Below are 55,582 nucleotides of genomic sequence, written 5' to 3' on the forward strand. Positions count from 1 at the left end.
ACCCGGAACCCCCGGAACGTCCCGACCACTCCGGCCACTCCGGCCGCTCCACGACGGCGTCACGCGGCACGGCGCCCGGCGGAACGACCGGACCCGGGCGCCGTGAGCTGTGGACACATCGGCCGTACGGGCAGATCCACAGCTTTGTGGCCACCCCGCCCGGCCGCAGGGCGGGCCACCGCCCCTGGCCGACGGTCTTCCTCGTCCACGGCGGGCCCCACACCCACGACCGGGACGCCTATGACGCCCGGACCGAGGCCCTGCTCCAGGCCGGATTCGCCGTGGTGCGCACCAACTACCGCGGTTCGACGGGCTACGGCCCCCGCTGGCGGGACGACTTCGGCCACCGGGTCGGCCTCGCCCAGCTCGAAGACCTCGCCGCGGTGCGCGGCCACCTCATCGACGCGGGAGTCTCGGAGCCGGGCCGTACCGGCCTGTGCGGTTACTCCTGGGGCGGCTATCTGACGCTGCTGGCGATGGGCGTCCAGCCCCGGCTGTGGGACGTGGGGCTGGCCGTCGCCCCGGTGGCCGACTACACGGCGGCGTACCGGGCGACGACGCCGGCGCTGCGGGAGGTCGACGACCGCCTCTTCGGCGGCACCCCCGAGCAGGTGCCACACCGCTATCGCGCGGCCTGCCCGATGACCTATGTGGACCGCGTACGCGGCCCGCTCTTCCTCGCCGCCTCGGCGGACGACGAGAAGTGCCCTGCGGAACAGATCGAGCGCTATCTCGCCGCGCTGCGGCGCCGCGACGTCCCGCATCGCGTCCGGTGGCTCGGCGGCGGACACGACGTGGGCCGTGCCCCAGCCGGACACGCCGCCGCCTGGGCCGCCATGGTGCGCTACGCCGACGACACGCTGCGCACCTCCCCCAGAACCGCCGACCGCCGCAACAGCGGGCGGACCGGCTCGCACCACCCCGTCCACCACACCGAAGAAAGGTCAATACCATGAAGCGTCACGGACTGCGCGTCGACCCCATCAGCGCCACCGAGCGGGAGCGCGGGATCATCATTCCGCCGGACACCCAGGCCGCCCTGGACAAGGCGGTCCCGGTCCGGCCGAACGGCCCGGCGCGGACCTGCACCACCCGCACGAAGAAGAACACGGAGAAGAAGTCGCCTCTGCAGTGAGCCCAAGCAGCGCCGCAGCGGGGTGCCACGCCCGGCACCCCGCCGCGGCGCCGGCCGTGCCGGTGAGGACAGGAAAACATCATGACCACAGCTACGGCAGCGACGGCAGCACCCCGGACGAACAGTCCCCGGCCGGAGAAGCACCGGCCGGACAAGCCCGAGACGACGGAACCGCGCCAGAACCCGCCGACGTTCCTCAGCGACCCGTACCCGACCCTGGCCAGGATGCGGCAATCGGCCCCGGTCTCCGTGCTGCACAGCGACGGCGGCCTGCGGCTGTGGATCATCCCGCGCTACGACGATGTCCGGGCCGCGCTCTTCGACCGCCGCTTCGCGCAGGATGTGCGGCGCGCCCAGGCCCTGGCCGACAGCCGGGTCGAGGGCGTCAACCTGGGCACCGAGATCACCCATATGCTCAGCAGCGATCCGCCCGACCACACCCGCCTCCGCCGCGTGGTCCAGGCGGCGTTCAGCCGCAAGCGGGTCGAGGCGATGCGGCCGATGGTCGAGCGCATCACCCTCGAACTCCTCGACGGGCTGGACGCGGCAGCCGCGCGCCACACGACCCGCACCACCACCGCCACGGTGGACCTGGTACGTGACTTCGCCTTCCCGTTGCCGATCCTCGTCGTCTGCGAACTGCTCGGCTTCCCGCCCGAGGACCGCGACCTCTACCGGAAGTGGTCGACCGCCATCGTCACCCAGGAGGGCGACCACGCGGCGTTCCGGCGAGCCGTCCAGGAGATGGGCTCGTACGTCCTGGCCATCGCCGACCGGCGTATCCGCCGCAATGACCGTCCCGCCGATCTGCTCACCGAGCTGCTGGCGGCCCGCGAGCGCGGGGAGCTGACGGACGACGAGATCGTGGGCATGGTCGCCCTGCTGCTGATCGGCGGGCATGAGACCACCGTGAACCTGCTGGGCACCTCCTGCCTCGCGCTGCTGCGCAATCCCGGCCAGGCCGCCTGGCTGCGCGCCGATCTCACCCGGATGCCCAGGGCCGTCGAGGAGTTCCTGCGCTACGACTCCCCCATCTGTATGGCCACCACCCGCTTCACCACCGAGCCGGTGGACGTCGGCGGGGTGGAGATCCCGCAGGACGAGTTCGTGCTGCTGTCCCTCGGCGCGGCCAACCGCGACCCGGCGCGCTTCCAGGACCCCGACCGCCTCATCCTCGACCGCCGGGACGCCGGCCATCTCGCCTTCGGCGGTGGCATCCACCGCTGCCTCGGGGCCCTGCTCGGCAAGCTGGAGACCGAGATCGCGCTCACCGCGCTCCTCGCCCGCTTCCCCGGAACGACCCTGGCCTGCCAGGAGCGCGACCTGCGCTGGCGCAACACGATGATGCTGCGCGGCTTGGAGGCGCTGCCCCTCACCCTGCGCCGCTGACCCCCGCCCTGCCCCTGCCGCCCTCACCGCCTTGGCGAGGAGCGCAGAGCCCGCGTCGTCCGGCGGGACGAGGAAGCAGCCGTACAGGTCCGCGTGACCGCGGGGCTCACTGCTCAGCAGTGCCCGGAGCCACTGCCCTTCGTCGCTCTTCATCGCAACGATCCGGCGCTCGGCCACGGTGAGTCCCGCACCGGTCACCGCGGCCGGACCGTCCGGCACGATCCGGAACGGCTCGCCCCCTGTGTGCCAGTCGATCGTCTCGACCGTTTCCGTTCTCGTCATCCCTCACGCTCCCAGGTATGCCTCGACGACCTGTGGGTCGGTGCGCAGTTCTGCGGCCGGTCCGGTCAGCGTCACGCGGCCGGAGTCGATGACGTAGCCTCGGTGGGCGACCTTCAGCGCGGCTCGCGCGTTCTGCTCGATGAGGAGCACCGCCGTGCCCGACTCGTTGATCGAAGCGATGGCGTCCATGACCTGGGCCACGACCAACGGGGCCAAACCCATGGACGGTTCGTCCAGCATGATCAAGCGGGGCCCGGCGACCATCGCACGGCCGATGGCGAGCATCTGCTGCTCGCCGCCGGACAGGGTGCCGCCCTGCTGGTGACGGCGCTCGGCCAGCCGGGGGAAGAGCTCGTAGACTTGTGTGATCCGTTTGTCGACCGACGTACCCTCGCGCACGGTGTAGCCACCGATCTGGAGGTTCTCGTGCACGGTCAGCCTTGAGAAGATGCGCCGGCCCTCGGGCACATGCACGATCCCGCGCTCGACGATCGACCAGGGTGTCGCCGCCGTGATGTCCTCTCCGTACGCTGCGATCGTTCCGGCCCTGGACCGCACGACACCGGAGATCGCCGAAACCGTCGTGGACTTGCCGGCGCCGTTGTTCCCCAGCAGTGCGACGATCTCCCGGTCACCTACGCTGAGGTCGACGCCCCTGAGGGCCTCGACCTTGCCGTAGGTGACTTCGAGGCCCTTGATGTCGAGGACGGTTCTCACGACTCCACCCCCGCCGTGCCGCGCGATCCCGTCTCGGACGCGATGCGTTCGGCCTCCGCATGGGGCTCTTCGTCCTCAACTCCGAGATATGCCTCAATGACCGCAGGGTTCGACCGGATGGCCGCTGGTGTGCCTTCTGCGATCTCCTTGCCGTAGCTCAGCACGACGATCCTTTCGGAGACCTCCATGACGAGCCCCATGTCGTGTTCGATCAGAACGACCGCGATGCCGAGTGCGGCGATGCGCCGCATGAGGCCGAGCAGCTGTTCCTTCTCTCCGTGGTTGAGTCCGGCCGCCGGCTCGTCGAGCAGCAGCATCCTCGGTCGGCGGGCCAGTGCCCGCGCGATCTCGACGCGCCGCTGTTCGCCATAGGGGAGGTTGCGGATCTGGGCCGTCCGGTCGTACTCCATGCCCACGAAGTCGAGCCATGCGTGGGCTTCGTCCGCCGCGGTGTCCTCGCCACGCCGGTAGCGTGGCGTGTGCAGCATCGCGTCGAGGAAGTTCTGCCTGATGCGGACGTGCATGCCCGCCCTCACGTTGTCCAGCACCGTCAGGTCACCGAAGAGCCGGAGATTCTGGAACGTCCGCGCGATTCCGCTCGCGGCGATCACGGCCGGACGTTTCCCGGTGATGTCGGTGCCGTCGAACGACACCGAGCCCGCGGACGGCTTGTAGAAGCCGGTGATGCAGTTGAACGCACTCGTCTTGCCGGCGCCGTTCGGGCCGATGACGGAGAGCACCTCGCCCTCGTGGACGGAGAACGTCAGACCGTCGACGGCACGTACTCCGCCGAACGAGACCGCCATGCCCCTCACGTCAAGGAGCAGCTTGCTCACGACGTACCCTCCCGTGCTCGGCGCCCGCGCCGCCGTGGTTCGCCCGGATGGGCCGGCAGCAATCCCTGCGGACGGAAGACCATGACGACAATCAGCAGCAGACCGAAGATGAGATACCGCCAGTTCTCCGCACCGCGCAGCAACTCGGGCAGCAGAGAGATCATCAGAGCTCCCACGACGACACCCGGTGTCGACGCCATGCCGCCGAGGACGACGGCCATCAGAATGAGCGCGGACCACAGGAAGTTGAAGCTCGGCGGGGAGATCGCCGTCTGATGTGCCGCGAACAGCACGCCCGCGATGCCGCCGAAGACCGCTCCGGCGATGTAGGCCGCGAACTTGACTCTGTATGTGTGGATGCCCATCGCCTCGGCGGCGTCCTCGTCCTCACGGACGAACCGCCACGCACGGCCGATCCGGCCGCGCCCGAGCCGGCTCGAGAACAGCACGGCGGCGATGACGACAACTGCAGTGATCCAGTACAGGGCGATGTCGGCGCGCAGCCCGAAGTCACCGAAGTCGGGGATGCCGTACAGTCCGTTCGGGCCGCCGGTGAAGTCGAGGTTGTTCGCCGTGATGCGGATGATCTCGCCGAAGCCGAGAGTGACGATGGCCAGGTAGTCGCTGCGTAGCCGCAGAGTCGGTCCGCCGATGAGAAGTCCAGCGATGATCGCGGCGATGACCACCACCGGGACAGTCGCGACCAACGGCCACCCGAACCTGGTCGACAGCAGTCCCGAGGTGTACGCCCCGATCGCGAAGAACGCGGCGTACCCGAGGTCGAGCAGACCGCAATAACCGACCACGATGTTCAGCCCGACCGCGAGCATCACGAAGATGAGCGCGTCCACGGCGATCTGGATGACATAGGTGCTGGAACTGACCAGGGGCAGTGCCAGCGCGGCAACGGCCGCGCCGGTGCCGAGGCATCTGCTGGCCAGGCTGTTCGACACCAACTCCGCTACAGCCGTGCGGCTCGACGCGGAGGCGCCGGCTTCCGTGACGGAGGGCGCGATGTTCGTGGGGGTTCGTCCTTCGACGGCGCTGACGTAGACGGAGGGCTTCTCGCCGGCGCGCAGAGTGGATTCGTCGTTCATCACACACGCTCCGTGACTCGCTCGCCGAGCAGCCCGGTGGGCCGCACGGTCAGGAAGAGAATGAGGAAGCCGAACGCGAAGACGTCACGCCACTCGCTGCCGAGGTAGGCACCCCGAAGGACTCCAGCAGACCGAGCACGATGGCACCGAGAACGGCTCCGCGCAGGTTGCCGATGCCGCCTATGACTGCCGCGGTGAACGCCTTCAGCCCGATGACGAAGCCCATGAGGAAATCGATCTTCCCGTAGTACGCACCGGCCATGACACCTGCCGCACCGGCCAGGGCGGACCCGATGAAGAACGTCCGCGAGATGACCCGGTCGACGTTGACTCCCATGAGCAGGCACGCTTTGGGGTCCTGGGAGATGGCTCGCATCGCACGGCCCGAGCGTGTCGTGCGGACCAAGGTGTCGAGGGCCGCCATGAGCACGACCGCGATCGCCGTCATCGCCAGCTGAGCGTAGGTGACTTGTGCGTTGGCGATGTGCAGCGTGCCGTCCTGGACGCCGACCGGGTACACCTCTGGGGTCGGGCCGAAGGCGACTGCGATGCCGTACTCGAGCGCGAAGCTCGCTCCGACAGCGGTGATGAGGACGGACAGCCGGGGCGCGCTGCGCAACGGGCGGTAGGCCACCCGCTCCAGTAGCATTCCGAAGCCACCGGTCGCGATCATCGCGACGATCATGATGACGATGAGCGCGACGAACCCACCGCCGAGTGCACCGGCACCGACGCTGAGTACGGTGAAACCGGCGAAGGCCCCGACCATGTAGAGGTCGCCGTGGGCGAAGTTGAGCAGTTTGATGATGCCGTAGACCATCGAGTAGCCGAGTGCGACCAGGGCGTAGAAGGAGCCGACGAACAGGCCGCTGAGCACGAGTTGCAAGTGGTTCATGCGTGGTTCCCGTTGCGTGAGGGGAAGCGGTGACGCACGGAGGGCCGGCCTGCGTGGGCCGGCCGCCCGGCCGGTGTCACTTCTCGAGGACGAAGTCGTCGTCCTCGACGACGAGGATGTCGAAACCGCCCACGCTCAGCGTGTGCTGGAGGGTGAAGTTCAGCGGGCCGGAGAAGATCTCGAAGCCGTCGATCTGCTCAAGCGCCTCGATGACGTCCTGCCCGTCGGTGGAGCCGGCTGCTCTGACCGCCTCCGCGGCGACGCGTACCGCGTCATACGCCTGAGTGGAGTACGGGCCGGGTTCGGAACCGAACTTCTTCTTGTACGTGGCGACCCACGCCTCCCCACCGGGGATGGTCTGCGGCGTCTGGGTCATGGTCGCGAATACGCCCTGGACGTTGCTCTTGCCGGCGATCTCGATCAGTTTGCCGTCCACTGAGCCGTCCGCGACCATGATCCTTCCCTTGTAGCCGGCGGCTCTGAGCTGCTTGATGAGCAGCCCGCCTTCCTGGTAGTACCCGGTCCAGTAGACGAAGTCGGCTTTGGAGCCGAGTACGGCGTTGACGGCGCCGGAGTAGTCCGACTCACCTGCTGTGACCGACTGATGGTCGGCTACCTTGACACCGAGGAGGCCCAGTTCGTCGCCGGTCCGCTTGGTGATGTCCGTCGAGTACGACGTGTTGTCGTCGATCAGGGCGACACCCTTGCTGCTGCCCGCTTTGATGAACGCCGCCGCGGCCTGAGCCTGCTGAATGCCCGTGCCGTTGATCAGGAACACGTTCCGCCGCTGCTCCGCCAGAAGGTCGGCGGAGTTGGCCGCCGGGATGATCATGGGGATGTGGGCTTTCTCGAAGATGCTCAGTGTGGGGAGCGTCGCCGAGGAGCAGTAGCCGCCCACTGAGATTCTGACGCCGGCACTGACGAGTTTGGCCGCACCGGCGGCGGCCGTCTTCGGATCGCACGCCTCGTCCTCGACGGTGAGTGAGAGCTTGCGGCCGTCGATCCCGCCCTTCGCGTTGATCTCGTCGACGGCAAGTCGGGCACCGTCCTTCATGTGGGGACCGATGGCGGCCGAACTACCGGTCAGCGGCGTGAGCATGCCGAGCTTGATGGTGTCGGAGTCGTCCTTCCCGGAACCGTCCTGCGTCAGACTGCCGCCGCAAGCGGCGAGAGTGAGCCCGAGTGCCATGACGGCCGCCGTCATGGTTCCACGACGAATGATGGTCATACCTTGCTCCGTCTCCTGTGGTCCGCCGTCTGGCGGGCCATCGGGTGGCCGAGGGCGCTCGCCGGCCGCGCCCCGACTATTGATGTGTGACATTGCACATGTGGTCGCGAGTTCCGCGAGAGCGGGGGAGTTGTGCCTGCGCTCGTGGTGGCGGCGCCGGCATGCGCACGGCCCGCGTCCGAGGGAGGGCGTCACCGTACCTGTGGTTCAGTGCCGAGTTCGGTGGCGCCGGCGCGCGGCTCCGCCCATCCGATGCCACTGTGGTGTGTGACATTGCACGGACCCTACCGGGCGACGTCGCGGGACGGGAGCCCTGTCGGCGCTCGTAATCGAGGCGTGACTTCTCGACCGCCCCGGGGTGCCCTCGCTTCTTGCGGCTTGAGTGCGCTTTCCCGCCCGAGGTGCATCATGTGACATATTACTGTCGTGCAGACCCACCTGCGGACTCTCGCCAGAACCGACCCAGGCGGACGGTCCTACCCCGGTTGCGACGCAGACACAGGGCACCGAACCGACGACCCCCACGCTCGTCAGAAGGTCCCCCTCGACCACGACTTCATTCCGGAAGGCCCCCGTGAACATGCTCCCCGGCCTGGCGGCCGACAGCGTGGTGATCTCCCACAATCCCTCCGACCCGGACGACGTGCTCATAGAGCTGTACGGCTGCAGCCCCGAGACCGTCACGCGAGCCGTGCAGCGGGCCACTCGTGCCCAGCCTGAATGGCTCGCCGCCGGCGCAGCCGCACGATCTGCCGCCCTTCACCGCGTCGGGGACGCCCTGGAGGCCGCGCACGAAGAGCTGGCTGGGCTCCTGGTTCGAGAAGTCGGCAAACCGCTCACCGAGGCCCGCGAGGAACTCACCCGCGCGGTGGCGATCTGGCGCTACTACGCCCAGCTTCCCCAGGAGGCCCCGGGAACGGTTCAGGAGCCGACCTCTGGACCAGGGCTCCTGCTCACTCGCCGTCGTCCGCACGGCGTCGCCGGACTGATCACCTCCTGGCAGTTTCCGCTGGCCGCGCCGTCCTGGGACGCGGCTCCTGCCCTGGCGGTCGGCAACACCGTGGTCGTCAAGCCCGCGCCGGAGGCCACCGCGTGTGCCCTGCGCGTGGCGGAGATCCTGAAGGGTGTCCTTCCCTCAGGCGTCCTGCAGATCGCCCCGGGAGGCCCCGAAATCGGGGCCGCTCTGGCCGACCTGGCTGATGTGGTGTCCTTCACCGGATCGTCCGAAGTCGGCACCGCGGTGGTTTGTGCCGCAGCGTCCCGCGGCGTGCCCGCACGACTGGAAGTGAGCGGACACAACGCCGCCGTGGTTCTGCCGGATGCCAACGTCGCACGCGCCGCTGTTGACATCGCGGCGGCGATCGCCTGCTGCGCGGGCCAGAAACATACCGCCACAAAAAGGGTGATCGCCGTGGACAGCGTTCTCCCCAAGCTGCGCGAGGCGTTGAAGCAGGCTCTCCAGAGCCTGTCCGCCCGCGATCCGAACACGACCGAAGCGGTGTGCGGCCCTGTCATTTCCAAGACGGCTCGCGATCGTGTCATCCAGGCCCGGGACAGCGCTCTCGCTTCTGGAGCGCACGTTCTGGCGGGTGACACCCGGGTCCGCCGGGAGCGGGCAGCGGGCTGGTACGTCGATCCCGTTCTGCTGGAAAACGTGCCCGACGACCACGATCTGAACCGACGCGGGATTTCCGGTCCTGTCGCGGTGCTGTCGAAGGTGATGACCTTCGACGCGGCGATCCGGGCCGCGAACAGCGGCCGCTACGGGGTGGTGTCCTCCCTGCACACGAGCGATCTGGAGAAGGCACTGTCGGCGGTCGGCCGCCTGAACGCCGCAATGGTGCGGGTGAACGCGCCGACCACCGGCACCGAGTTCCTTCTGCCCCTCGGACGGGAGAAGGACTCCCGGGGGGTGCGGGAGAAGGAGCGCGCCACGATGGACTTCTACACCTCGACCCGAACGGTGTCCCTCCTGCCGGCCGTGTCGGCCTGAGCCCGTCACAAGGAGGCGGCCCGACCGGTGAGGCCCTGCCGATCGCACCGGGCAGGCCGCGAAGACACCGCGCAACGTGACATTGTATCCTGAGGTAACAAATCCACGGAGGGATCGCATGAGCGAGTTGAAGCCCCGCACGCTTATCTCGGTACAGAAGCATCTACGTGACCAGGTGGCCAACGCCCTCCGTGCAGCACTCATCGCAGGCGACCTCAAGCCCGGGGTGATCTACTCCGCTCCCACCCTTGCTGCCGAGTACGGAGTCTCCGCGACTCCCGTGCGCGAGGCCATGCTGGACCTGGCGCGAGAGGGCTTGGTCGAGGCCGTGCGCAACAAGGGGTTCCGCGTCACCGAACTGTCCGAGCGTGACCTGGACGAGTTCACGGAGATTCGCTCCCTCATCGAGATCCCGACCGTCGGCCGGGTCACGCGGTCAGCCTCACTGGAGCAACTGGAGGCCCTGCGCCCCGTGGCCGACGAGATCGTGGCCGCCGCACGCGCCGGCGACCTCATCGGCTATTTGGAATCAGACCGCCGCTTCCACCTCGGTCTGCTCGCCCTCGCGGGCAACGCCCGCCTCGTGGAGACTGTGGCCGACCTGCGTAAACGCTCCCGCCTCTACGGACTGACAGAGCTCGCGGAAGCGGGGGCGCTGGTTGCCTCCGCACAGGAGCACACCGCGTTGCTCGACCTCATGCTGTCCGGGGACGCCGCAGCAGCCGAGGAACACATGCGCCATCATCTTGCCCACGTTAGGACCTTGTGGGCAGCACGGAAGCAGGAGGAGGCCGCAGAACGGAACGCCTCCAAGCGCAAGCTGGGCGCCCGTTGACCTCGCTCCACGGCACTCGGCGATCGCTGACAGGACGGAGTGATCAGCCGGACCACTCCGACACACCTCTCCAGGGACATCCGGCGCGGGACGCGTCCACTCCGTCAGGCCCGGGCATCCACACGGGAGCCCGTGAAGAAGCAGTGACGTCTCCCGCGCGCGGCCGTCGGAGGCGGCCCGGCCTTCGCCGACCGCGCGCGAGTCATCCAGCGGAAATGGAGGCGGTTGCTGAACACCACGTCCTCGCCCGGCCCCACCGGCGGGGACCCGCGCGGCGACACACAGGAGCGTCGGACACGACGTCCTCACGCCGCGGGTGGGGGCCGGCCCTCAGAGGGTGAAGCCGGCCGGGTAGGGATCGGATGGATCGAGCAGGTACTGCGCGGTGCCGGTGATCCAGGCGCGGCCGGTGACGGACGGCAGGACGGCCGGCAGGCCTCCGACCTCGGTCTCCGCCAGCACCCGTCCGACGAACCGGGAACCGATGAACGACTCGTTGACGAAGTCCTGGCCGACCGGCAACTGCCCGCGGGCGTGCAGCTGTGCCATTCGGGCACTGGTGCCCGTGCCGCAGGGTGACCTGTCGAACCAGCCCGGGTGGATCGCCATGGCGTGCCGGGAGTGCTCCGCGGTCGATCCGGGAGCCTCGAGATAGACGTGATGACACACGTTGATCTCCGGGTTCTCCGGGTGGGACACCGGGTTCTGCTCGTTGATCGCTTCCATGACGGCCAGCCCGGCGTCGAGCAGTCGCTGCTTCTGCGCCCGGTCGAAGGGAATGCCGAGATCCTCGGTCCGGACAAACGCGTAGAAGTTGCCGCCGTAGGCCATGTCGTAACGCACCGCTCCGTATCCCGGTACGTCGACGACCTGGTCGAGGGCGTGGCAGTACGATGCGACGTTCTCCAGGGTCACCGATTCGGCGTGGCCGTCGCGCACTCGCACCCTCGCCGTGACCAATCCCGCCGGGGTGTCGAGCCGCACCAGGGTCTCGGGCTCGGCCACCTCGACCATTCCCGTCTCGACGAGGACCGTCGCGACGCCGATGGTCCCGTGCCCGCACATCGGCAGGCAGCCGGAGACCTCGATGAAGAGCACGCCGTAGTCGGCGTCCGGCCGGGTCGGAGGCTGCAGGATCGCCCCTGACATCGACGCGTGCCCGCGCGGCTCACACATGAGCAGGGTGCGCAGGTGGTCGCGTTCCGTGACGAATCGCTGCCGTCTCTCGAACATCGTGGCACCGGGAAGGACGCCCACACCTCCCGTGATCACGCGTGTGGGCATCCCCTCGGTGTGCGAGTCGACGGCGTGATAACACACGGTCGAGCGCATCGTCAGCTCACTCCGGCGTCGATGAGGGCCTGGGTGGCGGCGCGCACGACAGTCTCCGTCTCGGGGCCGAGCGGCTGTCGCGGCGGGCGGCAGGCGCCACCGCGGCGGCCGATCATCTCCTGGCCGAGCTTGATGGCCTGGACGAATTCGGTCTTGCTGTCCCACCGCAGCACCGGGTGCAGTTGACGGTAGAGCGGCAGCGCCGTCTCCAGATCACCCGTGACGGACGCCTCGTACAGTGCGAGGCAGGCCCGCGGGAAGACCTGGGGGTAACCGGCGACCCAGCCCTTGGCGCCGGCGATGCCGACCTCCAGCACGGTGTCGTCGGTACCGATCATGAGGTCGAGGCCGGGGGCCATCTCAGAGATCTCGTAGCAGCGCCGCACATCGCCCGAGAACTCCTTCACACCCACGATGAACCCTTCGGCGTGCAGCTTGGCCAGCAGTTCCGGGCGCAAGTCCACCTTGGTGTCGATGGGGTTGTTGTACGCCGTGACGGGCAGGCCGACCGAAGCGACCAGTTCGAAATGCTCAAGGACCGCGCGATCGTCGGCGCGGTAGGCATTGGGCGGCAGGCACATGACCGCCTGACAGCCGGCGTCCATGGCGAACTGGGCGTGCCGCTTTGCCTCCCCACCGCTGTACGCACCGACGCCCGGCATGACGGTGAACCCTTCGGGGGCGTTGGCCACTGCCGTTTCGACGACACGATCGCGTTCCTCGTACGTCAGCGTCTGGTACTCGCCCAGCGATCCGTTCGGCGCGACACCGTGCATCCCCTGCTCCGCGAGCCAGGCGACACTCTCGCCGTAGGTGCGGAAATCGACCGTGAGATCGTCGTCGAACGGCAGGCTGGTTGCGACGATGACGCCGTGCCAGGGCATGCGGTTCTCACTCATGAACACTCCTTGTCGGTCTTCGTTGCTGTCCGTCGATGCCGACGGTCATGTGTCGAGGTCGGCGAGCGCCCCGAGGGTGACGGGCGTCGCGACAAGCCGTTCCGCGGGTCGGTAGGCCTGCTTCGGGTCCGTGAGGCAGTGAACGGCCGGTCCGCACATCCGCCCCTGGCACCAGCCCATACCGGCGCGGGTCAGTTGTTTGACCTGGCGGTGATCACACGCACCTTCGGCACGAGCGGTCCCTATCACCCCCGCAGTCACCTCCTCACACCGGCACACGACGGTTTCGTCAGTCAGCCACGAGGACCATGCCGGAGGAATCGGGTGGGCAAGAGCGAGCGCTCGGGCGAAGGCACGCTGGGCGGCGACTGCGGAGCGCACCGCGGCCAGGCGCTTTCCCCTCAGCACGGGAGCGGCACCTGAGTCCGCGAGGACCGACTCCGCGGCCAGTCGGCCCTCACCCACCGCGAGTGCCGCCCCGCCGACACCGCACGTCTCTCCCGCGGCGTAGAGGCCGGGGACGGTGGTGCGCAGGCCCTCGTCGGCTGCCACCACCGCGTTGCCGTCCGCCGAGTCCGTGAGCGCGCAGCCAAGGGTGATGAGCAGGTCGAGCTGGGGCACGAAACCCCAGCCGACGCCGACGGCGTCGACCTCGATGCGTCGTTCCCTTCCCGGGCGCGGGCTGCCGTCCGGCGCCAACGAGGCGACCCGGACCGAGGTCACGCGTGCGCCTCCTTCGGCGCGGATGATCGCCGTGCGGGGACGGACGGGGATGCGGTGGCGCACCAGCGTCAGGGCGTACCCGGCTCCCTCGGCCCACTTCCCCGGGTTGCGCAGCAGCGGACCGGGATGCCGCAGCCATGCCCGTGGGTGGGCCGCCTCACACACCGTGACCACCTCGACGCCGCGCGCCGCGAGGCTCGCGGCGACCGGGAGTAGGAACGGACCGGTCCCTCCCAGCGCCACGCGGCTCCCGGCCGCGACTCCACCGCCCTTGAGCAGGGCCTGGAGACCGCCGATGGTGAGCACGCCCGGCAGGTCCCATCCGGGGAACGGCAGTTGACGGTCATAGGCGCCGGTTGCCACGAGGAGCCTCGGTGCGCGCAGGACCACGGCGATCTCCTGCGGCGCCTTCCGCCGGTCGACGGCATGGACCACGAAGACGTCGTCCTGACGGACCGCGGACCACACGTGGTGATGCAGGCGCAGGTCGAGCTGCCCCTTCTGCGCGTGCGCCGCCAAGGCTTCACGAAGGTCGTGGTATTCGCGCAGGCCGTGATGCAGGTCCTCGGTCGGAATGACCGATCGCGCGTGTTCCGGCGGGTGTCGCCAGAACTGGCCGCCGACGGCGGTACCCGAGTCGACGAGCACCACGCGCAGCCCACCGGCCAGAGCCGTGGCCGCCGCGGCCATGCCGGCCGGGCCGGCTCCCACGATGATGAGATCTGCCGGGTCACTCATCGGTACTCTCCTCAGTCGTGACGGTCATACCGTCACGTGCCGTAACCAGGCAGGCGCGCTGCCCGCCGACTCCGTCAACCGTCACGAGGCAGTCGAAGCAGACGCCGATCCCGCAGAAGACCCCACGCGGACGGTGCCCGGCGCGGGTGGCACGCCAGGAGACCCGTCCCGTCGCCACGAGGGCTGCGGCGACGCTCTGGCCCTCCACGAACGCCAGTGGCTTGCCGTCGATGATGAGCTCGCTCACTTCGGCACACCTCCAGAGAGGAAGAAGCGGTCGGGCAGAAGCCCGGTGTGCGCTGCCGGATCGGCGCCGCGCCAGGGGCGGCCGAGGAGGTGGGCCGTCACGAGTGCTCCGGTCGCGGGGGCGAGACCGATACCCGCCCCCTCGTGACCGCACGCGTGGATGACCCCCGGGGCCCTCGGATCCGGTCCGACGACCGGGAGGTGGTCCGGGCAGTACGGCCGGAAACCGCGGTAGGCGCGGATCAGATGGATCCGCCGCAGGAAGGGAAACAGCCGGCAGGCCTGCGCCGCCAGTCTGGCGACCACGGCGGGGTTCATCGTCGTGTCGAAGCCGACGCGTTCCCGGCTGGCGCCGATCAGGATCGTGCCGCCGCGGGTGCCCTCCACCACGCAGGAGGTCTCCAGCCCTGCGTCGGATGAGGCGACGTTGGCGACGTAGTCGGCCGAGTAGACCTTGTGCCGGATCATCCGCGGCAGCGGTTCGGTCACCAGAACGAATCCGCGGCGCGGTAGGACCTCGATGGGCGCACCGAGCCGACGGCCGACTTCGCCGCCCCACGTGCCGGCAGCGTTCACGACGGCATCGGCGGGCAGGACATCTCCGACGACCGTCCGCACGCCGGTGAGCCGGTCTCCCCGGCCCGTCACCGCGGCGGCGATCTCACCCGTGTGGAAGCGTGCGCCCCGTGCCACGGCGGCACGCAGCATCGCCGCCGCCGCCAGGACCGGCTGCACCTGTGCGTCCTGCGGATAGTGGACGCCACCGGGCAGCCCGGGCGCGAGGTGGGGTTCGATATCGCGCACGCGCTCGACCGGCTCGGTGCGGACCCCGGCCGTCGACTGCCGCAGGGCGAACTCCCGGAGGGCTGTGAGGCCTTCGGTGGTGTTTGCGACAACGAGGCCCCCTTTCGTCTCGAACTCGATGGAGTGCGGCCCGAGCTCCTCACCGGCCTCTTCCCACAGGGAGCGGCTCAGGCGAGCCAGAGCGAGCTCGGGACCCGGCTCCTTGTCGGAGAGGAGAACGTTGCCTTCCCCGCGGCTGGTCGTCCCGGCGCCGACGGCTCCGCGGTCGACGACCGTGACGTCCAAGCCCGCCGAGGCGGCGTGGAAGGCACAGGCTGTGCCGACCACGCCCGCTCCCACGACGACAACCTTCGAAGTCATCAACCCTCGCCTCTGTGCAATGTCACATGCCATTGCTTAGGCTATACATCCGATCGACGTGGAGGCAACGCCAGCGGCGATACGACTTTCAACAGCAGGTAGGAAGAGGGAGCACTGTGCATCTGACCGGAACCTCGATCGTGGCCGGCCGTGACATCCCCGGCACCGGCGAGCCCTGGCGCGGCGTCCGAGCAGCGACCTCCGAGCCTCTGGGCCCCACGCTGCGAGACGCCTCACCGGACCACGTTGCGCGGGCAGCCCGACTGGCTGCCTCCGTCGCACGTGAGTACCGCGCCTTGCCCGGGCACCGCCGGGCTGCTTTTCTCGACGCCTGCGCGGAGGAGATCGAGGCACTCGGTGACGGCCTTCTGCACCTTGCGGGAAGCGAGTCCGGACTGCCACTGGACCGGTTGACCGGCGAACGCGGACGAACCTGCGGACAACTGCGCATGTTCGCGGACCTGGTCCGCAGTGGGGACGCGCTCGGTGTCCGCGTGGACTCCGCGCTCCCTGACCGCCTGCCACTCGCCCGTGCGGACCTGCGCCTGCGCAGAATCCCTGTCGGCCCTGTCGCCGTGTTCGGTGCGAGCAACTTCCCCTTGGCCTTCTCCGTCGCCGGCGGTGACACCGCGTCCGCACTGGCCGCGGGCTGCCCCGTCATAGCCAAGGCGCACCCGGCCCACCCGGGTACCAGCGAGCTCGTGGCCCGCGCCGTGATCTCTGCCGCCGAGCACACCGGCATGCCGGCCGGCGTCTTTTCGTTGCTCGTCGGCCGCGGCACAGAAGTAGGTCAGAACCTCGTGCGCGACCCACGGATCATGGCGGTTGGATTCACCGGTTCACGGGCCGGTGGAACGGCGTTGGTCCAAGCTGCCAACTCCCGGCCTGTGCCCATCCCGGTCCACGCCGAGATGTCGGCGGTCAATCCCGTGATCGTCCTCAACGACGCCCTGGACGACCCCACTGCTCTCGCGGCCGCGTACGTGGCGTCACTGACCAACGGCTCAGGCCAGTTCTGCACGAATCCCGGGCTCCTGCTGCTGCCGGCAGGTGCGGCAGGCGACGCCTTCTGCGCCGCCGTGGCTCCGGCAGTGGCCGGCACGACGGGACGGGTCATGCTGACCCCGGGCATCACGGAGGCCTACATCGAGGGGTCGAAACGGTGGGCGGCCGTCGACGGGGTGTCCATGCTGGCGCAGGGACTGCCCGGGGAAGGCCCGTACGCACCGGGCCCCGTAGTCCTCGAATGCGACGTGGCGACCTATACGGCCCACGACGACCTCACCGGCGAGGTCTTCGGTGCCGCCGGCCTCGTCGTGCGGTGGTCCGGGCTCGAAGAACTCCTTGGCCTGCTGGAAGGCATGGAAGGGCAGCTGACAGCCACCATCCACGGTGCGAACGCCGACCTGAGGGCAGCCACGCGTCTGCTGCCCGTTCTGGAGGACCTCGCCGGACGCATCGTGTGGGGTGGCTGGCCGACGGGGGTCGAGGTCTGCCACGCCATGGTGCACGGCGGACCCTGGCCCGCGACGAGTGCGCCCGCCACCACCAGTGTCGGAACGCTGGCCATCGAACGCTGGCTCCGTCCGGTCTGCTACCAGTCGTTCCCCGACGCTCTCCTTCCCGAGGAACTCCGCGCCACCAACCCGCTGGGGGTCACCCGACTCGTCGACGGCACGCTCGAACCGAGGCCCAGGTAGGTGCTGCTACACCCTTCCCACGGCATCCGGATCAGGGCGTCGGACATCTGAGGGCAACCCCCCTACGTCCGCCGCTTCGCAGGATGCCCGTCCGGGGACGTCAGGGGCGCCGACTGGCCGTGCGTGGGCCCCGAGCATGCTTCACATGTGCTTCAGCGCCACCCTGCGCGAGCTGCGGCACGCCATGCGCCGTGTCGGCCGCGTTCACCTGGGACCGGGCGCTGCGCCTGGCCCGGCGCCCGCACCGCGGCCCGGGCGGCGGCGACGCCACCGCCCGGCTCGATGCCGCCCTCCGACCGGCCGGACACCACGGTGGCGTGGGCCACGGGGCTCGCCTCCAGGCCCGTCCGGTAGGTGTGCAGCCGGGCCCCGCTCCGCGGGTCCTCGGTCTCGGCCGTCACGCACCTGCCGAGCGCGGGGGCGCAGCCCCAGGGCATGGCGCTGGCCGGGGTGCCTTCCAACGAAGGTGCTGGCTCCGGGCCGCTGCCCGGCTGCGTCCCCGACGGACCAGCGCACGTCTGCGGAGTACGAGCCGTCCGTGCTCGAGTCCTCCACGCCCCCCGCCCGTCCGGCCGCGGGGCCGCCCTGCGGTGCCACAGCTCGCGCCCGGCCGCGGAATCGTACGCCCGCAGGGTGTTCCTGCCCCGGACCCCGTGGCGTACGACCGGAAGAGCCGCACCCAGACCGGGAATCAGGCCGCGACGAGCTCCTTCTCGCGCTCCGGCGCCCTGACCTTGGGCCTCCTGTTCGGCAGCGAGAGCCGGAAGACCTTGCGCCACGCGGAGAACACCTGCTTGGGCAGCGGCCCGGTGACGTACTCCAGCTCATACTTTTCGAACAGCGCGCGCACCTTCACCGCGACCTCGGCGTACCGGTTGCTCGGCAGGTCTGGGAACAGGTGGTGCTCGATCTGGTGTGACAGGTTGCCGGTCATGAAGTGGACGGCCTTGCTGCCGCTGATGTTCGCCGAGCCCATCATCTGGCGCAGGTACCACTGGCCGCGCGTCTCGCCCTCGATCGACCGGCGCTCGAAGACCTGCACGCCCTCGGGGAAGTGCCCGCACATGATCACCGAGTGGGACCAGAGGTTGCGGACCAGGTTCGCGGTGAACGTGGCGGCGAGCGTGGGGAGGAACGACGGGCCCGACAGCAGTGGGTGGATCACGTAGTCCTTGAGCACCTGCTTGCGGATCTTGCGGCCCACGGCCCGGGCCCGCGCGCGGAACTCCGGATCCTTGCGGTGGTGCTTGCTCAGGTTCTTGCCGAGCTCCAGGTCGTAGGCGGCGATGCCGTACTCGAAGAAGCAGGCGTTGACGAAGTTCCACAACGGCTGGCCGAGGTGGAACGGGTGCCACTCCTGGTCCTCGTCGACGCGCATGATGCCGTAGCCGAGGTCGTTGTCCTTGCCGATCACGTTGGTGTACGTGTGGTGCAGCTCGTTGTGCGAGTGTTTCCACTGGTCAGCCGGCGAGACGTGATCCCACTCCCAGGTGGTGGAGTGGATCTTCGGGTCCCGCATCCAGTCCCACTGGCCGTGCAGGATGTTGTGGCCGATCTCCATGTTGTCCATGATCTTCGCCACGGACAGCCCGGCGGTGCCGATCAGCCACGCGGGCGGGAAGAACGAGAACAGCAGCACGCCCCTGCTGGCCAGCTCGAGTTTGCGCTGCGCGGAGATGACCTTGCGGATGTAGGCGGCGTCCTTCTCGCCGCGGTCGGCGATCACCTCGTCGCGGATCGCGTCCAGCTCGCGGCCGAGCTCCTCGATCTGCTCCGCGGTCAGGTGGGCGGTGGGGTCGATGGCGGTCAAGGTGTTCCTACCGTTCGATGTCGCAGGGGCCCGCCGCGGCGGACACGCAGGTCTGGATGAGGACGCCCGGCTCTGCCTCGGTGATCCCGCCGGTGCGCAGGTCGCGGACAGCGCCCGCCTTGAGCGGTGTGACGCAGCCGAAGCAGATGCCCATGCGGCACCCGGACGGCATGAGCACGCCGGCCTCCTCGCCGATGGTCAGCAACGGCGTGGCGCCGTCCGCGTCGACGGTCTTGCCGGTGGCGCTGAACGTGACCTCGCCGCCGTCACCGGCGACGACGATGCCGGGGCGGAAGCGTTCGGTGTGCAGGCGCTCCCGGACGCCGTGCTCGCTCCAGTGTTCTTCGGCGGCGTCGAGCAGGCCCGCGGGCCCGCAGGCCCAGGTCTCGCGCTCGGCCCAGTCGGGCACGAGTTCGTCGAGACGGGCGATGTCGAGCATGCCGTCCGTGTCGGTGTGCACCTCGGTGAGCCGCAGCTTCCTGTCCGCGACCAGGTCGTGCAGTTCGTTGCGGAAGATCACGTCTTGCGGCCGTGGCGCGCAGTGGACCATGACGACGTCGTCGAACTCGGTGTCGCGCAGCATGCCCATCACGGGAGTGATGCCGCTGCCGGCCGTCAGGTGGAGCACCTTGGCGGGCTTGGACTGCGGCAGCACGAAGTCACCGGTCGCCTGGTCGAGCTGGATCAGCGTGCCCGGTCTCGCCCGGCGGACCAGGTGGTTGCTGACCTTGCCGTCCGGGATCGCCTTCACGGTGATCGTGACGCGGCCGTCCTGGCGGTTCGTCGGCGAGGTGATGGAGTAGGCACGCCACAGGCGCACCCCGTCGACGTCGACCCCGATCCGCACGTACTGACCGGCTCTGTGGCCGCGCCAGCCCCGTCCCGGCCTGATCACGAGAGTCGCGGCGTCACCCGTCTCGGGGCGCACTGCCTCGATGCGCCCTCGCAGGTCGGCGCCCGCACGCAGCGGGCTGACCAGGTCCAGGTAGTCCGACGGCAGCAACGGCGTCGTGACCATCTCCAGCAGTTTCCACGCCCTGCTGCGCAGGGCTGCACTCGTCATGACTCCAGCTTGCTGCACCTCAGGGCGTAAAGTCCTGGCCGGAGGACGTGAATCCGATCGGCTGAATTGTTCGCAGGGAACAAAAACGTGAACCATGCAATCCGGAGGGCCAGCGAACTGGCCCTGGACGAGACGACGGTCACCGCACTTCGGGCCGCGCTGAAGACCACCGCCGATGAGGTCGTCCAGGCGATCATCGACGAGGTCCCGCCCTATGCCAATGCCCTTTCGGGCCGCATGGGCGCCACCATCCGCCGAGCCGTCCGCACCGCTCTGGGACACTACCTGGACCTGGCGAGCGGGAACGCCACAGGCGGCGACGGCGGTGACGCGGCCTACGAGCTGGGCCGCGGCGAGGTGCGCGACGGCCGCTCGATGGACGCCCTGCTCAGCGCCTACCGCGTCGGCGCCCGTGTGGCCTGGCGATGCCTGGCAGCGGGTGCCGTATCCGCAGGCCTGCCGGCCGCGGAGGTCGCCAAGTTCGCCGAGCTGACCTTCGCCTACATCGACGAGCTCTCCGCCGCGAGTGCCGCGGGCCACGCCGACGAACTGGGCGCCCGGGGCCGGGACCAGGAGCGCCACCTGGAACACCTGGCCCGCGACCTTCTCGCCGGCGCGAGTCCGGACGTGCTGCTGGCCTCTGTTCAACGGGCCAGGTGGCAGCCTCCGCTTTCGCTGACCGCGGTCCTGCTGCCCGCCGCTCAGGCCCGGCCCGCCTACCGCGCGCTCGACCCGAGCACCCTCGTCCTCGACGATCTGCCGGACGCCACCGGTGTGCTGCTCGTCCCCGATGCCGACCGATCACATCTCTTGCGGCAGCTGACCGACCGCACCGCCGTGGTCGGCCCGGCCCGGCCATGGACGCGTGCGTCCGCCTCGTACGCACGAGCCGTACGCGCCCGCTCCCTCTCCTCTGATATTCGCGACACCGAGGACCACCTGCCCGAGCTGGTGCTGAGCGCCGACGTGGACGCGTTCGCAGACCTGCGTGCCCGAGCCCTCGCACCGTTGCGGACCTTGCCTGTCGCGACCGCACGGCGGCTGGAGGAGACGTTGCGGGCCTGGCTGCTGCACCAGGGCAGACGGGAGGAGGTAGCGGCGGCGTTGTTCGTCCATCCCCAGACAGTCCGCTACCGGATGTCGCAGCTGCGGGAAATGTTTCCGGATCTCGCATCACCCCACCGGGTCCTCGAACTGACGCTGGCGCTCGGTCTTCGGGTCAGCTGACGAGTACTGCCTCGTCTCGACGCCATCGGACGACTCGTGGTTTGTGCGGCACTGGCGGCTCGGCCCACCTCTCAGCTGCCGCTCAGCGGAGACGTCCACGCGGGGTCGTGCCAGGGTCTCCTTGTGAGGTGAGCCAGCAGATGCTCCGCCGTAGTGGACGCAGTGTCTTGAGGCGCGCCAGTTGTGGTCAGGGCGGCAACAAGCCTTACCGATGCTGTTTCGGGCACGTCCGGGTCTGTGAGGAGGGGAAGCAGTAGCAGGAAGCGGGTGGCTGAGTCCTGGACGCCTTCGTCCGCAAGCGACGGGCTGTCAGCGATCCGGACCAGTTCGTGCCATGTCAGCCCTGCGCCCGAGAAGTCTCCGTCCCAGCTGGCGATCTGCTCGGCGGAGCTTCCGCCTGGATGGGTGAGGAGGTAGTCGGTGCCGTAACCGCCCTCCAGGTTGCGGTAGATCACCACGGCTCCAGGGCCGCCTGCTGCCGGCACCCTGAACACCGGCCACCGCTCAGCGTCGAAGAGGACCTCGGACACGGCATCGACGTCGGCGCCGTCCTCACCGAACCACTCAGGAGCCGGGCGCTCGAGACACCCACCGTCGCTGCACATCGCCAGGAGGTAGTTCGACCAGAAGCCCGGGCGGCCCAGCAGTGACTCGCCCGGCACCAACGGGCCGACGTCGTATCCCTTGATCAGCACCCCTTGATCCTGTCACTGGCCGCTGACACGATCCGATCCAGGATCGGCAACGGGTGCCGTCCAGTTACGGGACAGCTCTCATGTCCAGCCCGGGCCCCGCCGATCACTCCGTCCGCAGAGGCAACCCACAGGTTCGGCTCCCCGTCTCGATGTCCGAGAACGCGTTCGATCCGGGACGGACCACCGGAACAGGCGTGCGCTCGACCAGGGTTGAGGAGAGAGCTTTGATACGTGCCCGGAAGGCATGGGTTACCGCGATAGCGGTGCTGACAGTCGCAGGGGTGGCGCCGGCGGGGGCGTACGCCGCCCCGGCTCCGCCGGACAAGCCCAGCGGAGCAGTGACACCCGACGCCGGGGAGACGCTGCCGCCCGGCTGGCGCATCGCCGGTGACGACGGGCGGAGCCACCTGGAGTGGCGTGCCCCCGAGCAGGTCCCCATGGGCGACGCCCGCGTGGAATTCCACGCGAACGGCGCGCTCGTGGGCGTACCCGAGCCGCAGGACGACGGCCGGACCTTCCGCATCCCCCTCGACGAGGTCCGCACCGCCGACCTGGACGACCTCCAGGTCCAGTCCGCGGGGCGCCGGCTCGATGAAGCCCCGGACGCGGGCGCGAGCCGCAAGGTGACACCGCCGGCACCGAAGCTCCCGCCCAAGCTCCCCCCGGGGACCGTCGACCCGGGCAGGGCCGGCACGTACGCCACCACCACCAGTGAGTACAGCCTCTCCTCCGTCAAGCTCCCGGGCCTCCCCGAGCCGGTCGAGATGCGCGGTGTCGTCGTCGCCCCGAAGAAGGCCCCCGGCAAGCGTCCGATCGCCCTCTTCCTGCACGGTCGCCACTCCACCTGCTACGTCCCCGGCAAGAACGAGGAGATCTCCGGCAACTGGCCCTGCACCAAGGGCAGCAAGCCGATCCCCAGCCACCGGGGCTATCTGCGCGACCAGAAGCTTCTTGCCTCTCAGGGGTACGTGACCGTCTCGATCTCCGCCAACGGCATCAACGGCCAGGACTGGAACGCCGAGGACGGCGGCGCGCAGGCCCGCTCCTCTCTGATCCGCAATCACCTCGGTCGCTGGGCCGACTGGGCCGCCACGCCCGCCTCCGCGCCCACCGCGGTGCGCAAGGGCCCGAAGACCGACCTGTCCCGGGTGCTCCTCGTCGGGCACTCGCGCGGCGGCGAGGGCGTCAACCGCGCGGTGATGGACAGCCTTTACCAGCCGCCGGCCGCCCAGGACGGCTACCGGTCCAAGGCCCGGTGGAACATCCGCGGCACAGTCCACATCGGCCCCACCATCTTCGGCCACAACCCGGTGCCCGACGTCCCCTCGCTCACGATCCTGCCCGGCTGTGACGGTGATGTCTCCGACCTTCAGGGCCAGGTGTTCACGGACGGCACCCGGGGGGTCAGCCGGGGCAAGGCCCTGCACAGCTCGGTCTACATGATCGGCGCCAACCACAACTACTTCAACAGCGAGTGGACCCCGGGTCAGGCCGAGGCCCCGGCCGACGACGACTTCTGGCACGAGCCCGAGTCGCCAGACCCGCTCTGCTCGCCCGGCGCGGCCGGGCGGCTCTCCGCCAACCAGCAGCACAAGGCGGGCGCGACCTACATCGCCGCCGCCGCGCGGCTGTTCGTCGGTGGTGACGACCGCGTACGCCAGCTCGTCGACGGCACCGGACGCCGCGCCCCCTCCGCCGACCCCGCCCGGGTGCTGACCCACGCGGTCGGCGGCAACCGTGGCCCCGGCTTCCTCCCCGACGACCCGCAGGGCCCGCCGAAGGTCAGCGGCGCCAAGCTGTGCGACGCCGTTGCCCCCGGCCGCTCCGCCTGCATGGGCGGGAGGGACCCCGGCTCCTCGCCGCACTTCGCGCACTGGCGCCCCGAGCACGAGGCCGGCCGCCGCGCGGTCGCCCTGGACTGGAAGAAGCCGGGCACGACCGCCCGCCTCACCCCGAAGAAGGCGGTCCCGGTCAAGGGCGCGAAAATGCTCGCGCTGCGCGTCGCCGTACCCCCGAACACCAGCGGCACCCGCTTCGACGTGAGCGTCAGGGACGCCAAGGGCAAGCGGGCCGTGCTGGGCAGCGTCCGCATCGACGGGCTGCCGGGAACCGACCGCACCGCCTCGTACTGGGGGCAGGAGCTCCGCGTCCCGCTCACCGCCGCGACCCGCGCCAAGCTGGACCTCGGCAAGATCGCCTCCCTGGAAGTGACCCCCAAGTCCCGCTCCGGCAAGGCGTGGCTGATGGACGCCTGGTCGTGGAAGCCGGGCACGCCCGCGGTGAAGACCACGCCGCTCACCCGCGTCGACATCGGCCGCCTCACGGTCAAGGAGGGCGACTCAGGCTTCCGTACGTACCAGGTGCCCGTCCGCATCACCGGCAAGAACGCGGGCGCGGTCCGGCTGTACGTCATGGACCCGGACACCGGTAGGTCGACCGGCCGACTGGTCGAGGTCGGCCCCAACACCGCCGGGATCAAGGTCGAGGTGAGGGTCCAGGGCAACAAGCGCTACGGCTGGGACGAGCCCCATGACATCGCGGTCAAGGCCGTCCGGGGCACAGTAGTCGGCGCGGACGCCGGCGGTGTCACCGCCGAGAACGACGACCCGATGCCGAAGGTGACCATCGAGCCGGTGACCGCCGACGTCACCGAGGGCGCGCCGCTGACGTGGCGGGTCTCCCTCTCGGAGAAGGCGGACATCGAGATTCGGGCCCTGGCCCAGCTGGTCCCTGTCACCGGCGGCCGCCCGGAGCTGTCCACGGCCGACGTCGACCAGGAGTGGCTGTCCCAGCTCGTGGAGGAGATCCCGAACCCGGCGGTCCCGCTCTCGCAGGTCACGTACGGGACGCTGTGGACGGTGATCGAGGCGGGCGAAGAATCGACAGAGCTGACCGTCCCGACCATCCGCGACCAGGTGGCGGAAGGAACCGAGTACGTGCGCTTCCAGGTGACGGACGACGAAGAGGCGCCACTGGGTCCGCCGTTCGAAGGCACGGTCCGCGACGCGTCGTAGTCCGCACGGTGCATTCCTCGCCGCTGCCGCCGATCTCCGCGCGCTCGCCGGGGCGATCGCTCCCGGTGTCCACTTCACCGCGGACGTGCTCACCCCCGCGTGGGTCACCGAGGTGAGGTCATTGCCCGACATCGAGGGCCCTGTAGGTCGACGGCACCTCGCCCGGCCAGAGGGTCACCCCGGCGACTGTGGCAGGCCGCGACCGGGTCGCACCTGTTGGTCGCCGGCCGTGCCCTGAGGCGGCGGTCCCGGGCGGACGCTCCGGCGCCTGGCGAGAACGCCGGAGCCGTTGGGTGGTCGCGTGGTGTCCGAGTGCTGTTCAGTAGCTCTGCTACGCCAGTGTTTTGGTGACCACTGATGCCGCTTCGGCGATCAGTCTGTTGTCGTACTCGGCGTCTTCGGCGCCTCGGTTGGACATGATCGCCATGATGATGGGTGCGGCGTCGGGGGGCCATACGACGGCGATGTCGTTTCGGACGGCGTAGACACCGCCTCCGCCGGTCTTGTCCCCGACGTCCCATCCCTTGGGTACTCCGGCCCTGATGAGTTCGTCTCCGGTGGTGTTGGTCCGCAGCCACTGCGTGAGCTGTTCGCGTTCGTCCTTGCCCAGGGCGTCCCCGAGAACGAATGCCCGAAGGTCTGCTGCCCACGCGCGGGGCGTGGTGGTGTCTTGTGTGGCACCGGGAGACCACTGGTTCAGTTCCGGCTCGCGGCGCACCACTTGGGTAGTGGTGTCACCTGTCTCTGCGAGAGCGGCGGCCAGGCCCTGCGGCCCGCCCAGTGCGTCGAACAGGAGGTTGGCCGCGGTGTTGTCGCTGTAGCGGACGGCTGCGTCACACAGATCACGCAGGGTCATGCCGGAATCGACATGCTTCTCGGTGACCGGAGAGTGGTCGATCAGATCGTTCCGGGAGTACTTGATCACCTTGTCCATGCCGCTCAATGAGTACTTGCGTAGGACGGCAGCGGCGGCGAACGCCTTGAAGGTGGAGGCGTACGCGAACCGCTCATCAGCGTTGAAGGCCACCTCCCGCCCATCGCCCGTGTTGACCGCGTAGACCCCAAGTCGCGCACCGTGCTTGCGCTCCAGCTCCTTGAAACTGTCGACGGCCGGTTTCGCAGCGGGATCCGCCCGCGTTGTTGCGGCAGCCGGAACCGGTGGCACCTGGGGACTGTCATGGCCGCATGCGGCAAGCGGAAGGGCGACGAGTACAGCGAGCCCTCCGAGAACGGCACGCCGGGCACGAGTGGACTGCATAGTCGGACCTCCAAAATGAGCCGTCACAGGGTGTTGAGAAGAGACACGGCTCGGACACCGGCTCATGTTCCTCCTCCGCGTTCCATACGGTCCAATACACCTGCAGCCAGTTCCATGCTGTTTCCACATGGACTGGTCGGATGGACCTGGTGGGAGCATGTCGGGCGTTTCTCAGCGTGATGGAGCGTGGCAGCTTCACCACAGGAGCGGCCGCAGCACGCATGTCACAGCCGGTGGCGAGCCGGCGCATCGCCGCCTTGGAGGAACTCTTCGGCGAGCGCCTGTTCGAGCGGACATCGCGTCGGGTCACCCTCAGCTGATGGTGGTCTTACCGGTACCGGGGGCCCGGAGAAGATGAGGTGCTTGCTGATCCTCGGGGTGGGCAGCCCGGCGGCCTTGCGCTGTTTCGTCGCCGTGAGCAGGTTGACCAGGGCGGAACCTCGGTGCCTGTGTGGCCTCGGCTCTGAACCGGCTGCCGTCCTACCGGGGCGCGGTGCTGCGCGGCACGGGCAGTGATCCCTCCGCCGAGGGTCACGGGGTCCCCGCTCTTCCCCGCCCCGGGACACTGCTGCGCGACGCGGCCCGCCTGAGTACCACCCGGTTCGACCCCACCAGCACGGCGGCCATGCCGGGCGGGAGCTGTGTCATCTGGTCGGTGGCGGGCCGTCGTGTACGGCAGTTGTCCGACCACGGGCGGGGGCCGGACCAGGGGGTGTTCGCCCCGGGGACACTCTTCCGGGTCCATCGCATCCAGCAGCCTGACCCCGCACCACCAATCCGCGCCGCCACCGCTCACCTGGGCCGCGACATCGTGGCCGGCGGGCGACGACCACCAAGGCCCGACCACGGTCACGAAGGACAACAACGCCCCTACCCCGCTATGGACCCGTCTGAGAGGACGTCAAGTGCGTTTCGCCGGCTCGTACGAGGCGTCGGCCGGCCCGGCACGCACCTTGAGCGGCTGGCGCTCGACCCTGCCGGCGATCCCAGGAGCGGTGCGGTCGGCCCGCGGCGGATGCTTGTCAGCAGTATCCGCTCGGGCACGGCGGGGGACTGCGTTTCTGGCCCTCGTGTGAGGGCCCACTGCAGCGCTGGTATCGATGGATGAACTGGCCGGATGCCGGGGCGGTGTCGCTCAGGCGGGGAAGTGACGCCACTTGCCCTCGGAGACGACCTCGACCGCACCGTCGACGACCGTGATGGCGGTGTCGTCGTCGATCGCGTATGCGGGGTTCGGGAGGCCGGCTGCCCACTTCTCCGCCTGCGCCATGGTGTTCTCCGGCAGGTCTACGTGATCCACATGCGGGAAGATCGAGAAGTCGACGACGCCCAGCGCGCTGTCGTCCCCGGTGGGCGCCGTCCACTCGACGAAGTACTCGCCGATACGAGGGGCCATCGCCATGCTCCCGGCGCTCAACCCCACCCAGACCTTCTCACTCAACGACGGCAGCAGGTCCGCCAGGCCGGACTGCCTCATCCAGTGGGCCAGGTACAGCGCATCGCCGCCGTTCACCAGCAGGACGTCCGCTTCCTGGACCCAGGGGACCCAACGCTCTGCACCGATGCTGGGCAGCGCGGTGAGCTCCAGCACTCCCAAGGACTTCCACCCCAGGTCGCACATGGGCAGGCGAGACTGTCCACTGATGAACCGCCAGACCCCGGCAGGGTTGCCCATGGGGTGCCCGTACCCCGCAGTGGGAACGCACAGGGCGTCGGACTCGGCGATCGGCTTGCCCAGCAGCCGCACGAGCGCGCCCTGGATGCTCGCGTTGGTGATACCCGCCGCCGTAAGAAGAAGCTTCAAGATGACTCCTGACACGAGTGTGGTGGAGCGGTCCGACCGGTAGACCGGGGGCCACCTCGAAACTCATCGCTGTGCGGCGTTGCCGTACTTCTGCACCGGCGTCCCTCGGAAGATGACAGGTCCCTTAGGACCGGGTGGCCCTGTCGGCGACTGGGTTCCCGGTTCCTGCGAGCTACAGGAGGCCCGTATGGACGTCGGGCCCCCGCGGGGTGATGCTCTGAGAGCACTCTCTGGCGCGTAATGCTCTCTCTCCACCTCTGCTGCGGCAGCCCGCACTCGCCGGTCAGTGGCAGGCCCTCGGCCTGGGCCCGGCTCACCAGCTCGTCGATCAGCTGATCGTCCACAGCCTTCGCCGACACAGACACTGCCGCCTCACCGACCTCGTCGTCGGCCACTTCCTCACCGGCCACCGATGCATCCTCCGTGATCGGGAGTCACACCGAACGGTGTGCAGTCCCCGTGCCGACGGGGTCCGTGCTCTCCCGGATCACCAGTCGGGAGCCGGCGGTCACCTCGCTCACCTCCGCACCTCGCCGTGTCGGCCGGGTGCCGTTGATCTGCGCTTCGAGCATGTCGACGGCCACGTGGGCGATCTGTTCCTTGTCGGGCGAGACGGTGGTGAGGGTGGGCGTGCTGTAGCGGCCGTCCTCGATGTCGTCCCACCCGCCGATGGCGATGTCCTGGGGTACGCGCAGACCGGACGAGAGCGCGGTTCGCAGTGCTCCCAGTGCCAGCAGGTCGTTGCAGCAGAAGACGGCCTGCGGTGGTTCCGGCAGGTCCAGCAGGTACTGCATCAACTGGGCGCCGTCCGCGCGGTGGTACGCGCGGGTGAGGGGTGCCAGGGTTTCGTCGTAGCTGAGGCCGGCTGCCTCCAAGGCTTGGCGGTAACCGGCCAGCCGGAGGTGGGCCGTGTTGGCGCTCGGGTTGTCCTGCCGGCCGATGGCGGCGATCCGTGTGTGGCCGAGCGAGAGAAGGTGCTCGGTCAGCTCCCGGGCGGCGCGCTGGTTGTCGATGGCCACGTGGTGGGTGGGGCCGTCCAGAACGCGCTCGCCGAGGAGCACCAGCGCGGTGGTGTCCGTCCGGGCCGCCAGTTCCTCCGGTCCAACGGCGATGGGGCTGAAGATGAGTCCGTCGATGCGCTGCTCCCGCACCCCGTCCAGCACGTCCCGCTCCCGGGCCGGATCTCCGTCCGTCTGCTCGATGAGGACAGTCCAGCCGTGCTTCGCGGCGGCGTCGATCACGAACCGCGTGAGTTCCGCGAAGTAGGGCGCGTCCAGCTCCGGCAGTGCCAGGGCGATCACTCCGGTCCTGCCCTTGCGGAGATTGCGGGCCGACAGGTTGGGTCGGTAGTCCAGGGCGGACAGCGCCCGCTCGACCTTCTCACGGGTCGGTGGGGAGACGTACGTGGAGCCGGTGACGACGTTCGACACGGTCTTGACCGATACCCCGGCCATGGCTGCGACGTCCTTGAGGCTCGCCCCCATCTGCATCACCTCCATCGACGCGGGTGCCGTGCGGCCCCGCCCGGACACGTCTCCATGGCGTAGCACACCGTACGCGGCCCGCCGGTGCGGTTCCGGCCGGGGCTCCACTCGGCAACTTTCGTAAGAACTCTGCAGTGACCTATTTACGACGCTGTTTCAACGATGTAATCGTAGCAGTCAACGGCGGTCGACCGCGGCTCTCGCCGGGGCTGCGGCCGACCGTAATTCCCGGCCCTTCCCGGCGGCTTGCACACCGATGCGCGACGCGTGCCGCGCAGCCAACACGCAGGAGTCTTCGTTCATGACCTCGGCCCACCTCACCCTGGACCCGGCCTTCCGGACAGGAACCGTCGACCGCCGACTGTTCGGCTCTTTCGTCGAGCACATGGGCAGGTCCGTCTACACCGGTGTCTATGAGCCGGACCATCCCTCGGCCGACGAGGACGGCCTGCGCACGGACGTGTTGGACCTCGTGCGCGAACTGGGAGTGACCGTCGTGCGCTACCCCGGCGGCAACTTCGTCTCCAACTACCGCTGGGAGGACGGGGTCGGCCCCCGCGAGTCCCGGCCCAGCCGGCTCGACCTCGCCTGGCGCAGTGTGGAGAGCAACGCCTTCGGGCTCAACGAGTTCATGACCTGGGCCCGCAAGGCGGGCGTGGAACCCATGCTCGCCCTGAACCTCGGCACTCGCGGCCCCGCCGAGGCCGTCGACCTGCTGGAGTACACCAACTACCCGTCCGGCACGACCCTGTCCGATCTGCGGCGCTCCCACGGCGCCGAGCAACCGCACGACGTGCGGATGTGGTGCCTGGGCAACGAACTCGATGGCCCCTGGCAGATGGGGCACAAGAACGCCCACGAGTACGGCCGGGTCGCCGCCGAGACCGCCCGCGCCTTCAAGCGCTTCGACCCCGGCCTCGAACTGGTCGCGTGCGGCAGCTCCAACGCCTACATCGACACCTTCGCATCCTGGGAGGCGACGGTGCTGGAGCACACCTACGAGTTCGTCGACTACATCTCGCTGCACGCCTACTACGATCCGGTCGGCTGCGACGTCGACTCCTTCCTGGCCAGCGCCGCCGAGATGGACCAGATGATCTCGGCGATCACGGCCACCGCCGACCACGTGGGCGCCAAGCTGCGCAACAAGAAGAAGATCAAGCTGTCCTTCGACGAGTGGAACGTCTGGTACCAGAGCCGGTTCGCCGGCGAGACCTCGCTGGACTGGCGCCCCGCGCCCGAACTCATCGAGGATGTGTACGACGTCACGGACGCGGTGGTGGTCGGCAGCCTGCTCGTCACACTGCTGCGCCACGCCGACCGCGTCGGTGCCGCCTGCCAGGCCCAGCTGGCCAACGTGATCGCCCCGGTGATGACCCGCCCTCAGGGCCCGGCCTGGCGTCAGACGATCTTCCACCCGTTCGCCCAGACGGCACGGCACGCCCGTGGCACGGTCCTGCGGGTTGAACCCACGTCCCCCGTGGTGGAGACGGACCGCTACGGCGAGGTCCCCACCCTGTGGGCCACGGCCACGCACGACGAGGAGTCGGGCGACGTGGTGCTCTTCGCCGTGCACCGGGGCCGCGAGGAGGCGCTCACCCTCACCGCCGGCGTCCAAGCCTTCCCCGGTGCCAGGGTCGTGGAGCACATCGTCCTGCACGACGAGGACACGACCGCGGTCAACACCGCCGAGCAGCCCGAGCGGGTTCGCCCGCGTCCGGTCGACGGCACCAAGGCCGAGGACGGTCTCCTCACGGTGGAGCTGCCCCCCGTCTCGTGGAGCATGATCCGCCTCACCACCCGCTGAACCCGTCCCTACTGGTTCCGGGCCCGCCGGGGTCCACATCCGAGGAGCACAACGATGAGCACCAATTCAGTCCCCACGGGAGCCACCCGTAGAACCTTCCTGGCCGGCACGGCGGTCACCGCCGCCGGACTGCTGACGGCGTGCAGCGGCGGCACCAAGATCGGTTCGGGTGAAGGCGGCACGGACGCGGGCCCCACCTTCAGCGGCGGTGAGTACAAGGGCCCCAAGGTGACCCTGCAGTACTGGAACGGCTTCACCGGCGGTGACGGCCCGCACATGAAGAGCATGCTGCGTGCCTTCAACAAGCACTACGCCGGACGCATCGAGGTCAAGAACATCACCCGCCAGTGGGCGGACCTCTACCCGGCCATGCCGACCGCGATCACCGCCGGGAAGGGACCGGACGTCGCGGTGATCCACAACGACCAGATCGCCACCTTCGCCGCCCGCCGCACCCTCGTCCCGCTGGACGACGTCGTCTCCGCCCTCGGCCTCACCGAGTCGGACTTCCTCCCGACGGTGTGGCAGGCGGGGGTGTACGACGACAAGCGTTACGGCGTGCCGCTCGACGTGCACTGTCTGGCGGACTACTGGAACGCCAAGCACCTGAAGAAGGCGGGGCTGGAGAAGGCTCCCGAGGACCGGGTGGGCTTCGAGGAAACGCTGCGGGAACTCAAGAGCGCGGGGATCACCCATCCGTTCTGGATGCCCAGCAAGTGGCCCGCCCACCTGATGTTCATGACCCTGCTGTGGCAGTTCGGCGGCGAACTGTACGACCAGGAGGGCACCAAGGCCCTGTGGGGCTCCGATGCGGGCGAGGAGGCGCTGACCTGGATGGTGGCGCAGATCCGCAAGGGGTACAGCCCCGATCAGGTCGCCCAGGACGCCCAGTACAACGCGTTCAAGAACAACAAGGTGAGCTTCACCTGGGATGGCATCTGGCAGATCAACGACCTGAAGACCACCGCGAAGGACGTCAGCTGGGAGATGTCCTCGGTGCCCGTCATCGGTGACACGCCGGCCGTGTGGACGGCGGGACACAACTTCGTCCTCACCTCCCAGGCGGCCAAGGACAAGAACAAGATCCAGGCGGCCAAGTTCTTCATCGACTACATGAGCGAGCGCTCCACGGAATGGGCGAGGGCGGGCATGATCCCCGCTCGCAACAGCGTGCGCGCCGAGCCCGAGGTGGCCCGGCTGCCGCAGACCCCCCTGGCCAAGGACGTGGATTCGCTGCGGTTCCTGCCCACGCTGCCCGGACTCGGCGACGTGCAGATCGCCGCCCTGGAGCTGGCCGTGCAGAAGGCGGTGCTGGGCCAGAAGTCGCCGGCCGCGGCCCTGGCCGAAGGGGTGCGCACCGCCGACAAGATGCTGGCCGAGAACAAGCAGAAGTACGCGAAGTGAGGCGGGTGCCGTGCAACGGCTGACAGCGCGGCCGTCCGCCACCGACAAGGAGCGGAGCCGAGGCCGCCGGCCGGCCCCGACCGGCTCCAGGTCCTACCGGTGGTGGACTCCGTACGTGTTCACGGCGCCCTACCTGGCGCTCTTTGTGACCTTCGTCGTGGCGCCCATCGGGTACGGGCTGTGGATCAGCCTGCACAACTGGGACATCAACGTGCCGGCGAAACCCTTCGTCGGTCTTGGCAACTATCAAGAACTGTTCGACGCCGGCAGCGTCGAGGGGCCCCGCTTCTGGCGGGCGATGCGCGCTACCGGCGTCTTCACGGCGCTGTCGGTACCGTTCCTGCTCGTGGTTCCGCTGCTGGTGGCGTTGCTGATGAACGGGAAGTTCCGTGGGCGCAACCTGTACCGGGCCGTGTACTTCGCGCCGTACGTTCTCGGTGTAGCCGTCGTCGGTCTGCTGTGGCGCTTCCTGCTCGACGGCAACATCGGCATGGTCAACCACTACCTCGGTGTCATTGGTCTACCGGACGACATCCAGTGGACCACGGACACGCCGGCCGCCTGGTGGGCGCTGGTCGGCGTCACGGTGTGGTGGACCCTCGGCTTCAACGCCGTCATCTATCTGGCGGGGCTCCAGGACATTCCCGCCGAGCTGTACGAGGCGGCCAAGATGGACGGCGCGGGCCCCTGGCAGCGGTTCCGCAATGTCACCCTCCCGGGACTGCGGCCGGTGCTGTTGTTCGTCGTCAACTCCACTCTGCTCGCCTCGGCCAACATGTTCGGCCAGTCCTACCTCATCACCAACGGCGCCCCGGCCGACCAGACGAAGACCGCCATCTTCCTCATTGCCGAGACCGGACTGCGGCGCTTCGAGATGGGCTCCGCGTCCGCGATGAGCTTCGTCCTCGCGGCGGCACTGATGGCGACCAGCGCGCTGGTCTTCCGGCTCTTCCGTGAACGGCAGGAGGAACGATGACCCAGACCGACGTGCGCAAGCCTGCGCCTCCGACCCGCACGACGGCAGGCGGCCTCGACCCTGTCGCCCGGCGGCGCCTGCGGCGCTCCCTGCTGCACCTCATCCTCGCCGTGGTGGCCGCCCTGTACCTCAGCCCGCTGCTGTACATGCTGGTCACCTCCTTCAAGACCGGGGCGGACGCGGGCTCCGTGGACCCGCAGTGGATTCCCTCGCCCGCCACCCTGGAGGCGTATCGCACGGTCTTGGGAGCCGACGACAGTCCGGTGCTGCAGTGGCTCTTCAACAGCGTCCTGGCGGCGGCCGCGCACACCCTGCTGGTCCTCGCGACCGCGACCCCGGCGGCCTACGCGCTGGCTCGTCTGCAGTTCCGGGGTCGGAGCCTGCTGTTCACCGCCGTGGTGGCGACGCTGTTCGTGCCGCCCATGGTCCTGTTGATCCCCAACTTTCTGATCGTCAACGAACTCGCCTGGGTGGACAGCCTGCCGGCCGTGATCGTGCCCGGCGCGGCGAGCGCGTTCGGCGTGTTCTTCATGCGCCAGTTCTTCCTCACGCTCCCCAAGGACCTGGAGGAGGCCGCGGAGATCGACGGCTGCAACCGCTGGCAGATCTTCGTGCGCGTGGTGCTGCCGCTGACCAAGCCGGCCCTGGCCACCCTGGGTCTGCTCGCCTTCCTGGCCAACTGGAACGACTTCCTGTGGCCGCTGTACGTCCTGCTCAGCCCCGAGACCCTCACCCTGCCCGCGGGTCTGGCGAACTTCCAGAGCGCAAACAACATCCACTACGAGCTGCTGATGACGGGGGCGGTCATCGCCAGCGTCCCGGTGCTGCTGCTCTACGTGGTGGCCCAGCGCTGGGTGATCGAGGGGGTGTCCCGGTCCGGTGTGAAGGGCTGACGCCGGTGCGGAGAACGCGGCGGCGCGTGACGGGCCGGTGGTACACCAGGCCGATGTGCTGGGGCGCCGTCCTCACCGCGGCGGAGATGGCCGTGGGCCGCTCCTCCCAGCGTCGCGACGGCCTCGGCGGTCACTGTCTCGTTCACGGTGAGCGTGGGCGCGAGGCTGCCGTAGGGGGAGGGATGCCGTCACTTGGCAGGGCAGCACGACATGCCCTGCTAGTGACGGGAGACAGCCACGTGTCCGTGAAGAGCAGCACTTACCCCAGCGTTCCAGGACGAGACCGGCCATGGCCGGCTTGTTCTGCTCGTCCCCGCCGGTAGTCGAACAGGACGAGGAGATCACGGCGACGGCCCGAGCCGAGCGTCGCCGTGCGCTTCACGTCCCGGTCCGTGAGGAAGCGGATGTCATCCCTGAGCTGCATCAGGTGCAGTCCCAGGCACTGCGCGGGCAGGTACGTGTAGCGGCCGCCGACCAGCGTGACGCGGAGGTCGGGTCGGCGAGGAGCCGGACGGCTTGGCCCAGGTCGTGGGGTGGCAGTTCGGCCGGCATCTAGGCCACCTCGGCGGGAAGGCCTCGCGGACCCGGCAGGCTTCCCCCGTCCGCCCTTTCGCGGACGAAAAGCCCGTGCGCGGGCGTTCCGTACCGCGGCGGCTCCGCGTGCAGCGCCGCGCGGAAGCCGGGGAAACCCTGGAAGTCGAACCGCAGCGCGGTGGGCGCCGACCCCGGCCCGTCCGGCCAGGGCGGCCACCGTCTCGAACCCGGCGCCCGCTGTGGGCGGCATCGCGGAGGCGCGACGCGGCGCGGGCGTCCGCCACTCTCACAGGAAGTGCGGCATCACCTCTTTACGCCGCCATTGCAACGATGTAATCGTGGGGGAGCACCGTGGCACGGTGGTGGCGGCTGCTCCGTAGGGGACCGCGGAGAGCGCTGTCGCACAGCCGGCCGGTGCACTCGTCCGAGTGCACCGGCCGGCCTTTTCGTGTGCGCCCGGCCCGGAAGCCGGCGGTGGCGCCCCGCCCGGCGCGTGACCGTCCCGCCGCTCGGGCCGCCCCCGTCGGACCTGGGGGCCCGCACCATCCGTACCGCTCGACGTACGCGGTCGACGGACCCGATCGGGTACCTCGGTCGGCGCTCCCGCCGCGGGCGCGGCGACGGGAGGCTCGGAGCAACTCCCGTGCCCGGGACCGATCGACACCCGAAGGGGGCCGACCTGTGCCCGACGGCTCAGAGCCGATCACCCGTCTGGACCCACAGCCGGCCATGCGGCCCGGACCAGACCCGGACGCGACCACCGCACGGCCCCCGGAGCCGGTAGCCGCGCACCACGACCGGATACCTGCCCGGAACGGATGGACACGCATGAAAGCCACGGCTGCAGCCCCGCCCGACGGCGACTCCCCAGTCCGTGCGGACCGCCCGCTCACCTATGAGCACTACCTGCGCGTTCCCGAACTGCTGCGACTGCAGCAGCCGCTCAGTGACGAGCCGGACGAGATCCACTTCATCATCGTCCATCAGGCGATGGAGTTGTGGTTCAAGCTGCTCGCCGACGATCTGCGTGCGCTGGTGCGACTGCTGGACGAAGGGTCCCCGACCGAGTGCTGCACACGACTGCGGCGGGTCAACGACACCATGGGCATCCTGCTGACCCAACTGCGCAGCCTGCGCGCCCTCCCGCCCGAGGGCTTCCACGCCTTCCGCGGCCGGCTGGTCGGCGCGAGCGGCCTGCAATCGGTGCAGTTCCGCGAGCTGGAGGTGCTTTCCGGCCTGCGAGACGACAACTATCTGCGGACGGTCCGTGCCACGGGCGGCACGCTGCCCGCCCCGGTCGCCGACTCGCTGCGTCGGCGCAGCGTGGCCGACGCGCACCGGGACGCGGCTTACCGGGACGGACTGACCTGTTGGACGGAGCTGTACCTCCCGCAGCGCGCCGGGAGTGCTCTGTATCTGCTGAGCGAGCTGCTCCTTGACTACGACGAGTTGTGGCTGCGCTGGCGTACCGAGCACGTCGCCCTGGTGCGCCGCATGATCGGCGGGGGCACCCGCGGCACCGGCGGGTCCGATGTCTCCCATCTCGAACGAACGTTCTCCCATCGCTTCTTCCCCTACCTGTGGGAGGCGCGCGATCACCTGCCCGGCGCGGTGGAGAGCGCCCGCCCGGCGGGTCACCCGTCGGGGACCTCCGCCGGGGGATGCCCGGCGCTTCACGAAGGAGGAAACAGCGCATGATCGGCCATGTGGTGATCGTCGGAGGCGGAACGGCGGGATGGATGGCCGCCACCTATCTCAAGGCGACGTTCCAGGACAGGCTGGATGTCACGCTCGTCGAGTCGGCGAACGTGGCCACGATCGGTGTCGGCGAGGCGACCTTCAGTACCGTGCGGCACTTCTTCGACTACCTCGGCCTGGCCGAGGAGGAGTGGATGCCGTCGTGCAATGCCACGTACAAGCTCGCCATCCGCTTCGAGAACTGGCGAGGGCGGGGTGAGTACTTCTACCACCCCTTCGAGCGGCTTCGCACGGCCGACGGCTTCACCTTGGCCGACTGGTGGCTGAAGCTCGGACCGCACGACAGGCGTCTCGACGAGGCGTGCTACGTGCTCCCGGCGCTGTGCGATGCCAAGCGCGCGCCGAAGCGGCTGGACGGGACACTGTTCCACAACTCCCTGCACGACGGCGGCGACCGTCCGCGGCGCACCACGATGTTCCAGCAGGACACCCAGTTCCCCTACGCCTACCACTTCGACGCCGCGCTGCTCGCCGAGTTCCTCGCCGGCCACGGCACCCGCCAGGGCGTGCGACGCGTCCTGGACGACGTGGTGGATGTGCGCCGCGACGAGCGGGGTGGGATCTCCGAGATCGTCACCCGGGAACACGGCCCTCTGGCCGGTGACCTGTTCGTCGACTGCACGGGGTTCCGCGGGCTGCTGATCAACAAGACGCTGGAGGAACCCTTCGAGTCGTACGAGAACGTGTTGCCCAACGACCGGGCGGTGGCACTGCGCGTGCCCGTCGACACCGAGCCGGACGGCCTGGCGCCGTACACCACCGCCAGCGCCCGGGACGCCGGGTGGATCTGGACCATTCCGCTGTTCGGGCGCATCGGCACGGGATACGTCTACTCGTCGCAGTTCTGTACGCCCGAGGAGGCGGAGGCGGAGCTGCGGTCGTTCGTCGGCCCGCAAGCGGCGGACGCGGAGGCCAACCACATTCGTATGCGCATCGGCCGCAATCGGCGTTCCTGGGTGCACAACTGCGTGGCGATCGGCCTGTCCAGCGGGTTCGTCGAGCCGCTGGAGTCGACCGGCATCTTCTTCATCCAGCACGGCATCGAGCAGTTGGTGCGGCACTGGCCGGACCAGGGGCACGACCAGGTCCTCGCGCAGGGCTACAACGAGAGCGTCGCACGCTGCCTCGACGGCGTACGGGAGTTCCTGGTGCTGCACTACAAGGCGGCCGCCCGCAGCGACACGCCGTACTGGAAGGCCGCCGACGAGCGGGAGCTGCCCGAGGGCCTGGCCGAGCGGCTGCGGTTGTGGGAGGCGAGACTGCCGTCCGGCAGCAGCGTGTACCCGTACTACCACGGCTTCGAGTCCTACTCCTACAACGTGATGCTCACGGGGCTGGGCCGTGCGCCGCAACGCTCCCACCCGGCGCTCGACCTGCTGGACCCGACGGCGGCCCGGGACCAGTTCGCGGACGTCCGCAGGCAGGCCGAACGGTTGGCTGGGGAGCTGCCCAGCCAGTACGAGTACCTGGCGCAGCTGCACGGGTGACCGGCCGGTCACCTCCACGCCGTCGGCGCCGGACCTCCGAGGTCCGGCGCCGACGGTTCTTGTGTGGTGACGCCCACCGGGCGCCCGTGCCGTCCTACCCCGAGGGCCAGGTCGCGTAGCGCCGTCGGCCGTAGAGCAGCGGGCGGGGGGCTTCCGCGGTGACCACGTGCTCGACGGCGCCCAGGACGACGGTGTGATCACCGCTCGGAACCGTGCGCAGGACCCGGCACACGGCCGTCGCGTGGGCGTCGGACGAGAGCCGGGGCAGTCCGTGCGGTTCGACGAGCTCCCATTCGACATCGCTGAACCGGTCCGGTCCCGGGGTGCTGAACCCTGCCGCCGCCCGGCGTCCGGCGGTGTGCAGCAGGTTCACCGCGAAGGCGCCCCGCGACACGGCCGCCCGCAGCGTGCCGCTCCGGTTCTCCAGGCACACCAGCAGGCTGGGCGGTTGCAGTCCCACGCTGCACAGGGAGGTGCAGGTCATGCCGCGGGGCGCTCCCTCTTCGTCGACCGTGGTGACCACGGCGACGCCACTGGGAAAGCCGCTCATGAGTTCCCGGAACGTGCGGGCATCGACCTCCCGCGGGCGGGAGCCGGGGTCTGCCGCCCTCTCGGCGGGTCCCGGTCGGGTGCTCCACTGCATCAGACGGCCCATCCTTCACTCGACGACGGGGGAGGCCGGTGGCCGCCGTCCACGCTAGGAAGGGAGAGCTCCCGGCCGCGATCCCCGGCCGGGCGTGAGACCGGGGGGCCCGTTCGGGGTGGCCGGTCGGGGTCCGTGGTCACCTCGCGCATCACAGCACGGCGGAGGGTGCCGGGGCCGGGATCAGCCCTTCCTTGACGGCGATCACCGCGGCCACCGTCCGGTTGGGGCAGTTGAGCTTCGCCAGGACGTTGGAGACGTGCCGCTTGGCGCCGTTCTCCGAGATGCCGAGCCGGTGCGCGATCTGCTTGTTGCTCATGCCGTGCACCAGCAGGGTCAGGGCCGCTTCCTCGCGGGGGGTGAGCTGGGGGCCGCGGTCCCGGCGTCCACCGGACTTGACCTCCGACATCAGTTCGCGCACCAGGCTCGGGGGTATCGGCATCTCGCCGCACGCCACGGCCCGAACCGCGTGGGTGAGCGACTCCTCGGTGAGGCCGCTCTCCAGCAGGAAGCCGTCCACGTTCAGCCGGCTGGCGCGCTGTACGCAATCGCGGACGGCGTTCGGAAGCATCAGCAGGACTTTCGCGCCGACGCGGCGGACGGCGTCCAGCGCTTCCTGCAGCGGACCGGCCTCGAAAGACGCCGGCAGGACGACGATGTCGGGCTGACATCGCGTCAGAGACTCACGCACGGAATGGGGATCGTCGAGCACCTGGACCGATCCGACGGCGGGCAGGGAGTGCAACAACGTCTTGAGGCCGCAGCGGATGACGGCGTCCTCGTGAAAGACCGCCACATTCATGGTGCGCGTGGCGGGCTGGTGGTCCCTCAGGTTGATGACGTCGTGATGGTGGATTGCGTGTTCGCTCACCGACCATCCTCCTCGTGGTTGTTTGCTCAATGGGGGGAAAGGCGCGCAGGGGGGACCGTGCTGCACCCATCGGCACGAGTGACCAGTGGCCGACCGTCATCGCGGATGGTCTCAGCGTCCTGCGCAACCATGTTGCACGGACGTTACAATGAAGCGAGTTGCATCGGAAGATGAAACGGAAGGGCTGTCGTGGCCGCCCGGTGAAACAAGCAGGCTTGGCTAAACCTGAAAGACCGAACGCGTTACAAAGGCCCCTGGTGGAGGGCGCCTTGTTCTCCTTGGCTGACTTCAAACCTCGCCTGAATCGGCCAGAACTGCCAGACCAGAAGGGTCTTGATCAGTGCCGACGTCGGCGCCAGGCCCGTGCCGGGCATTGGAAAGCGCACCGCCACCGCGAGCACCACGTCGGCCACCGCCATGACGGGCGAGAACCAGGGGCCGGTGAACAGTACGATCCGGGCACCCGCGGTCTTGGCCTCCTGGGCGATGCGCGCCATGCGCTCCTCGTAGGGCCGGTGATCGATCAGCACCAGGACGTCTGGGCGCCGTAGGTCCCGGGTGAGCGCGTTCGGATGAACCGGGTGGCCGGGCAGCATGTGCACCTCGTCCCGCAGCCGCATGAGACGCAACGCCAGATGGCGCGCGGCGACCCCGGTGAAGCGGCCGCCGTCCAGGAACACCCGGTGCTTGGTCCGGCAGCGCAGGCGCACCGCCGCCTCCAGCTTCGTGAACGGCAACGACGTCAGAGTCTCCCGGGTGCTCTCCGCCAGGGGCGCCGCCGCACGGGCCATGCCGGCGTGGGGCGGTTGGCGGCGGGCGTCCGGAGCGCTGCAGACCACGCGCGGCGGGACGGACGCCGTCCGCCACCGCGCCGGGCGCCCTCAAAGGTCTCGGCCCGCAGCGCGTCGCGCAGCTCGATCCATCCGGCGAAGCCGCACCGGAGGGCGAAGCGGACCACGGTGGGTGCGCTCACCCCGGCCCGCCGCGCGAGCAAGGAGACGGTGTCCGTGCCGGTCGCGGGGCCCTCCAGCAGCAGCCGCGCGATCCGCCGCTCGCTGCGGCTGAAACGACTCATGTCGCTGCGCAGCCGCCTCCGCACCCCCTGCAGCCCCGCGTGCACCCCGGTAGCCCCCTAGCAGGCAACCGTACTTCACCGTCCGTGCCCCGTCCGGCCTCAACTGGCTGAGGGCGCGTTCCGTCGACGTGGGCGCCCCATCCGGCACGGCGGCAGTACCCGATCCGGTACCTCGTCCGGCACACCCGTCGGGCAGGGCCCCCACGGCCCCGGTCGGGTGGACCGGACGAGCCTGGGAGCAAGCGGCGCCTGCTGCAACCGTGAACCACCGGTACCGCGTGCCGACGGCGACCTCGGCGCGCACCGCTGCGAGGGGAACTGACATGACTCACACCGTGCGACGCCGATCGGTCAGGAACGCGCCGCTGCCGCCCGACGTGCTGCGCTCCCTGGGCGAGCGGGACGCCGACCGCGAGGTACTGCGCATGGTACGGCCGGCCCAGGAGCAGCATGCCGCCGACCGGACGGCCGCCGTGACCCGTGGAGCGCTGATGGCACGGTCGTACGCCGTGGCCGCCGCGCTCGCCGACCGCGTCGAACCCGGCGACCGGGTGCTGGTGCTGCTCGACGGAGGCCCGGACCTGTTCGCCGCCTGTCTGGCCGCCTGGCACCTCGGCGCCGCCGCCGTCCCCGTCCCGCCGGCCGCCGGAACCGACCCGGACCGGGTCCTGCGGCTCGCGGAGATCGCCGTCGACGCGGAGGTTTGCGCCGTCGTCACCACCCGGCCGGTGAGCGAGGCCTGCCGGTCCCTGTGGCAGCGCCGGACAACCGCGCCCCTGGCATGGCGGTGCGTCGACGATGTGCCGGAGTCGGCGCCGCCCCCGCCGACCTCCGCCCTGCGCCCGACGGACACGGCGCTGCTGCTGTACACCTCCGGGTCCACCTCGCGCCCCAAGGGCGTGGTGGTCCCGCACGAGCGGCTGAGGGCCACACTGGAACTGCAACGGGAACGCACCGCGCTGCCCGACGGCGGCCACGTCGTCAACTGGCTCCCCGCCCACCACGCACTCGGCTTCGGAAGCGCCCTGCTCGCCGCTTACGTCGGCGGCTGCGCCACCCTGATCCAGCCTGGCGACTTCGTCGACGACCCGCTGCGCTGGCTGCGCGCCATCACCGCCGCCGACGCGCCCGTGCTCAGCGGCGGCGCCCCCTTCGGCTACGAACGCTGCGTCGCCGCCGCCGACGAGGCGGACTGCGCAGGCCTTGACCTGTCCCGGTGGCAGACCGCCCTCATCGGCGCCGAACGGATCCGGTCGCGCACCCTCACCGAGTTCACCGACACCTTCACCCCGTACGGGTTCCGCCCCGAAGCCTGGTTCCCCGCCTACGGCCTGACCGAGACCATGCTGATCGTCACCGGCCACCGGAGCAGCGAACCCCCCGTCAGTATCGACGTCGACGCGGCAGCCCTGGAGCGGGGCAGCGTCGAACCGGCCCGCGAGGACACTGCCCGCGCCCAGACGCTGGTGGGCTGCGGTTCCCCCGGCCCCGGAGCCGAACTGCTCATCGTCACCCCGGAGACCCGCCGGCCGTGCCCCGCCGGACGGGTGGGCGAGCTGTGGATCACCGGACCGGTCGTCATGGACGGCTACTGGCGCCGGACGGAGGAGACCGCCGCCACCTTCCACGGCATGCTCACCGACGGCGGACGGCGCTACCTGCGTACCGGCGACCTGGGCTTCCTGCACGAGGGTGAACTCGTCGTGTGCGGGCGCTTGAAGGAACTCGTCATCATCCGGGGCCGCAATCTCCATCCGCAGGACATCGAACTGTCCTGTCGGCAGGCGGAACACCGGCTGACCGGCCTGGCCGCTGCGGCCTTCTCCGTCGAGGAGGAGGAGCAGGAGCGCCTCGTGGTGGTGCAGGGCATCGACGACGCCACCGCCGAGGCCGTCGGCGACCTCACGGCCCTGGCGAACGACCTGGCCCGGGCCGTCACCGCCGGGCACGACGTGGAGGTGCACGACCTCGTCCTGGTGCCCGCCCACCTCATCCCGAAGACGGCCAGTGGCAAGGTACGGCGAGCCGCCTGCCGCACGGCCTACCTCAACGGCGAGCTCTCCGTACGCGCCCGGGCAGACGCCACCCCGGTACCGGACCCGGACCACTCCGGTACCCCCGGCCACTCCGCCCTCCCGGCCCTCGCCGACGCGCTGGACGAGGCACCAGGCGACGCCCGCCACGACGTACTCGTGGACCGGCTTCGCCTGCTCCTGGCCGGCATCCTGAACCGGACCCCGGACGACACCGAGGCCGACCGAACCCTGCTGCACCTCGGCATGGACTCCCTGCGCACCATGGAGCTGCGGGCCCTGCTCCACCGCGAACTGGGCGTGCTGCTGCCCCTGTCCCTGCTCGGCGGCAGCACCCTCCCGGCCCTCGTGGACGCCCTGCTGCAACGACTCCCCACCCGCACCGACAAGCCGTCCGCACCGGCCACCGCACCGGTCACCGCCGCGCCCCAGGACCGCTACCAGCCCTTCCCGCTGACCGACCTGCAGCAGGCGTACCTGGCCGGCCGCGACCCGGAGTTCCCGCTCGGCGGCGTCGCCACCCACTTTTACGCCGAGTTCGACGCCGTCGGACTCGACACCTCCCGGCTGGGGGACGCCCTGGACCGCCTGGTGGTCCGGCACGACATGCTGCGCGCGGTGTTCGGCGCCGACGGCAGCCAGCGCGTCCTGCCGCCCGAAATGGTGGCCGCCGGCCACCTCACCGAGTACGACCTGCGGGGCAGGCCCGTCGAGGAGGTGAGCCGACGCCTGGACACCGTACGGGAGGAGATGTCCCACGACGTCCTGCCGACCGGCCGGGCGCCCCTCATGGACATCAGGGCCACCGTCCTGGACGGGGACCGCTGCCGGGTGCACGTGGGACTGGACCTGCTCGTCTTCGACGTCTGGAGCCTGCGGCTGTTCTTCCGCGAGTGGCAGTGTCTGTACGAGGGCCGCGACGAGGCCCTGCCACCACTGGGCCTGACCTTCCGCGACTACGTCCTCGCCACGCGACAGGACTCCGGCGGCGCGGCCCTGGAGGCGGCACGGGCCTATTGGAGCGAGCGCCTCGACACCCTGCCCGCGGGTCCGGAACTGCCCCTGGCCGTAGCCGTCGAACCACGCGCCGGCCATCGGTTCCGGCGTCTGCGGCACCGGCTCGACACGGACACCTGGGATGAACTGCGCCGCCGCGCCGCCACCCGGGGCCTGACGCCCGCCGCGGTGCTGCTTGCCGTCTACGCGACGGTGCTGGGCCGCTGGTCCCGCAGCCGGCGGTTCACCCTGAACCTCCCCACCTTCAACCGCCACCGCGTCCACCCCGAAGTGGACACGATCATCGGTGACTTCACCTCGGTGACCCTTCTGGAGGTCGACCTCGGCGAGGCGGACAAGGGCATCGGCCGGCTGGCCACCGAGATCCAGCTGCGCTTGTGGTCCGACCTCGAGCACCGCGCCTACAGCGGGGTGCGGGTCCTGCGCGACCTGGCCCGGCGCCGCCCCTCGGCGGGCGGCCTGTTCTCGCCGGTCGTGTTCGCCGGCGCCCGCGGCCAGGTCCCGGGCGGTGACCCCGACCTGCCCGTGGACTGGCTCGGTGAGTGGGCCTTCGGCATCTCGCAGACGCCCCAGGTGCTGTTGGACCACCAGGTCTGGGAGGAAGCCGACGGACTGTCGTTCAACTGGGACCACGTCGAGGACCTGTTCCCGGCGGGCCTGGTGGACGAGATGTTCGCCGCGTACTGCCGGGTGCTGGAAGGGCTCGTCTTCGACGAGGAGTTGTGGGAGTCGGGACCCGGCGAGCTGCGGCCGGTGAAGCAGCGCGCCCTGGCCGCGGGCGCGAACGACACCGCGGGTGCGGTTCCGGAGGGGTTGCTGCATACGGGGTTGCTGGAGCGTGCGGTGGAGTGGCCGGGGAAGGTGGCGGTGGTCGCGGCTGACGGGACGCTGACGTATGGGGAGTTGAGGCTGTGGGCCGCGGCGGTGGCGCGGCGGCTGCTGGCGCGGGGTGTGACGCCGGGCGAGCTGGTGGCGGTGTCGGTCGGCAAGAGCCGTGAGCAGATCGTCGCGGTGCTGGGTGTGCTGATGGCGGGCGGTGCGTATCTGCCCGTCGACCCGGAACTGCCCAGTGAGCGGCGGCACTCCCTGATGAAGCGTTCTGGTTGTGGTGTCGTGCTCACCTCGGGCCGTGAGGTCCCCCTCGACTGGCCGGACGGGATCACCGAGGAGTTGGTGGATCTCAGCGGGCCGGTCGTCGAGGGGCCGGTGCCGGGGGTGGCGGGTGACGGGGGTGGTCTGGCGTATGTGATCTATACGTCGGGTTCGACGGGGGTGCCGAAGGGTGTGGCGGTGTCGCACCGGGCGGCGTTGAACACGTGTGTGGAGGTCTGTGAGCGGTTCGGGGTGGGTTCGTCGGACGTGGTGCTGGGGTTGTCGTCGCTGAGCTTCGACCTGTCGGTGTTCGACGTGTTCGGTGTGCTGGGGGCGGGTGGGACGTTGGTGTTGCCGCGTGCGGGGTCGGGGCGTGACCCGGGGCACTGGCAGGAGCTGGTGACGGAGCACGGGGTGACGGTGTGGAACTCGGTGCCCGCGCTGATGGGCATGTTCATCGAGCACACCGGTGACACTGGGGAACTCCCGCTGAAGCTGGTGTTGTTGTCGGGGGACTGGATCCCGGTGGAGTTGCCGGACCGGGTCCGGGCGGCGGCGCCGGGCGCGCAGGTCGTGAGCCTGGGCGGGGCGACCGAGGCGGGTATCTGGTCGATCGCTTATCCCGTCGGTGAGGTGGACCCGCGGTGGGAGTCGATTCCGTATGGGCGGCCGTTGCGTAATCAGCGGTTCCACGTGCTCGACGCGCAGTGGCGTGAGTGCCCGGTGTGGGTGGCGGGGGAGCTGTTCATCGCCGGGGCGGGTCTGGCCGATGGGTACTGGCGGGATCCGGAGCGCACGGCGGCGTCGTTCGTGACGCATCCGGTGACGGAGGAGCGGTTGTACCGGACCGGGGATGTGGGGCGGTGGCTGCCGTCGGGGGACATCGAGTTCCTGGGCCGGGAGGACTTCCAGGTCAAGGTCGGCGGGTTCCGTATCGAGCTCGGGGAGATCGAGGCCGCGCTGGCCGGGTGCGAGGGAGTGCGCGCCGCTGTCGCCGCCGCACCCGGCGCTCGTCACCATCGCCGCCTCGTCGGCTACGTCGTGGCCGAAGAGTCCGCCGACGAGACGGAGTTGCTGGAACGGGTCCGGGCGCACGCCGGACAGCACCTGCCCTCCTACATGGTGCCCCCGGTCCTGAAGGTCATCGACGAGATACCACTGTCCGCCAACGGCAAAGTCGACCGCACCGCCCTCCCCGCCCCCACGGCCGCCGCTCCCGCGCCGCAGGCCGCCCGCGCAGACTCCCTCGGTCCCACCGCCGTCGCGCTGAGCGAACTGGCCGCGGAGATCATCGGCATCGACGGGATCGACCCGCATGCCGACTTCTTCACCCTCGGCGGCGACTCGATCATGGGTGTCCAGATGGTCTCCCGCGCCGGTGCGCAGGGCATGGACATCACGGCCGCGGACCTCTTCCGGCACCGCACGATCGCCGAGCTGGCCGCCGTCGTCGACGAGCGGGCGGCCGGAGTGGAGGCCGGGGACGACGAGACGCTGCCGCTCACGCCCTACCAACGGCACCTGTTCGAACTGGCGGCCCCGGAGACGCCCACGGCGGCCCACCGGTTCACCATCGCGGTCGCCGCCGACTTCGCACCCGAGCGGGCCGAGGAACTGCTCACGCTGTTGCGGCGTCGGCACCCGGGGCTGCGCATGCGGTTCGTGCATGGCCCGCAGGGATGGCACCAGACCGAACAGGGCCGGGCCGAGGACACCGCCGACCCGGCGACGTACGTACCGCTGATCGATCTGTCCGCCCTCCCGGAGGAGCGGCGGGAGACGGCCGTGGAGCAGATGGCCGACGACATGCGGGACGAGCTGGACCCGTCGATCGGGCTCACGGTCAAGGCGGCCCTGTTCGACCTCGGCCCGGACGACCGCCGGCTCGTCTGGCTCTGTCACGCGCTGGTCACCGACCTGCGCAGCGTCCAACTGCTGCTGAGCGACTTCTCCGCAGGCGCCGAGCTGATCCGCGACGGCCGCCCGGCCGACCTGCTCCCGCCGACACGCCCGTTCCCCAGGTGGGCCCGCGAGGCCGCCGCCCACACGCAGGACGCTCCCGCCGCGAGCGAGGAACCCCTGCTCGCCCCGGCGTCCTCCGGTGAGCGGGTCCACCGGTTCAGCATCGTGCTGGACCGCGACGAGGCCGAGCGTCTGCTGGGCACGGCCGCGGCGGCGTACCGGCTCACCGGCCGCGAGGTCGCCTTCGCCGCCCTCGCCTGCGCCGCCTTCGAGGCCACCGGCCGCCACGGCCTGCGCTTCGCCGTGGAGGACGACGCCCGGCCGCTGAACCTGGCGGAACTGGACGTCAGCGAGAGCGTCGGCGCCTTCTCCCGGATCCTGCCGGTGGCGCTCGAACGGCACGCGCCCGGCAAGACCAAGGCGCTGCTGACCGCCGCCAAGGAACGCCTGCGCGCGGCCGTGCGCGACGAGACGCTCTGCACGGGCGACGCGACCTCGCTCCTGCTGCTGCGGGACCTCGACGAGCTGGCCGAACTGCCCCACGTGGGACACCCCTTCACTCCGGACGGTCCGGTGGCGCCACCCGTGTGGGACCCCGGAACCGCACCCGGCCATCCGCTCGTCGTCACGACCTACCGCCTCGACGGCCGCTGGCACATCGACTGGGCCTGCCGGGGCGAGGCGGCCCGTGCCCTGGCCGAGGACCTGGCCGGCCGTACCGCCGGGGCGCTGCGCACCGTCGCCGACCACTGCGCGGCGACGGACAACGGCGCGGTCAGCCCCAGCGACTTCCCGCTCGCCGATCTCGACCAGGCGGCACTCGCCGCCCTGACCGCCGCCCTGGACGACCAGACGGGCCCCCACGGCGACGGCTTCTCCCCGAACGACGGCACCGACCACGAGGTGAACCGATGAGGCTCGACGGCATCGAGGACGTCTACGAACTCTCCTCCGTCCAGGAGGGGCTCCTCTTCCACAATCTGTTCACTCCGGGCGCCGGCGTGTACCTGGAGCAGATCACCCTCACCCTGCGCGGCGAACTCGACGTGGCCGTCTTCCGCCGCTGCTGGCAGACCATCGTCGACCGCCACCCCGTGCTGCGCACCAGTTTCCACTGGGAGGGCGTCGGCAAGGCGCTCCAGGTGGTGCATCGCACGGTCCCGCTCGACATGCCCGAACTGGACTGGCGGGACGCCGCGCCGGAGGAACAGGAGGCCCGCTACGAGAGGTTCGCGCTCGAGGACCGCATGCGCGGTTTCGCCTTCGACAAGCCCCCGTTGATGCGGACCGCGCTGCTGCGCACCGCCGACGACACCTGGAAGTTCTTCTGGAGCTTCTCCCATCTGCTGCTGGACGGCTGGTCGTTCGGCCTGTGTTTCTACGAGCTGACCCAGCTCTACAACGCCCTCGCCCAGGGGCGTGAGCCCGTCCTGGAACGCCCGCGCCCCTACCAGGGCTACGTCGCCTGGTGGAAGAAGCGCAGCACCGAGCAGGCGGAGAAGTTCTGGACCCGCCACCTCGCCGGGTACGAGCCTCCGCAGCGGCCCTTGGAACTGGGCAGCATCGACCGCAGGCCGCCCGGCCCCGGCGAGCCCAGCCACGGCATGCTGCCCGACCGTGACCTCGTCGCCCTGGTGCCGCGCCTCGGCGAGGTGGCCCGCGTGCACGGACTGACCGTGAACACCATCGCGCAGGGTGCCTGGATGCTGCTGCTCAGCCGCTACCTGGACCGCGACGACGTGATCGCCGGTTCCACCGGCACCCAGCGCCCGGCCGGGCTGCCGGGCGCCGAGCAGATCATGGGCCCGATGCTGGCCACCATGCCGGTGCGCGCCCAGGTGGACCCCGACGCGCAGCTCGTCGGCTGGCTGCAGGCCCTCCAGCAGGAGATGGCGGAGGCCCGGGAGAACGCCGACATCGCTCTGCCCGAGCTGCGCCGCCTCGCCGACCTGCCCGGCAGCACCCCGCTGTTCGACATGGACCTGGCCTACGAGAACGTGCCCGTGCCGGACATGACGCTGCACAACGTGGAGATCGGCGAGTCCACCTACGACGGGCGCCCGCACTTCCCGATCACCATGATCATCATGCCGGGTGAGCGGCTGCCGGTGCCGCGCCTGGTCTACGACCGCACCCGTTTCCCGGACAGCGCCGCCCAGCGGCTCGTCGACCACTTCTACACCGTCCTCACGGCGATCATCGACGACCCGAACCGGCGCCTGGGGGAGATCCCGGTGCTCCCGGACTCCGAACGCGCGCAACTGGCCGGGTTCACCGCCACCGAACCCGTACCGGTGACCGGCACCCTGCACGAGATCTTCGCCGAGCGGGCCCGCAGCCACCCCGACAAGCCGGCCGTCGTCTGCGGCGAGGACCGGCTGTCCTACGGCGAACTCGACCGCCGCGCCAACCGCCTCGCCCGGCGTCTCACCGATCTCGGCGCCGGCGTCGGCAGCACTGTCGGCCTGGTGATGGAACGGTCCACGGACATGCTGGTCGCCGTCCTCGGCGTCCTCAAGTCCGGCGCCGCCTACGTCCCGCTCGACCTGACCCACCCCGCCGACCGCCTCGCCTGCACGCTGCGCGACGCCGGGGCGTGCGCCCTGGTCACGCACGCCCCAGGCCGCGACCGCGTGCCGGACTTCGACGGCCCGCGCGTGGACCTGGACGCGGACGCCACCGCCCTCGACGCACTCGGTGACGAGCCGCCCGCACAGCAGGCCGGCCCGGACTCACCGGCGTACCTGATCTACACCTCCGGCTCCACGGGCCGCCCCAAGGGCGTCGTGGTGACGCACCGCAACGTGGCCCGGCTGGTCGCCGGGGCCGGGACGCGCTTCGACTTCCGGCCGGACGACGTGTGGAGCATGTTCCACTCGTACGCCTTCGACGTCTCGGTGTTCGAGACCTGGGGGGCCTTCTGCAACGGCGCCACCCTGGCCGTCGTACCGCGCGAGGAGGCCCGCTCCCCGGAGGCCCTGCACGCCCTGCTGCGCGCGCACGGCGTCACCGTGTTCAGCCAGACCCCGTCGGCCTTCCGCCCCTACATGGCGGTGGCGCTGAACGCCGGGGACGACGAGCAGCCCCCGCTCCGCTACGTCGTCTTCGCCGGTGAGCCGCTGGACGCGCCCGTGCTGAAGCCGTGGGCCGAACGGTTCGGCACCGACAGCCCGCACCTCATCAACATGTACGGCATCACCGAGGTCACCGTGCACTGCACCTACCACCGCGTCACCACGGCCGACCTCACCGGCGAGATCCCCAACAACATCGGCCGGCCGCTGCCCGACGTGTCCGTCCACGTCCTCGACCGGCACGGCAGGCCGGCGCCCGTCGGGGTCGGCGGAGAGATGTACGTGGGCGGGCCCGCCGTCGCCCGGGGCTACCAGAACCTCCCCGAGCTGACCGCGGAGCGCTTCCTGCTGGACCCGTTCTCCGACGACCCCGGCGCCCGCCTCTACCGCTCCGGCGACCTGGCCCGCTACCTGGAGAACGGCGACCTCGAATTCCTCGGCCGGGCCGACCGGCAGGTCAAGATCCGCGGCTACCGCATCGAGCCCGGGGAGATCGAGGCCGTCCTGCGCGAGGACGACACCGTGCGCGACGCGGTCGTTGTCGCCCGCGAGGACAGCCCCGGCGACCGGCGGCTGGTCGCGTACGTCGTCACCGGCGACGAGGACGACCCCACCGAGCGGCTGCGCGAGTTCGTGCGCGCCCACCTGCCCGAGCACATGGTCCCCTCGGCGGTGGTCCGGCTGGACGACCTGCCGCTCACCGTCAACGGCAAGATCGACCGCGCAGCCCTGCCCGCGCCCGGCGGGGCACGCCCCGACCTCGCCGCCGCCTATGTCGCGCCCCGCGACGAACGGGAGGAGGCCCTCGTCCGGGTGTGGACGGAGGTGCTGGGCGTGGAGCGGGTCGGTGTGCACGACGACTTCTTCGCCCTGGGCGGCCACTCGCTGCTCGCCACCCGCGTCGCCTTCGGGGCGTCGGCCGCCCTCGGCGTCGAGGTCCCCGTCCGGCTGGTCTTCGACCGGCCCACCGTGGCGGCCATGGCGGCCGACCTGACCGCTGCCACCCCGGCCACCCCCCAGGCCGCGACGGCCGGTGAGCCGGCGGCGGCCCCGGCCGCGGACGCCCCCATCAAGCGCCGCGCCCGCGTCACCCGGAACACCGCGCGGGGAGGTGACGCGGCATGACCCGGGAGACGCCCGCCGCGGACGCCCCCATCTGCGGCGCCGACGACGCCTACCTGATGCCCTGTTCCCCCGGGCAGCACCGGCTGTGGCTGCTGGAGCAACTGGAACCCGACGGTGCCGCCGCGCACGTGGAGCACGTGGCCGTCCGGATGCGCGGCCCGCTCGACGCGACCGCGCTCCACCGAGCCCTGAACACCCTGGTCGAGCGCCACGAGACCCTGCGCACCGCACTGACCGAGGCCGACGGGGAACCGGTGCAGGCGATCCGGCCGCACCTGACCGTGCCGCTCACCCGGATCGACCTCACCGACCGCCCCGACGACCTCGACACCGTCCTGCGCGACCGGGTACTGGGCCCGTTCCGGCTGGACAGCGCCCCGCTGTTCCGCACGGCCCTGGTCGCCCTGGGGCCGGACGACCACGCCCTCGTGATCGCCTTCCACCACGCGGTCTACGACCAGTGGTCCGGCAGCGTCTTCCTGCGCGACCTCATCACCTCCTACCAGGCCATCGCCGGTGGCCGGAAGCCGGAACTGCCCGAACTGCCCATCCAGTACGGCGACTTCGCCGTCTGGCAACGGGAGCGCGCCGGAGACCCCCGGGAACGGGCCGAACTCGACCACTGGACGCGCAGGCTGTGGGAAGTGCCCGTCCTGGACCTGCCCACCGACCGGCCCCGGCCCGCCGCACGGGCCCACCGCGGCTCCACCGTCACCGGCGAACTGCCCGCCGACGTGGTGCGGGATCTGGGCGAGGTGAGCAGGGCGCACGGTGCCACCCCGTTCATGACCGCCCTGGCCGCGTTCAGTGCCGTCCTGCACCGCTGGAGCGGCCAGGAGGACATACCGATCGGCACACCCGTCGCCGGACGGAACCGCCCCGAGGTCCAGGACCTCATCGGCTTCTTCGTCAACAACCTGGTGCTGCGCACCGACCTGACCGGCGACCCGTCCTTCGAGCGGCTCCTCGACCGCGTCCGCGGCACCTGCCTGGACGCCTACGCACACGCCGACGTGCCGTTCGAACGGCTCGTGGAACGCCTGGCGCCGACCCGGGACCTGTCACGCAGCCCGCTGTTCCAGGTGATGTTCGTCTTCGGCAACGTCCCCATGCCCGAGACCGACGAGCCCGGCCTGCCTCGCCTGGAGATGCTGCGCACCGACACCGGCGCCGCCAAGTTCGACCTGTTCTTCGCGCTCGTCCCGCAAGGAGAAGCCATGCGGGTCGTACTGGAGTACGACACCGACCTGTTCGACCGGACCACCGCCGAACGCCTCCTCGACCACTACCGGCGCCTGCTCGGCGCCGCCGTACGCCGGCCGCGGCTGCGGATGTCCGAACTGCCGCTGGCCTCCCCCGAGGAGGAGCGCCTGCTGCGGGAGTGGGGAACAGGTCCGGTGCGGCCCGTGCCCGACACCACCGTGCCGGAGGAGTTCACCGCCCGCTGCGCCGCACATCCCGGCCGCGTCGCCGTCACCAGCGGGCCCCTGGCCCTGACCTACGCGCAACTGCGAGCCCGCGCCGACGAGATCGCCGCCCGGCTCGTCGCGGCCGGCGTAACCCGGGGCTCGCGCGTCGCCGTCGCCCTGCCGCGCGGCCCCGAACTCGTCGCCGCCCTCCTCGGCGTCCTCCGGGCGGGCGCCGCCTACGTTCCCCTCGACTCCGCCCACCCGGCCGCCCGCATCCGCCTCGTCCTCGACGACGCAGGGCCCCGCGCCCTGCTGACGACCCGCGCCCTGCACGAGAGCCTCCCGGCCGACGGCGTCCCGCCGATTCTGCTGGACACCCCGGCGGACCCCCCGCCCCGCGCCGAACTGCCCGGCCTCCCCGGGCCCGGGGATCCCGCCTACGTCGTCTACACCTCCGGCTCCACCGGCCGGCCCAAGGGCGTCGTCGTCCCGCACCGTGCCCTGACCAACCTCCTGCATGCCACGGCCCGCGAACCCGGCCTGCGCGCCGACGACGTGCTGGCCGCGGTCACCACCGTCTCCTTCGACATCGCCGCCCTCGAACTGTTCCTGCCCCTGGTCACCGGCGCCCGGGTGGAGATCGTCCCCGCCGACGAGGCGGCCGACGGGGAACGCCTCGCCGCCCGGCTGCGGGACTGCGCCGCCACCGCGCTGCAGGCCACGCCCACCACTTTCCGGCTGCTCCTGGAGGCGGGGTGGCGTCCGGCGACGCCGACGTTCACCGCCCTGTGCGGCGGCGAGGCCATGCCGCCCGACCTCGCGGCGGACCTGGCCGCGACCGGGGCCGCCGTGTGGAACATGTACGGGCCCAGCGAGACGACCGTGTGGTCCACGGCGCACCGCGTCCGGGGCGAGGAGGACCCGGTGCCCCTGGGCCGTCCCTTGGCCAACACCGTCGTACGCCTCGCCGGACCGGACGGGTCACCGCGCCCGCTCGGCACCCCCGGCGAGCTGTGGATCGGCGGCGCCGGACTGGCGGACGGCTACCTGGACCGCCCCGAGCTGACCGGTGAACGCTTCACCGACCGCCCCGACGGCCGCTGGTACCGCACCGGTGACCTCGCCAGGTACCGGGCCGACGGGCGTCTGGAGTTCCTCGGCCGCGCCGACTTCCAGGTCAAGCTGCGCGGCTTCCGCATCGAACTCGGTGAGATCGAGTCCGTGCTTACCGCGCACCCGGTGGTCCGGGAGGCCGTCGCTCACGTACGCGAGGACACCCCCGGGAACCCACGGCTCGCCGCCTATCTGGTCCTCCGGGACGACGCGGGGGAGGAGGAGACCGTCACCGAGGTGCGCGCCCGTGCCGCCGAAGCCCTGCCCGCCCCCATGGTGCCCGCCGTCTTCACCGTCCTGGACGCCCTGCCGCTGACCGCCAACCGCAAGGTGGACCGTTCCGCACTGCCCGCCCCCGACACCACCGCACTGGCGCACCTCTCCTACGAGCCCCCGCGCACCCACGCGGAGCGGGAGGTCGCACAGGTGTGGTGCGACGTCCTCGGCATCGACAAGGCAGGTGTCCACGACGACTTCTTCGCTCTCGGCGGCCACTCCCTGCTCGCCTCCCGGGTCACGGCCCGGCTGCGTGCCCGGCTCGGCATCGACCTGCCCGTGCGCACCGTCTTCCGGAACCCCGTGCTCGCCGACCTCGCGGCCGTGCTCCCCGCGCCGGACGAAACCACCGCGGCCACCGCGGCCGTCCCCGCCCTGCCCCGCGACCCGGAGCGGTCCGGACCGCACGCCGGAGCCTGTCTGCTGCCCGCGTCGTTCCAGCAGCGCCGCGTGTGGTTCCTGCACCAGCTCGACCCGGACAGCGCCTCCGCGTACGTCATGCACGGCGCGCAGCGCCTCGACGGCCCGCTGGACACCGACGCGCTGCGCGCCGCCACCGAACTCCTCGCCCGCCGCCACGAGACCCTGCGCACCTCCTTCACCGTCACGGGCGACGAACCGGTCCAAGTCGTCCACCCCGACCCCGCGCCACTGCTCGAACTGGTCGACCTCACCGCCCGGCCCGGTGACGCGCCGCGGGTCCTGCGCGAGCGCGCCGAGGCACCCTTCGACCTGGCGGCACCGCCGCTGGCCCGGATCGTGCTGCTGCGGCTCGCCCCCGAAGAGCACATCCTGCAACTCGTCGTCCACCACTCGGTGTGCGACCGGCTCACCATCGACGTACTGACCAGGGAACTGGCCGCCGCCTGCACGGCCCTGCACACCGGCGACCGGCCCCGCCTGCCGGGCCCGCCCCTCCAGTACGGCGACTACGCCCACTGGCAGCAGGAGTGGCTGACGGGCCCGGAACCGTCCCGCCAGATCGAGCACTGGCGCGAACGCCTCGACGGCCTGCCCGTGCTCGACCTGCCCACCGACGCCCCCCGGCCCGCCACCCCCCGGTACACCGGCGCCACCGCGACCCTCGACCTGCCGCCCGGCCTGACGCGCCGGCTCACCGAACTGGCCGAGCGACACGACGCGACGCTGTTCATGGTGCTGCTGGCCGGCTACGCGCTCGTGCTGTCCCGCTGGAGCGGCCAGGACGACTTCGCGATCGGCTCGCCCGTCGACAACCGCACCCGTCCGGAGCTGGAAAACCTGGTCGGCTACCTCACCAACAACCTGGTGCTGCGCACGGACCTCGGCGGCGACCCCACCGTGGCGGAACTGCTGGCCCGGATCCGGGAGACCTGCCTGGACGCCTACGCGCACGCCGACCTGCCCTTCGAAAAGCTCGTCGAGGAACTGCGGCCCGACCGGGACCTCGCCCGCAGCCCGCTGTTCCAGGTCATGTTCATCGCCGTGCA

General features: G+C 70.5%; 38 protein-coding genes and 2 pseudogenes (1 of these 40 cut by a window edge). 18 read left to right on the forward strand and 22 right to left on the reverse strand.

What is annotated here, in order from left to right; genetic code table 11:
* The 3 genes from BU52_RS16380 to BU52_RS16390 form a co-directional block, all read left to right on the forward strand.
* Positions 1–956: the end of a S9 family peptidase gene (locus BU52_RS16380; RefSeq protein WP_037934588.1), read on the forward strand. Its footprint begins 985 nt before the window's first position; only the last 956 of its 1,941 coding nucleotides appear in the window; its start codon lies off the left edge, out of view; it ends in the stop codon at positions 954–956.
* Positions 953–1,135, forward strand: coding sequence for a hypothetical protein (locus BU52_RS16385; RefSeq protein WP_037934591.1), 183 nt, complete (start codon positions 953–955; stop codon positions 1,133–1,135). Before BU52_RS16380 ends, BU52_RS16385 begins: the two co-directional genes overlap by 4 nt.
* A gap of 81 nt (positions 1,136–1,216) precedes the next feature.
* Positions 1,217–2,524, forward strand: coding sequence for a cytochrome P450 family protein (locus BU52_RS16390; protein ID WP_235216355.1), 1,308 nt, complete (start codon positions 1,217–1,219; stop codon positions 2,522–2,524).
* A gap of 39 nt (positions 2,525–2,563) precedes the next feature.
* On the opposite strand, the pseudogene BU52_RS33660 reads toward BU52_RS16390, so the two are convergent.
* The 6 genes and pseudogenes from BU52_RS33660 to BU52_RS16415 all read right to left on the reverse strand — a co-directional run.
* A pseudogene (locus tag BU52_RS33660) lies at positions 2,564–2,806 on the reverse strand (proline racemase family protein); the annotation flags it as partial.
* 3 nt (positions 2,807–2,809) lie between these two features.
* Positions 2,810–3,523: an ABC transporter ATP-binding protein gene (locus BU52_RS16395; protein ID WP_037934594.1), complete on the reverse strand. Its 714-nt coding sequence runs from the start codon at positions 3,521–3,523 to the stop codon at positions 2,810–2,812.
* The gene (locus BU52_RS16400; protein WP_078903285.1) at positions 3,520–4,329 is read right to left on the reverse strand and encodes an ABC transporter ATP-binding protein; all 810 of its coding nucleotides are present in this window, start codon (positions 4,327–4,329) and stop codon (positions 3,520–3,522) included. Before BU52_RS16400 ends, BU52_RS16395 begins: the two co-directional genes overlap by 4 nt.
* Before the next feature lie 26 nt (positions 4,330–4,355).
* Entirely contained in the window at positions 4,356–5,456 is a 1,101-nt protein-coding gene (locus BU52_RS16405) for a branched-chain amino acid ABC transporter permease (RefSeq protein WP_037934597.1), read from the reverse strand.
* A gap of 49 nt (positions 5,457–5,505) precedes the next feature.
* A complete protein-coding gene (locus BU52_RS16410) occupies positions 5,506–6,351 on the reverse strand; it encodes a branched-chain amino acid ABC transporter permease (protein WP_235216357.1) in 846 nt (281 codons plus the stop codon).
* Positions 6,352–6,427: 76 nt separating this feature from the next.
* On the reverse strand, positions 6,428–7,579 hold the full coding sequence (locus BU52_RS16415; RefSeq protein WP_037934600.1) for a branched-chain amino acid ABC transporter substrate-binding protein: 1,152 nt from the start codon (positions 7,577–7,579) through the stop codon (positions 6,428–6,430).
* Positions 7,580–8,159: 580 nt separating this feature from the next.
* On the opposite strand from BU52_RS16415, the gene BU52_RS16420 reads away from it, so the two are divergent.
* Positions 8,160–9,572: an aldehyde dehydrogenase family protein gene (locus tag BU52_RS16420; protein ID WP_037934721.1), complete on the forward strand. Its 1,413-nt coding sequence runs from the start codon at positions 8,160–8,162 to the stop codon at positions 9,570–9,572.
* Positions 9,573–9,690: 118 nt separating this feature from the next.
* Positions 9,691–10,407 carry a GntR family transcriptional regulator gene (locus BU52_RS16425; RefSeq protein ID WP_037934603.1) on the forward strand — a complete coding sequence of 239 codons (717 nt, stop codon included), beginning with the start codon at positions 9,691–9,693 and terminating at the stop codon, positions 10,405–10,407.
* A 330-nt stretch (positions 10,408–10,737) separates the two neighbouring features.
* Here the strand turns inward: BU52_RS16425 and BU52_RS16430 are convergent, their stop codons facing one another.
* From BU52_RS16430 to BU52_RS16450, 5 genes are read right to left on the reverse strand one after another with little or no spacing between them, the layout of a single operon-like run.
* Positions 10,738–11,739 (reverse strand): proline racemase family protein, encoded by a 1,002-nt coding sequence (locus BU52_RS16430; protein WP_037934606.1) that lies wholly within the window; start codon positions 11,737–11,739, stop codon positions 10,738–10,740.
* 2 nt (positions 11,740–11,741) lie between these two features.
* Positions 11,742–12,638, reverse strand: coding sequence for a dihydrodipicolinate synthase family protein (locus BU52_RS16435; protein ID WP_037934610.1), 897 nt, complete (start codon positions 12,636–12,638; stop codon positions 11,742–11,744).
* A 45-nt stretch (positions 12,639–12,683) separates the two neighbouring features.
* Positions 12,684–14,099, reverse strand: coding sequence for an FAD/NAD(P)-dependent oxidoreductase (locus BU52_RS16440; RefSeq protein ID WP_037934615.1), 1,416 nt, complete (start codon positions 14,097–14,099; stop codon positions 12,684–12,686).
* Entirely contained in the window at positions 14,092–14,346 is a 255-nt protein-coding gene (locus tag BU52_RS16445) for a (2Fe-2S)-binding protein (protein WP_037934618.1), read from the reverse strand. Before BU52_RS16445 ends, BU52_RS16440 begins: the two co-directional genes overlap by 8 nt.
* Positions 14,343–15,509, reverse strand: a complete 1,167-nt coding sequence (locus tag BU52_RS16450) for an NAD(P)/FAD-dependent oxidoreductase (RefSeq protein ID WP_037934621.1) — start codon at positions 15,507–15,509, stop codon at positions 14,343–14,345. The genes BU52_RS16445 and BU52_RS16450 overlap by 4 nt, the downstream gene beginning before the upstream one ends.
* 140 nt (positions 15,510–15,649) lie before the next feature.
* Between BU52_RS16450 and BU52_RS16455 the strand changes: the two genes are divergently transcribed.
* Entirely contained in the window at positions 15,650–17,209 is a 1,560-nt protein-coding gene (locus BU52_RS16455; RefSeq protein ID WP_327149844.1) for an aldehyde dehydrogenase (NADP(+)), read from the forward strand.
* 152 nt (positions 17,210–17,361) lie between these two features.
* Here the strand turns inward: BU52_RS16455 and BU52_RS16460 are convergent, their stop codons facing one another.
* From BU52_RS16460 to BU52_RS16470, 3 genes are all read right to left on the reverse strand, one after another.
* Positions 17,362–17,610, reverse strand: coding sequence for a hypothetical protein (locus tag BU52_RS16460; RefSeq protein WP_157847885.1), 249 nt, complete (start codon positions 17,608–17,610; stop codon positions 17,362–17,364).
* A gap of 290 nt (positions 17,611–17,900) precedes the next feature.
* The gene (locus tag BU52_RS16465) at positions 17,901–19,019 is read right to left on the reverse strand and encodes a fatty acid desaturase family protein (RefSeq protein WP_037934627.1); all 1,119 of its coding nucleotides are present in this window, start codon (positions 19,017–19,019) and stop codon (positions 17,901–17,903) included.
* A 7-nt stretch (positions 19,020–19,026) separates the two neighbouring features.
* Positions 19,027–20,037 (reverse strand): ferredoxin reductase, encoded by a 1,011-nt coding sequence (locus tag BU52_RS16470; RefSeq protein ID WP_107061189.1) that lies wholly within the window; start codon positions 20,035–20,037, stop codon positions 19,027–19,029.
* Positions 20,038–20,169: 132 nt separating this feature from the next.
* Between BU52_RS16470 and BU52_RS16475 the strand changes: the two genes are divergently transcribed.
* Positions 20,170–21,309: a PucR family transcriptional regulator gene (locus BU52_RS16475; RefSeq protein WP_037934632.1), complete on the forward strand. Its 1,140-nt coding sequence runs from the start codon at positions 20,170–20,172 to the stop codon at positions 21,307–21,309.
* Between the two features lie 71 nt (positions 21,310–21,380).
* On the opposite strand, the gene BU52_RS16480 is transcribed toward BU52_RS16475, so the two are convergent.
* Positions 21,381–22,004: a hypothetical protein gene (locus BU52_RS16480; RefSeq protein ID WP_037934635.1), complete on the reverse strand. Its 624-nt coding sequence runs from the start codon at positions 22,002–22,004 to the stop codon at positions 21,381–21,383.
* 224 nt (positions 22,005–22,228) lie between these two features.
* Between BU52_RS16480 and BU52_RS16485 the strand changes: the two genes are divergently transcribed.
* Positions 22,229–25,018, forward strand: coding sequence for a hypothetical protein (locus tag BU52_RS16485; RefSeq protein WP_037934638.1), 2,790 nt, complete (start codon positions 22,229–22,231; stop codon positions 25,016–25,018).
* A gap of 331 nt (positions 25,019–25,349) precedes the next feature.
* Here BU52_RS16485 and bla read toward each other — a convergent pair whose 3' ends face one another.
* Positions 25,350–26,276, reverse strand: a complete 927-nt coding sequence (gene bla, locus BU52_RS16490) for a class A beta-lactamase (protein WP_037934640.1) — start codon at positions 26,274–26,276, stop codon at positions 25,350–25,352.
* A 140-nt stretch (positions 26,277–26,416) separates the two neighbouring features.
* On the opposite strand from bla, the pseudogene BU52_RS33665 reads away from it, so the two are divergent.
* A pseudogene (locus BU52_RS33665) lies at positions 26,417–26,593 on the forward strand (helix-turn-helix domain-containing protein); the annotation flags it as partial.
* 818 nt (positions 26,594–27,411) lie between these two features.
* On the opposite strand, the gene BU52_RS16495 reads toward BU52_RS33665, so the two are convergent.
* Both BU52_RS16495 and BU52_RS16500 read right to left on the reverse strand, forming a co-directional pair.
* Positions 27,412–28,080: a Type 1 glutamine amidotransferase-like domain-containing protein gene (locus BU52_RS16495; RefSeq protein WP_037934643.1), complete on the reverse strand. Its 669-nt coding sequence runs from the start codon at positions 28,078–28,080 to the stop codon at positions 27,412–27,414.
* A 434-nt stretch (positions 28,081–28,514) separates the two neighbouring features.
* Positions 28,515–29,564, reverse strand: coding sequence for a LacI family DNA-binding transcriptional regulator (locus tag BU52_RS16500; protein WP_037934724.1), 1,050 nt, complete (start codon positions 29,562–29,564; stop codon positions 28,515–28,517).
* Positions 29,565–29,865: 301 nt separating this feature from the next.
* Between BU52_RS16500 and arfA the strand changes: the two genes are divergently transcribed.
* The 6 genes from arfA (at position 29,866) to BU52_RS16535 (ending at position 38,423) form a co-directional block, all read left to right on the forward strand.
* Complete coding sequence (gene arfA, locus BU52_RS16505) at positions 29,866–31,371, forward strand: arabinosylfuranosidase ArfA (protein WP_037934646.1); 1,506 nt, start codon at positions 29,866–29,868, stop codon at positions 31,369–31,371.
* Positions 31,372–31,425: 54 nt separating this feature from the next.
* Positions 31,426–32,775, forward strand: a complete 1,350-nt coding sequence (locus BU52_RS16510; protein ID WP_037934648.1) for an ABC transporter substrate-binding protein — start codon at positions 31,426–31,428, stop codon at positions 32,773–32,775.
* A gap of 115 nt (positions 32,776–32,890) precedes the next feature.
* A complete protein-coding gene (locus BU52_RS16515; protein WP_235216358.1) occupies positions 32,891–33,751 on the forward strand; it encodes a carbohydrate ABC transporter permease in 861 nt (286 codons plus the stop codon).
* A complete protein-coding gene (locus BU52_RS16520; protein WP_078903281.1) occupies positions 33,748–34,644 on the forward strand; it encodes a carbohydrate ABC transporter permease in 897 nt (298 codons plus the stop codon). The genes BU52_RS16515 and BU52_RS16520 overlap by 4 nt, the downstream gene beginning before the upstream one ends.
* Before the next feature lie 1,362 nt (positions 34,645–36,006).
* Complete coding sequence (locus BU52_RS16530) at positions 36,007–36,876, forward strand: tryptophan 2,3-dioxygenase family protein (protein WP_037934658.1); 870 nt, start codon at positions 36,007–36,009, stop codon at positions 36,874–36,876.
* A complete protein-coding gene (locus tag BU52_RS16535) occupies positions 36,873–38,423 on the forward strand; it encodes a tryptophan halogenase family protein (protein WP_078903284.1) in 1,551 nt (516 codons plus the stop codon). The genes BU52_RS16530 and BU52_RS16535 overlap by 4 nt, the downstream gene beginning before the upstream one ends.
* A gap of 94 nt (positions 38,424–38,517) precedes the next feature.
* Here BU52_RS16535 and BU52_RS16540 read toward each other — a convergent pair whose 3' ends face one another.
* From BU52_RS16540 to BU52_RS32810, 4 genes are all read right to left on the reverse strand, one after another.
* Positions 38,518–38,973: a flavin reductase family protein gene (locus BU52_RS16540; RefSeq protein ID WP_037934733.1), complete on the reverse strand. Its 456-nt coding sequence runs from the start codon at positions 38,971–38,973 to the stop codon at positions 38,518–38,520.
* Positions 38,974–39,217: 244 nt separating this feature from the next.
* Entirely contained in the window at positions 39,218–39,937 is a 720-nt protein-coding gene (locus BU52_RS32800) for a LuxR C-terminal-related transcriptional regulator (RefSeq protein ID WP_051858297.1), read from the reverse strand.
* A 242-nt stretch (positions 39,938–40,179) separates the two neighbouring features.
* On the reverse strand, positions 40,180–40,674 hold the full coding sequence (locus BU52_RS32805) for a MurR/RpiR family transcriptional regulator (protein ID WP_157847887.1): 495 nt from the start codon (positions 40,672–40,674) through the stop codon (positions 40,180–40,182).
* A gap of 5 nt (positions 40,675–40,679) precedes the next feature.
* Positions 40,680–41,057: a MurR/RpiR family transcriptional regulator gene (locus BU52_RS32810; RefSeq protein WP_051858301.1), complete on the reverse strand. Its 378-nt coding sequence runs from the start codon at positions 41,055–41,057 to the stop codon at positions 40,680–40,682.
* A 278-nt stretch (positions 41,058–41,335) separates the two neighbouring features.
* On the opposite strand from BU52_RS32810, the gene BU52_RS16555 reads away from it, so the two are divergent.
* The 3 genes from BU52_RS16555 to BU52_RS16565 form a co-directional block, all read left to right on the forward strand.
* Positions 41,336–48,031 (forward strand): non-ribosomal peptide synthetase, encoded by a 6,696-nt coding sequence (locus BU52_RS16555; protein ID WP_051858303.1) that lies wholly within the window; start codon positions 41,336–41,338, stop codon positions 48,029–48,031.
* Entirely contained in the window at positions 48,028–51,315 is a 3,288-nt protein-coding gene (locus tag BU52_RS16560; protein WP_051858306.1) for a non-ribosomal peptide synthetase, read from the forward strand. The genes BU52_RS16555 and BU52_RS16560 overlap by 4 nt, the downstream gene beginning before the upstream one ends.
* Positions 51,312–55,582, forward strand: a 4,271-nt coding sequence (locus tag BU52_RS16565; protein WP_051858308.1) for a non-ribosomal peptide synthetase, incomplete at its 3' end; no start/stop codon positions are given. The genes BU52_RS16560 and BU52_RS16565, both read left to right, overlap by 4 nt.

The organism is Streptomyces toyocaensis (genome assembly GCF_000725125.1).
Lineage (GTDB): Bacteria > Actinomycetota > Actinomycetes > Streptomycetales > Streptomycetaceae > Streptomyces > Streptomyces toyocaensis.

Bases quoted from the DNA above. Each gene is read 5' to 3' on its own strand.
- BU52_RS16385 (WP_037934591.1), top strand. From the start codon at position 953: ATGAAGCGTCACGGACTGCGCGTCGACCCCATCAGCGCCACCGAGCGG.
- BU52_RS16390 (WP_235216355.1), top strand. From the start codon at position 1,217: ATGACCACAGCTACGGCAGCGACGGCAGCACCCCGGACGAACAGTCCC.
- BU52_RS16400 (WP_078903285.1), bottom strand. From the start codon at position 4,329: ATGGCGGTCTCGTTCGGCGGAGTACGTGCCGTCGACGGTCTGACGTTC.
- BU52_RS16405 (WP_037934597.1), bottom strand. From the start codon at position 5,456: ATGAACGACGAATCCACTCTGCGCGCCGGCGAGAAGCCCTCCGTCTAC.
- BU52_RS16410 (WP_235216357.1), bottom strand. From the start codon at position 6,351: ATGAACCACTTGCAACTCGTGCTCAGCGGCCTGTTCGTCGGCTCCTTC.
- BU52_RS16415 (WP_037934600.1), bottom strand. From the start codon at position 7,579: ATGACCATCATTCGTCGTGGAACCATGACGGCGGCCGTCATGGCACTC.
- BU52_RS16420 (WP_037934721.1), top strand. From the start codon at position 8,160: ATGCTCCCCGGCCTGGCGGCCGACAGCGTGGTGATCTCCCACAATCCC.
- BU52_RS16425 (WP_037934603.1), top strand. From the start codon at position 9,691: ATGAGCGAGTTGAAGCCCCGCACGCTTATCTCGGTACAGAAGCATCTA.
- BU52_RS16430 (WP_037934606.1), bottom strand. From the start codon at position 11,739: ATGCGCTCGACCGTGTGTTATCACGCCGTCGACTCGCACACCGAGGGG.
- BU52_RS16435 (WP_037934610.1), bottom strand. From the start codon at position 12,638: ATGAGTGAGAACCGCATGCCCTGGCACGGCGTCATCGTCGCAACCAGC.
- BU52_RS16440 (WP_037934615.1), bottom strand. From the start codon at position 14,099: ATGAGTGACCCGGCAGATCTCATCATCGTGGGAGCCGGCCCGGCCGGC.
- BU52_RS16450 (WP_037934621.1), bottom strand. From the start codon at position 15,509: ATGACTTCGAAGGTTGTCGTCGTGGGAGCGGGCGTGGTCGGCACAGCC.
- BU52_RS16470 (WP_107061189.1), bottom strand. From the start codon at position 20,037: ATGGTCACGACGCCGTTGCTGCCGTCGGACTACCTGGACCTGGTCAGC.
- bla (WP_037934640.1), bottom strand. From the start codon at position 26,276: ATGCAGTCCACTCGTGCCCGGCGTGCCGTTCTCGGAGGGCTCGCTGTA.
- BU52_RS16500 (WP_037934724.1), bottom strand. From the start codon at position 29,564: ATGGGGGCGAGCCTCAAGGACGTCGCAGCCATGGCCGGGGTATCGGTC.
- arfA (WP_037934646.1), top strand. From the start codon at position 29,866: ATGACCTCGGCCCACCTCACCCTGGACCCGGCCTTCCGGACAGGAACC.
- BU52_RS16510 (WP_037934648.1), top strand. From the start codon at position 31,426: ATGAGCACCAATTCAGTCCCCACGGGAGCCACCCGTAGAACCTTCCTG.
- BU52_RS16520 (WP_078903281.1), top strand. From the start codon at position 33,748: ATGACCCAGACCGACGTGCGCAAGCCTGCGCCTCCGACCCGCACGACG.
- BU52_RS16530 (WP_037934658.1), top strand. From the start codon at position 36,007: ATGAAAGCCACGGCTGCAGCCCCGCCCGACGGCGACTCCCCAGTCCGT.
- BU52_RS16535 (WP_078903284.1), top strand. From the start codon at position 36,873: ATGATCGGCCATGTGGTGATCGTCGGAGGCGGAACGGCGGGATGGATG.
- BU52_RS16540 (WP_037934733.1), bottom strand. From the start codon at position 38,973: ATGAGCGGCTTTCCCAGTGGCGTCGCCGTGGTCACCACGGTCGACGAA.
- BU52_RS16555 (WP_051858303.1), top strand. From the start codon at position 41,336: ATGACTCACACCGTGCGACGCCGATCGGTCAGGAACGCGCCGCTGCCG.
- BU52_RS16560 (WP_051858306.1), top strand. From the start codon at position 48,028: ATGAGGCTCGACGGCATCGAGGACGTCTACGAACTCTCCTCCGTCCAG.